This window comes from Streptomyces sp. NPDC024017 (assembly GCF_040638895.1).
Lineage (GTDB): Bacteria > Actinomycetota > Actinomycetes > Streptomycetales > Streptomycetaceae > Streptomyces.
Genome location: NZ_JBEZYZ010000011.1, coordinates 110,854 through 167,462 on the forward strand (window position 1 = coordinate 110,854; position 56,609 = coordinate 167,462).

General features: G+C 69.8%; 52 protein-coding genes and 2 pseudogenes (1 of these 54 running past the window's edge). 28 read left to right on the forward strand and 26 right to left on the reverse strand.

Annotation, left to right across the window (positions count from 1 at the left end):
• Positions 1-78 carry the 3' end of a phytanoyl-CoA dioxygenase family protein gene (locus AB0G20_RS28225; RefSeq protein ID WP_361307079.1) on the forward strand. The gene continues 693 nt to the left of window position 1, outside the view, so the window shows 78 of its 771 coding nt (coding positions 694-771); the start codon falls outside the window, past its left edge; its stop codon occupies positions 76-78.
• Between the two features lie 6 nt (positions 79-84).
• On the opposite strand, the gene AB0G20_RS28230 is transcribed toward AB0G20_RS28225, so the two are convergent.
• Positions 85-765 (reverse strand): class I SAM-dependent methyltransferase, encoded by a 681-nt coding sequence (locus tag AB0G20_RS28230; protein ID WP_361307081.1) that lies wholly within the window; start codon positions 763-765, stop codon positions 85-87.
• A gap of 403 nt (positions 766-1,168) precedes the next feature.
• Between AB0G20_RS28230 and AB0G20_RS28235 the strand changes: the two genes are divergently transcribed.
• Complete coding sequence (locus AB0G20_RS28235) at positions 1,169-1,789, forward strand: pyridoxamine 5'-phosphate oxidase family protein (protein WP_361307083.1); 621 nt, start codon at positions 1,169-1,171, stop codon at positions 1,787-1,789.
• Between the two features lie 88 nt (positions 1,790-1,877).
• Here the strand turns inward: AB0G20_RS28235 and AB0G20_RS28240 are convergent, their stop codons facing one another.
• The 7 genes from AB0G20_RS28240 to AB0G20_RS28270 all read right to left on the reverse strand — a co-directional run bounded on the left by AB0G20_RS28240 (position 1,878) and on the right by AB0G20_RS28270 (position 7,351).
• Entirely contained in the window at positions 1,878-2,906 is a 1,029-nt protein-coding gene (locus tag AB0G20_RS28240; protein WP_361307085.1) for a 3-oxoacyl-[acyl-carrier-protein] synthase III C-terminal domain-containing protein, read from the reverse strand.
• Positions 2,907-3,252: 346 nt separating this feature from the next.
• Entirely contained in the window at positions 3,253-3,444 is a 192-nt protein-coding gene (locus tag AB0G20_RS28245; protein ID WP_361307087.1) for a hypothetical protein, read from the reverse strand.
• Positions 3,445-3,838: 394 nt separating this feature from the next.
• Entirely contained in the window at positions 3,839-4,156 is a 318-nt protein-coding gene (locus AB0G20_RS28250; protein WP_361307089.1) for a hypothetical protein, read from the reverse strand.
• A gap of 186 nt (positions 4,157-4,342) precedes the next feature.
• Positions 4,343-4,849, reverse strand: coding sequence for a hypothetical protein (locus AB0G20_RS28255; RefSeq protein ID WP_361307091.1), 507 nt, complete (start codon positions 4,847-4,849; stop codon positions 4,343-4,345).
• Between the two features lie 120 nt (positions 4,850-4,969).
• The gene (locus tag AB0G20_RS28260) at positions 4,970-5,557 is read right to left on the reverse strand and encodes a hypothetical protein (protein WP_361307093.1); all 588 of its coding nucleotides are present in this window, start codon (positions 5,555-5,557) and stop codon (positions 4,970-4,972) included.
• 211 nt (positions 5,558-5,768) lie between these two features.
• The gene (locus AB0G20_RS28265; RefSeq protein WP_361307095.1) at positions 5,769-6,752 is read right to left on the reverse strand and encodes an NADPH:quinone reductase; all 984 of its coding nucleotides are present in this window, start codon (positions 6,750-6,752) and stop codon (positions 5,769-5,771) included.
• Between the two features lie 20 nt (positions 6,753-6,772).
• Positions 6,773-7,351 carry a PadR family transcriptional regulator gene (locus AB0G20_RS28270; protein WP_361307097.1) on the reverse strand — a complete coding sequence of 193 codons (579 nt, stop codon included), beginning with the start codon at positions 7,349-7,351 and terminating at the stop codon, positions 6,773-6,775.
• A gap of 126 nt (positions 7,352-7,477) precedes the next feature.
• Between AB0G20_RS28270 and AB0G20_RS28275 the strand changes: the two genes are divergently transcribed.
• On the forward strand, positions 7,478-7,870 hold the full coding sequence (locus AB0G20_RS28275; RefSeq protein ID WP_361307099.1) for an ester cyclase: 393 nt from the start codon (positions 7,478-7,480) through the stop codon (positions 7,868-7,870).
• A 236-nt stretch (positions 7,871-8,106) separates the two neighbouring features.
• Here AB0G20_RS28275 and AB0G20_RS28280 read toward each other — a convergent pair whose 3' ends face one another.
• Complete coding sequence (locus tag AB0G20_RS28280; protein WP_361307458.1) at positions 8,107-8,997, reverse strand: LysR family transcriptional regulator; 891 nt, start codon at positions 8,995-8,997, stop codon at positions 8,107-8,109.
• Between the two features lie 78 nt (positions 8,998-9,075).
• Here AB0G20_RS28280 and AB0G20_RS28285 point away from each other — a divergent pair, with 78 nt between their 5' ends.
• Both AB0G20_RS28285 and AB0G20_RS28290 read left to right on the forward strand, forming a co-directional pair.
• The gene (locus AB0G20_RS28285) at positions 9,076-10,038 is read left to right on the forward strand and encodes an EamA family transporter (protein WP_361307101.1); all 963 of its coding nucleotides are present in this window, start codon (positions 9,076-9,078) and stop codon (positions 10,036-10,038) included.
• On the forward strand, positions 10,035-10,754 hold the full coding sequence (locus AB0G20_RS28290) for an NAD(P)H-binding protein (protein WP_361307102.1): 720 nt from the start codon (positions 10,035-10,037) through the stop codon (positions 10,752-10,754). The genes AB0G20_RS28285 and AB0G20_RS28290 overlap by 4 nt, the downstream gene beginning before the upstream one ends.
• Before the next feature lie 170 nt (positions 10,755-10,924).
• On the opposite strand, the gene AB0G20_RS28295 is transcribed toward AB0G20_RS28290, so the two are convergent.
• Positions 10,925-11,197, reverse strand: coding sequence for a DUF5302 domain-containing protein (locus tag AB0G20_RS28295; protein ID WP_361307104.1), 273 nt, complete (start codon positions 11,195-11,197; stop codon positions 10,925-10,927).
• Positions 11,198-11,515: 318 nt separating this feature from the next.
• Positions 11,516-12,679 carry an NAD(P)/FAD-dependent oxidoreductase gene (locus AB0G20_RS28300; protein WP_361307106.1) on the reverse strand — a complete coding sequence of 388 codons (1,164 nt, stop codon included), beginning with the start codon at positions 12,677-12,679 and terminating at the stop codon, positions 11,516-11,518.
• A gap of 250 nt (positions 12,680-12,929) precedes the next feature.
• Here AB0G20_RS28300 and AB0G20_RS28305 point away from each other — a divergent pair, with 250 nt between their 5' ends.
• Positions 12,930-13,565 (forward strand): ABC transporter ATP-binding protein, encoded by a 636-nt coding sequence (locus AB0G20_RS28305; RefSeq protein ID WP_361307108.1) that lies wholly within the window; start codon positions 12,930-12,932, stop codon positions 13,563-13,565.
• Positions 13,562-14,353, forward strand: a complete 792-nt coding sequence (locus AB0G20_RS28310) for a hypothetical protein (RefSeq protein WP_361307110.1) — start codon at positions 13,562-13,564, stop codon at positions 14,351-14,353. Before AB0G20_RS28305 ends, AB0G20_RS28310 begins: the two co-directional genes overlap by 4 nt.
• A 46-nt stretch (positions 14,354-14,399) precedes the next feature.
• Here the strand turns inward: AB0G20_RS28310 and AB0G20_RS28315 are convergent, their stop codons facing one another.
• On the reverse strand, positions 14,400-14,558 hold the full coding sequence (locus AB0G20_RS28315) for a hypothetical protein (protein WP_361307112.1): 159 nt from the start codon (positions 14,556-14,558) through the stop codon (positions 14,400-14,402).
• Between the two features lie 367 nt (positions 14,559-14,925).
• Between AB0G20_RS28315 and AB0G20_RS28320 the strand changes: the two genes are divergently transcribed.
• From AB0G20_RS28320 to yicI, 6 genes are all read left to right on the forward strand, one after another.
• Positions 14,926-15,987: a LacI family DNA-binding transcriptional regulator gene (locus AB0G20_RS28320; protein WP_361307114.1), complete on the forward strand. Its 1,062-nt coding sequence runs from the start codon at positions 14,926-14,928 to the stop codon at positions 15,985-15,987.
• Between the two features lie 90 nt (positions 15,988-16,077).
• A complete protein-coding gene (locus AB0G20_RS28325; RefSeq protein ID WP_361307116.1) occupies positions 16,078-17,331 on the forward strand; it encodes a sugar ABC transporter substrate-binding protein in 1,254 nt (417 codons plus the stop codon).
• 10 nt (positions 17,332-17,341) lie between these two features.
• Positions 17,342-18,301: a sugar ABC transporter permease gene (locus AB0G20_RS28330; RefSeq protein ID WP_361307118.1), complete on the forward strand. Its 960-nt coding sequence runs from the start codon at positions 17,342-17,344 to the stop codon at positions 18,299-18,301.
• Between the two features lie 54 nt (positions 18,302-18,355).
• On the forward strand, positions 18,356-19,147 hold the full coding sequence (locus AB0G20_RS28335) for a carbohydrate ABC transporter permease (RefSeq protein ID WP_361307120.1): 792 nt from the start codon (positions 18,356-18,358) through the stop codon (positions 19,145-19,147).
• Between the two features lie 14 nt (positions 19,148-19,161).
• A complete protein-coding gene (locus AB0G20_RS28340; protein ID WP_361307122.1) occupies positions 19,162-20,577 on the forward strand; it encodes a GH1 family beta-glucosidase in 1,416 nt (471 codons plus the stop codon).
• Positions 20,574-22,922: an alpha-xylosidase gene (yicI, locus tag AB0G20_RS28345; protein ID WP_361307124.1), complete on the forward strand. Its 2,349-nt coding sequence runs from the start codon at positions 20,574-20,576 to the stop codon at positions 22,920-22,922. The genes AB0G20_RS28340 and yicI overlap by 4 nt, the downstream gene beginning before the upstream one ends.
• Before the next feature lie 56 nt (positions 22,923-22,978).
• Here yicI and AB0G20_RS28350 read toward each other — a convergent pair.
• Positions 22,979-23,065, reverse strand: a pseudogene (locus AB0G20_RS28350) (helix-turn-helix domain-containing protein); the annotation flags it as partial.
• On the reverse strand, positions 23,065-23,556 hold the full coding sequence (locus AB0G20_RS28355) for a DUF2975 domain-containing protein (RefSeq protein WP_361307126.1): 492 nt from the start codon (positions 23,554-23,556) through the stop codon (positions 23,065-23,067). The gene AB0G20_RS28355 and the pseudogene AB0G20_RS28350, both read right to left, overlap by 1 nt.
• A gap of 258 nt (positions 23,557-23,814) precedes the next feature.
• On the opposite strand from AB0G20_RS28355, the gene AB0G20_RS28360 reads away from it, so the two are divergent.
• A complete protein-coding gene (locus AB0G20_RS28360; RefSeq protein ID WP_361307128.1) occupies positions 23,815-24,372 on the forward strand; it encodes an MFS transporter in 558 nt (185 codons plus the stop codon).
• Positions 24,297-24,794: an MFS transporter gene (locus AB0G20_RS28365; protein WP_361307460.1), complete on the forward strand. Its 498-nt coding sequence runs from the start codon at positions 24,297-24,299 to the stop codon at positions 24,792-24,794. The genes AB0G20_RS28360 and AB0G20_RS28365 overlap by 76 nt, the downstream gene beginning before the upstream one ends.
• Positions 24,795-24,855: 61 nt before the next feature.
• On the opposite strand, the gene AB0G20_RS28370 is transcribed toward AB0G20_RS28365, so the two are convergent.
• Together AB0G20_RS28370 and AB0G20_RS28375 are read right to left on the reverse strand one after the other, a co-directional pair.
• On the reverse strand, positions 24,856-27,168 hold the full coding sequence (locus AB0G20_RS28370) for a beta-L-arabinofuranosidase domain-containing protein (protein WP_361307130.1): 2,313 nt from the start codon (positions 27,166-27,168) through the stop codon (positions 24,856-24,858).
• 295 nt (positions 27,169-27,463) lie between these two features.
• A complete protein-coding gene (locus tag AB0G20_RS28375; protein WP_361307462.1) occupies positions 27,464-28,726 on the reverse strand; it encodes a phytase in 1,263 nt (420 codons plus the stop codon).
• Positions 28,727-29,056: 330 nt separating this feature from the next.
• Here AB0G20_RS28375 and AB0G20_RS28380 point away from each other — a divergent pair, with 330 nt between their 5' ends.
• Entirely contained in the window at positions 29,057-29,626 is a 570-nt protein-coding gene (locus AB0G20_RS28380; RefSeq protein WP_361307132.1) for a DUF6328 family protein, read from the forward strand.
• A 123-nt stretch (positions 29,627-29,749) separates the two neighbouring features.
• A complete protein-coding gene (locus tag AB0G20_RS28385) occupies positions 29,750-30,169 on the forward strand; it encodes a hypothetical protein (RefSeq protein ID WP_361307134.1) in 420 nt (139 codons plus the stop codon).
• A gap of 404 nt (positions 30,170-30,573) precedes the next feature.
• Here the strand turns inward: AB0G20_RS28385 and AB0G20_RS28390 are convergent.
• A pseudogene (locus tag AB0G20_RS28390) lies at positions 30,574-30,696 on the reverse strand (GntR family transcriptional regulator); the annotation flags it as partial.
• A 117-nt stretch (positions 30,697-30,813) separates the two neighbouring features.
• On the opposite strand from AB0G20_RS28390, the gene AB0G20_RS28395 reads away from it, so the two are divergent.
• The 3 genes from AB0G20_RS28395 to AB0G20_RS28405 all read left to right on the forward strand — a co-directional run bounded on the left by AB0G20_RS28395 (position 30,814) and on the right by AB0G20_RS28405 (position 35,953).
• Positions 30,814-31,920: a ricin-type beta-trefoil lectin domain protein gene (locus tag AB0G20_RS28395; protein WP_361307136.1), complete on the forward strand. Its 1,107-nt coding sequence runs from the start codon at positions 30,814-30,816 to the stop codon at positions 31,918-31,920.
• A gap of 338 nt (positions 31,921-32,258) precedes the next feature.
• Positions 32,259-34,394, forward strand: coding sequence for an alpha-galactosidase (locus AB0G20_RS28400; RefSeq protein WP_361307138.1), 2,136 nt, complete (start codon positions 32,259-32,261; stop codon positions 34,392-34,394).
• Positions 34,395-34,438: 44 nt separating this feature from the next.
• Positions 34,439-35,953: a glycoside hydrolase family 43 protein gene (locus tag AB0G20_RS28405; RefSeq protein WP_361307140.1), complete on the forward strand. Its 1,515-nt coding sequence runs from the start codon at positions 34,439-34,441 to the stop codon at positions 35,951-35,953.
• Between the two features lie 94 nt (positions 35,954-36,047).
• On the opposite strand, the gene AB0G20_RS28410 is transcribed toward AB0G20_RS28405, so the two are convergent.
• Together AB0G20_RS28410 and AB0G20_RS28415 are read right to left on the reverse strand one after the other, a co-directional pair.
• Complete coding sequence (locus tag AB0G20_RS28410; protein ID WP_361307142.1) at positions 36,048-37,694, reverse strand: RICIN domain-containing protein; 1,647 nt, start codon at positions 37,692-37,694, stop codon at positions 36,048-36,050.
• 333 nt (positions 37,695-38,027) lie between these two features.
• Positions 38,028-40,169 carry a beta-galactosidase gene (locus tag AB0G20_RS28415; RefSeq protein WP_361307144.1) on the reverse strand — a complete coding sequence of 714 codons (2,142 nt, stop codon included), beginning with the start codon at positions 40,167-40,169 and terminating at the stop codon, positions 38,028-38,030.
• Between the two features lie 293 nt (positions 40,170-40,462).
• On the opposite strand from AB0G20_RS28415, the gene AB0G20_RS28420 reads away from it, so the two are divergent.
• The 3 genes from AB0G20_RS28420 to AB0G20_RS28430 all read left to right on the forward strand — a co-directional run bounded on the left by AB0G20_RS28420 (position 40,463) and on the right by AB0G20_RS28430 (position 42,135).
• Positions 40,463-40,780 (forward strand): hypothetical protein, encoded by a 318-nt coding sequence (locus AB0G20_RS28420; RefSeq protein WP_361307146.1) that lies wholly within the window; start codon positions 40,463-40,465, stop codon positions 40,778-40,780.
• An 87-nt stretch (positions 40,781-40,867) separates the two neighbouring features.
• The gene (locus AB0G20_RS28425; protein WP_361307148.1) at positions 40,868-41,431 is read left to right on the forward strand and encodes a dihydrofolate reductase family protein; all 564 of its coding nucleotides are present in this window, start codon (positions 40,868-40,870) and stop codon (positions 41,429-41,431) included.
• Between the two features lie 293 nt (positions 41,432-41,724).
• On the forward strand, positions 41,725-42,135 hold the full coding sequence (locus tag AB0G20_RS28430) for a GNAT family N-acetyltransferase (protein ID WP_361307150.1): 411 nt from the start codon (positions 41,725-41,727) through the stop codon (positions 42,133-42,135).
• Positions 42,136-42,349: 214 nt separating this feature from the next.
• Here the strand turns inward: AB0G20_RS28430 and AB0G20_RS28435 are convergent, their stop codons facing one another.
• Complete coding sequence (locus AB0G20_RS28435; protein WP_361307152.1) at positions 42,350-42,790, reverse strand: MarR family transcriptional regulator; 441 nt, start codon at positions 42,788-42,790, stop codon at positions 42,350-42,352.
• Positions 42,791-42,889: 99 nt separating this feature from the next.
• On the opposite strand from AB0G20_RS28435, the gene AB0G20_RS28440 reads away from it, so the two are divergent.
• Both AB0G20_RS28440 and AB0G20_RS28445 read left to right on the forward strand, forming a co-directional pair.
• On the forward strand, positions 42,890-43,429 hold the full coding sequence (locus AB0G20_RS28440; RefSeq protein ID WP_361307154.1) for a phenolic acid decarboxylase: 540 nt from the start codon (positions 42,890-42,892) through the stop codon (positions 43,427-43,429).
• 124 nt (positions 43,430-43,553) lie between these two features.
• Positions 43,554-44,594 (forward strand): vWA domain-containing protein, encoded by a 1,041-nt coding sequence (locus tag AB0G20_RS28445; RefSeq protein WP_361307156.1) that lies wholly within the window; start codon positions 43,554-43,556, stop codon positions 44,592-44,594.
• Positions 44,595-44,717: 123 nt separating this feature from the next.
• On the opposite strand, the gene AB0G20_RS28450 is transcribed toward AB0G20_RS28445, so the two are convergent.
• Both AB0G20_RS28450 and AB0G20_RS28455 read right to left on the reverse strand, forming a co-directional pair.
• On the reverse strand, positions 44,718-45,776 hold the full coding sequence (locus tag AB0G20_RS28450) for an enoyl-CoA hydratase/isomerase family protein (RefSeq protein WP_361307158.1): 1,059 nt from the start codon (positions 45,774-45,776) through the stop codon (positions 44,718-44,720).
• Positions 45,777-46,025: 249 nt separating this feature from the next.
• The gene (locus AB0G20_RS28455) at positions 46,026-46,727 is read right to left on the reverse strand and encodes a 2-phosphosulfolactate phosphatase (RefSeq protein ID WP_361307464.1); all 702 of its coding nucleotides are present in this window, start codon (positions 46,725-46,727) and stop codon (positions 46,026-46,028) included.
• A gap of 181 nt (positions 46,728-46,908) precedes the next feature.
• Here AB0G20_RS28455 and AB0G20_RS28460 point away from each other — a divergent pair, with 181 nt between their 5' ends.
• Together AB0G20_RS28460 and AB0G20_RS28465 are read left to right on the forward strand one after the other, a co-directional pair.
• Positions 46,909-47,331 carry a DUF350 domain-containing protein gene (locus AB0G20_RS28460; protein ID WP_361307160.1) on the forward strand — a complete coding sequence of 141 codons (423 nt, stop codon included), beginning with the start codon at positions 46,909-46,911 and terminating at the stop codon, positions 47,329-47,331.
• A 203-nt stretch (positions 47,332-47,534) separates the two neighbouring features.
• Positions 47,535-49,457, forward strand: coding sequence for a protein-arginine deiminase domain-containing protein (locus tag AB0G20_RS28465; protein ID WP_361307162.1), 1,923 nt, complete (start codon positions 47,535-47,537; stop codon positions 49,455-49,457).
• Positions 49,458-49,508: 51 nt separating this feature from the next.
• Here the strand turns inward: AB0G20_RS28465 and AB0G20_RS28470 are convergent, their stop codons facing one another.
• Complete coding sequence (locus tag AB0G20_RS28470) at positions 49,509-52,289, reverse strand: tetratricopeptide repeat protein (protein WP_361307164.1); 2,781 nt, start codon at positions 52,287-52,289, stop codon at positions 49,509-49,511.
• 755 nt (positions 52,290-53,044) lie between these two features.
• On the opposite strand from AB0G20_RS28470, the gene AB0G20_RS28475 reads away from it, so the two are divergent.
• Positions 53,045-54,196, forward strand: coding sequence for a S1 family peptidase (locus AB0G20_RS28475; RefSeq protein ID WP_361307166.1), 1,152 nt, complete (start codon positions 53,045-53,047; stop codon positions 54,194-54,196).
• Positions 54,197-54,314: 118 nt separating this feature from the next.
• On the opposite strand, the gene AB0G20_RS28480 is transcribed toward AB0G20_RS28475, so the two are convergent.
• The 3 genes from AB0G20_RS28480 to AB0G20_RS28490 form a co-directional block, all read right to left on the reverse strand.
• Positions 54,315-54,728, reverse strand: a complete 414-nt coding sequence (locus AB0G20_RS28480; RefSeq protein ID WP_361307168.1) for a cupin domain-containing protein — start codon at positions 54,726-54,728, stop codon at positions 54,315-54,317.
• An 83-nt stretch (positions 54,729-54,811) separates the two neighbouring features.
• Positions 54,812-55,477, reverse strand: coding sequence for an SDR family NAD(P)-dependent oxidoreductase (locus tag AB0G20_RS28485; RefSeq protein WP_361307170.1), 666 nt, complete (start codon positions 55,475-55,477; stop codon positions 54,812-54,814).
• Positions 55,478-55,539: 62 nt separating this feature from the next.
• A complete protein-coding gene (locus AB0G20_RS28490; protein WP_361307172.1) occupies positions 55,540-56,556 on the reverse strand; it encodes a zinc-dependent alcohol dehydrogenase family protein in 1,017 nt (338 codons plus the stop codon).
• Between the last annotated feature and the right edge of the window lie 53 nt (positions 56,557-56,609).

A 56,609-nucleotide genomic window follows, 5' to 3' on the forward strand; every position in this document is an offset into this window, starting at 1 on the left:
CCGTACGAACTGGAGCGGGCCGACGGCACGTACTCACCCGTGGAGATCGCGATCCGTCGAGGCCTGGGACAGGACTGAGGGGTCTCAGCGCAGTCGGCGCACGCGCAGCACGAGGTCGTCTGTGTGGTGCTCGCCGGCGCCACCCTCTGGCGCCACGCGTGGCCGCTGCTCGTCCACCTCTACCTCCCAGTCGTCGTCGAGCAGATCGGCGACCATCGAGGGCCAGACGTAGTCAGCCGGGTCGAAGCCGCTGTCGTGCGCCTGCCGGGTGTCCATCCCCGCGTGGTGTACGACCAGCAGCACCCCGCCGGGCGCGACGGCCGCGAGCAGCGCTCGCTCGGCCGCGGCGTCGGGGGTGCGCAGCAAGGCCGGGTACTGCGCGGAGACCAGGTCGAAGGAGGCCGGCGGGAGCCCCGCCTCGGTGAGTGCAGCGTGCACCCAGTGAACGGCGAGACCGGCATCCCGCGCGTGCCCGGCCGCCCGCTCCAGCGCCACACCCGAGACCTCGATCGCGGTCACGTCCCAGCCGCCGCGCGCGAGCCAGACGGCGTCCGCGCCCTCGCCGCAGCCCACGTCGAGTACCCGCCCGGGTGTGAGCCCGGCGACCTCGGCCACGAGCGCACCGTTGGGCCGGCCGCTCCACAACTGGTGTCGGTCGGCGTACCGGTTGTCCCACTCCGCCCTCAACGCGGGGTCTCCGACGTACCCGTCGGCAGGCGAGGGGGTGTAGGGCGCGGGCTGTCCTGCTGCGATGTCGTCGGTCATGGGCCCACCGTCGCCCACCGCGTCCCGGTCTGCCATTCCTGTTGCCGGTCCGGCAAAGAAGCGTCCTCGGCGTCGCGGAGGTAACCGGCCGTGACGGTGCCAGAAGTCGACGGTGTCCCGCTCCCCCAACGCCAGGTGATGCAGGTAGAGCGCACCCGGCCATGACGCAGTCGGAGCTGAGCTGTAGGGGTGCCGGGGGCGTGTCAAGCGTTCGAGCTGCCTGCTCTACCCTCATGTGCGTGGCCGGGGTTGGAGTCTCGGCTTCCGCGGGGATCGGCAGAGTCACCAGCGCCGGGAGACCACCGGGGCAGGGCTCGGACACGGGCGCTTGGTTCGCCTGTCAGGAGGACCGTTGCACCAGGATGAGCGGGCAGACCGGCCCGGATGCCGCGGAGAGCACCAGATGCAGAGCGAGTTGGGTACCACCGACCGCGCTGATCGCTTCTATGACGAACAGGTACTGGACCGGCTCAACTCCAGGATGAGGGAGTTCGTGGCCCGCCAAGAGATGTTCTTCCTCGCTACATCGGACGGGCAAGGCCAGTGCGACAGCACGTTCCGGGCCGGCCCACCCGGTTTTCTCCATGTGCTCGATGACGGGACCCTTGCGTACCCGGAGTACCGGGGGAACGGTGTCATGGCCTCGCTCGGCAACATCCGGGAGAATCCACACGTCGGCCTACTGATGATCGACTTCTCCGAGGATCGCATCGGCTTGCACATCAATGGCCGGGCCCGTCTGGTCCCCGATGGAGACATGCGCCGGAGCCATCCTGATCTGCCCGTCGATCCACTGCCGGGGCGTCGCCCCCAGATGTGGGTCGAAGTGGAGGTCGAGGAGGCTTACATCCACTGTTCGAAGCACATACCGAGGCTGGTCAGGGCGCCATTGCGGCCGAACATCAGAGAAGAAGTCACCACTGCCGGTGTCGGCGAACAGGCCTGGGGAACAGACGACGTCAAACGCAAAGGCGGGGACTATTTCAAGGCAGCAGAGGAGAAACGCAACCAGGCCGTGAGGTGACCTTCCTCTTTTCTCTGGGTGATCGGTTACGAGCAGCGCAACGGCGACCTCCCCGTGGCGAGTCCGCTGCCCCGGGCGGCAGCGAAAGTCAGGGCGCGGCCGAAGCCGCCCAGTCGATCAGCATCACGGCGCCGCTGGCACCGCTGGCCAGACCGAACAGGGCGATCTTCATGCCGGGGCGCAGGCGGCCCTGTTCGCCGGCGAGGGCGAGCTGCAGGGGCAGAGTGGCGGCGGCCACGTTGCCGGTGCGGGGGAAGGTGGGCACCACCGACTCGCGGCGGACCCCGAGACGTTCGGAAAAGGTGTTCACGAACGGGACGGAGGGCTGGTGGACGCAGACGAGGCTGAGTTCGCCCGGATCGGTGTCGTGCTCCTTCAGCCACTGCAGCGCACGGGTGTCCAGACCGAGGAAGGAAGCCAGAAGCTGCTCGGAGTCGATGTCCAACGCGTGCGGCAGGCCCGGTGCCTGGTAGGGGTTGAACAGGGTGGCGGCGGGCCAGCCGGTGGAGTTTGCCATGAATGTGCTGGCAATGATCCCGGGTGCGGTGCTGGCTTCCACGATGAGGGCTGCGCCCATGTCGCCGCCGGTCATGGAGGCGAGCGCGGTCCGCATCTCCTGGCGGCTGGTCATCGTCCAGCGGCTGAGCCGACTCAACGTCTCACCGCAACTGATCAGAACGCGCCGGTAGCGGCCGCAGCGGATGAGGGAATCGGCGACTTCCAGGGCATTCAGGACGCTGTTGCAGGCGTTGGAGACATCGAAGACCGGGCAGGTCAGGCCCATTTTGGCGGCCACGATGTGCGCGTTGGCGGGTTCCTGAACATCCGCGCTGACGGAGGCGAACAGCAGCAGGTCGACATCCCCGGGCTCCAGCCCGGCCTGCGCCAACGCCTTCGAGGCCGCATGGGCGGCAAGGTCGGAGGGCAGGACCCCGTCGTCGGCGACGACGCGCTCCTCGAGCCCGTACATCCGCCGCAGCAGGCCGGGGGGAATGCGCAGCGCGGGACTGTGTGCGCGGAGCCGGTCCTCGATGGCCTCGACAGTCTGCCGCCCGTCAGGCAGGTGGACCGAAGCCTGTGTGATCCGGCTGTGAGCACTCCTGCGATCCGAGACCATCGCGCACCCTTTCCCGACGACAGAGGCGCACGGCACGCCGCCCTTCCGGATCAACGATGAAACCCGCGCGCGGGTACGGGACCAGGGCGGCCGGCACCCATCGGTGCGCCTCGGGAAACAGTCCGCTGGTGCGCGGCGGGCGCCCCTGCCGGGAGGCAGTCGGCGGCGGGCGCAGCGTTGAGGCTCGTGGCAGGCGCCTGCCCATCGCGACCCGGCGCCAAGAGGCTCGGTGCGGGGCTGAGGACGGCTGGAAGCACCGGTGTGATCGCCGGCGCTGGTCGAGACGCCGTTCGCCCGGGCCGCGCGGAGGTGGGCCTGCAGGTTGTGGTGGCCGTCGAGGAGCAAGTCAGTCGAAAGCGTCGGTCATGCAGTCCACCCGGCAGTCGGCGGCCTCAAAGCGCCGGCGGAGGGCGGCAGCTGCCTCTTCGCGCTCCACCAGGTGCCCGTAGTGCCGGCACGCCACCCTGGTCACGTCTCCGACCGTGACGATGGCCGGTTCGCCGCGTGCGGCCCGGCGGCGCGCTTCGGCGATCGCCATGTCCGCAGAGCGCAACAGGTTTCTGGAACGGTCCCGGGTCACGGCCGCCTGGGCCCGTTTCACCGAGAGAGGCCGCAGGACACGTCCCCTCCAGAGGTAGCCGGCGGCGACAAGTAGGAGACCGAGCGCTACGAACAGGAGTCCGCCGAGGTCATGAGACATCCATCCAGTCTTCACCACTCGCCTGGTGGTCGCCATGTCCATGCTGGCGACCGATCGTCGGAGCAACCGGCGGACGGCGCGGCGGCATGGTCCGGGGCTGGAGGTCATGGTCCCGAGAAGACGGAAGCACGGCTCCTGCGCTCTGCACCACTTACGGTGGATGTCCCCGGCTGACCGCCGCCCGGGCCTTCTCAGAGCAGCGTCAAGGGGTCGACATCTGCCGCTTCACGCATCAGTCCGACGCGATTATGTCGGCAAGGACCACCAAGTCGCCGTCATCCGAAGCTTCGGTGACAGTGTGTCCGAGCTGGACCAGCAGCCCTGTTACTGCAGCCTGCACGAGCACCTTCATGCTGTCGTCGCCCCCGGCACGTCCGGCGTGGCCACGAGCCAGCGAGGTGAACCCGTCCGAGGCCGTCCAGCGGACCAAAGCGCCCGCGGAAAACTCGATCACACGCAGACCTGGGACGCCGCTGTCCGTGTCGCCCTCCACCTGGAAGCCGGCCTGTGCCAGGGCAGACCTCACCTGCGAGACGAGCTCAGCAGGCACACACGGCACCTAAGCCGCCTGCCCGCAAGAACGGAGATCATGCCAACGGATACTCCTGACGCCGACGACTGTGGTTGCCCTTCTGAACCGGGAGGTCAGGTGCCGCGTGCGACACGACCCAGGTGAACAGCGGGCCCCGCCGCCAGCCTCGACGACTCACTGGAACGGCCAGCCCCGAGGACCTGATCAGCCCGCCCCGTGCCACCACGCGGGAGACACGCTGAGGCTCCGGACCTCACCCGCCTGCCCCTGGGCGTCCTCGTCCGCGCGGACGAAGATCCTCACGCCGGACTCGGGCACCCTGTAGCGGTGAATGGCCCCGGCCCTACCGTCCTCGTCCGGTTCGGCTTCGACCGAGCAGCCGAGCCCGGCGATCGCGGCGGCCAGGCTCTCGAAGCGCGTCGAGGAAGCGAATTCGCCGTACGCGCCGCGCAGGGCCGCCGGTACGGACGACTCGGTGTCCCACCGCATACGGTGCACCTGCACGCTCACCCCAAAGCAGGACCAGGCGCCGCCGTCCTCCTGGAACGACAGCTCCACGAGCCCGTAGTCCCGGCGCAGCAGGCTCCCGTCCTCGGTGTCGAGGCAGTCGGCGCCGAGCTCGGTCTCCCACTCGGCGAGCTGCACGCCGATGCCCACGCCCAACACGTCGCCGCGCGTGGCGACATGGGCGTAGAAGTCCAGGTCAGACATCTACATCGGCCTCCGCGCTCAGGTCGCTGTGAGGACGGCGCGATCATGCGCCGGCTGGAAGCCTCCCGGCTGACTGACCACAGATGGCCGAGGGCCGCCCCTTGCCGGAGTTTCAGGCTGTCAGTTGAAGATGTCCAGGAAATCCAGCCCGGAGCCTGCGTCGGCGGCGGGGCGGGGCCGCATCGGGCGCGGCTCCGGGTAGGTCTCCGCTGCGGCCCTCGCGCGGACGACATCGGGCCCGCCGCACGCCTCGACAGCGAAGGCGCCGAAAACCTTGGCGAACGCGGCCGGGTCGCGGAACTCCACGCCGAACGCTCGGCCGTCCCGCAGCGGCACCCACACCACCCGGTCGAATCGTGTCCATTCCAGCACCGGCTGGTCGTCCGCGGTTGACCGCCCCTCCAGCCACAGCCGCGCCACGTGCAGCAGGTTCACCTCCTCCATCGGCAGCCGCTTGCGCCGCACCCGCAGTTCACGCCCCGTCAGCTCGACGCGTTGGTCCTTCTTCGGGTACCAGACGACGCCGATCCCGAACGGCACCCACAGCAGGATCCCGATCATCGGCCAGACCAGAGCGTCGCCCCACGACCGGAGCAGCCCGCCGTCCAGCAGGTACAGGGCCCCGAAGACCAGAACCCACTTCGCCGTCATCCGCCAGAATCCGCTGCCCTGCCGGTACAGGACCCGTCGCTTCCCCGTCATCGCCATGCCCGCACGCTATCCGCCGACCCGCAGCTCACCGTAGGCGCCCTGCGCCACCGCGAGGGGGCGGGTGGCGTCACACTGCGTCCGGGCCCCGAAGTCCGGGATGGAGGAATACCCGAAACAGGATGAATTGCATTGGCTGCAACAGTTCGTAGAGCCCCGCCTCGGACGTTCCCGCTGATCAGAGGCGCCGTCTAAGTGTTCCGAGTCTGCGCTATCGGGGGATGGTGAGCAGGATTCGGCCGTGGCCACCGCCGGCGTCGACGTGGTCGTGGGCCTTGGCGATGTCGTCCAGCGGGTGACGGTCGCCGATGGCGACGGTGAGGGCGCCGACGGCGGCGGCGGAGGTGAGGTCGCGGGCGGCCTGGCGTTTGGCCTCGGCGGGGAAGTCGTCGCTGCCGAGCAGCCGCAGGGTGACGTTGTTGAACAGCAGAGGCCAGAAGGGGATCTCGGTGCGGTCCGTGCGGGTGGCGTAGGCGGCGATGACGGCGTTGTTGGCGGCGACGGCGTTGTCGAGATCGGCGTTGTCGGACAGCGCGACCTCGATGATCCGGTCGACGCCCCGTGGCGCGTACGAGCGAATGGCCGCGGCGGGGTCGCCGGTGTCCAGGGCGACGGCGTGGGAGACGACGGCCGGGTCGACGCGGTCGAGGTCCGCGGCGCGGCGGACGGTGGCGATCACGGTGGCGCCGGCCCAGTGGGCGAGCTGGGCGGCCAGGGAGCCGACGCCGCCGAGGACTCCGTGGACCAGGACCAGTTGGCCGTCGACCGGGCCGTCGGCGAAGACGGTGCGGTGGGCGGTGATGCCGGGGATGCCGAGGCTCGCCCCCAACTCGTCACTGAGGGGGTCGGGCAGGAGTGCGGCCTGGTGGTCGGGTACGACGGTGTACTGGGCGGCAGTGCCGAAGGGGCGGTAGGACTGGGCGCCGTATACCCAGACCCGTTGTCCGACGCGGTGGGCGTCGACTTGGGCGCCCACGGCGTCGATGACTCCGGCGGCGTCGCTGTGCGGGATCACCCGCGGATAGGGCATGGACGAGCCGAGCCAGCCGCGCCGTTTCTTGGTGTCGCCGGGGTTGACGCCCGAGACGGTGACGCGGACGCGGACCTCGCCGGGGCCGGGGACGGGATCAGGGAGTTCACCGACGCGCAGGACATCGGCGGCGGGCCCCTGGGCGTCGTACCAGGAAGCAAGCATGGGGGTACCTCCGTGGGCAGTCAGCTCGCGGGAGCGGCGGGCGCATGCGGATCGCTGTCGGTGCATGCGGTGTCGAATGCGGGCGGCTTCTCCCCGAGGGTCTCGCGCAGCCAGGTCCGTTCGGCGCGGCTGGTGGCGCGGGCGGTGAGCAGCATGCCCCGCCGGTAGGGGTCGGCGATCTCCTCGGCACGCAGGGGCCGCTCGTTGTCGTAGAAGAAGCTCGCCGGCTCTTCCAGGAACTCCAGCCGTCTGCGCAGCACCGCGTGCTGTTCGGCCACGTCGGGCAGGTGGGAGAGGAAGGCCAGGACGACGTAGAACCGGGTGAAGTCGGTGATCTCGTGGTCTGCAGGCTTGCGCAGGCGCTGAAGCATGTCGGCCCGTCCGGCCGCGGTCAGGCTGAGCACGTACCGGGCCGCCCCCGCGGCTGGGTCGGCGCGCCGCTCGATCAAGCCCGCCCTGGTCAGGCGATTGATCGCCGGATACAGGCTGCCGTCACTGACCGGCCGCGTGTAGCCGGTCAGCTGTGAGACGCGGCGGCGCAGCTCGTGTCCGGGCAAGAGGGCCTCGGCGAGGAAGCCGAGTATCGCGAGTTCCAGCATGAGTCCATCTTCGCACGCGAACATCGAATCGATGTGAACATCGATTCGATGTTACGCTCGCAGGTACCCGCACAAACATCTCTGGAGAGGCACAGCAAGATGCCGTCGCAGTCCACCGAGTCAGTGATGAACCGTTTCGTCGAGTTCATCAACACGGGCAACGAGGATCTCGCCCGCGAGGTCATTTCTCCGGGCGCGGTGTTCCACGCGCCCAGTCATCCGGAACCGCTGCGGGGGCCCGATGGGTACTTGGAAGTCCTCGGGATGATGCGCGGCGGCTTCTCGGATGTGGAGTGGACGCTGGAGGAGACGGTCACCGAAGGCGAGACAGTGGCCGCGCGGTTCACCATGCGGGGAACCCACGACGGTGATTTCTTCGGGATCCCGGCGAGCGGCAACAAGATCTCGGTGCAGGCCATGAACTTCTACTATCTGGCCGGCGGCCGGATTGTCGGCGAACGGGGCCAGCCCGATCTCCTCGGGGTGATGCAGCAGATCGGTGCCGTACCGGCGCCGTGAACCTCGTAGCACCGGGTGGGCCTTCTGCCGCGCGGGATTGCCGCTGCCGGGAGGGGGCCGTACGGCGCGGTGTCAGAGGGCGAAGGCCCGCGCCGGGGTGCGGGCGCCAGCGAGGGCTCACCCCAGGAGGTCGGTCTTCTTCTTGATCGGGCGCACTGCAGCCCTCGAATACCGACACTCCACCAGTGTCCGACGTGCTGCGGGATCGGCGGCCTCCGGCCATTCGCCGGCCTGCGTCATGCCGGTGTTCTGACCCCGAGTACGCCGAGCATGGCTCGGGTCGCCGGGGTGGGGTTGAATCGGCTCCACGCCAGGCACTCGATTCGACGCGGGCCGTCGACCACCGGGACCAGCGCCAGTTCCGGGGCCCGGGCGGCCATAGGGCGGATGAACGCCGACGGCATCAGCGCGATGCCGAGCCCGCGAGCGATGAGCTGAGTCATCAGCTCGACGACACCGGCCTCGTACGCGACGTCACGGACCAGGCCGGCGGCGGTGAACGCCCGGTCGGACTGGGCCCGGGCCGGTGTCCCGGCCACGAAGTCCACGAACGTCTCCTCGGCTATGTCCGACAACGTGACCCGGGACGCGCCCGCGAGCCGGTGACCGGTCGGCACCACCAATACGTGCCGGTCGTGATCGAGGACCAGCGTCTCCACCCCGGAGGGCAGTTCGCCTTCCGGCAAACCGAGGAAGGCGATATCCAGGTCGCCGTCGCGGATGGCCGCGGCCAGTTCATCGCTGCGTCCGGAACGGAGGGAGACGCGGACGTCCGGGTGCCCGGCCCGGTACCGCTGGAGCAGCTCGGGTACGTCGACGGCGGCGGTGGTCACGATCACGCCGACGGCGAGCCGGCCGCGTACCACGCCGGTCGCGGCAGCGGCGTCGGCGACCGCGCGGTCGGCGGCGGCCAGGCACTCGCCTGCGGCTGCGACGAAGGCGACTCCGGCACTGGTCAGCTCGACGCGGCGGCTGGACCGGGCGAACAGCTTGACCCCGAGCTCCCGTTCCAGACCGGCGATCCGGTGACTCAGCGACGACTGCACCACGGAGCAGCGCTCCGCGGCGCGGGTGAAATTGCGGGTTTCGGCGAGGGCGACCACGTATCGCATCTGCTGGAGATCCACCGAACCATCGTTCTGCTTCATAGGTGCCATGACAAGCATGCGTTGGATTCATGACGGGTCCGACTGAGACTTCCTCATATGCAGAGATCGACCGGGCATTCACCCGACTCGTCACGTACCTCATACACCCAGCAGGCGACCACCGTCGCCCTGACGGCGCTCGCCCCCGTGTCCTGGGGCACCACGTACGCCGTGACCACCGAACTGTTACCGGCCGGGCATCCGTTGTTCTCGGGGCTGATGCGTGCCCTGCCCGCCGGACTGGCCGGGCTGGCGATCACGCGCGTGCTCCCTCGCGGGGACTGGTGGTGGAAGGCCGCCGTTCTGGGCGTGCTCAACATCGGTGCCCTGTACCCCCTGTTGTTCGTGGCGGCAGAACGACTCCCGGGAGGCGTCGCCGCAACCCTCGGCGCTACCCAGCCGATGCTGGTCGCCGGGCTGGCCATCGCGGTGCTCCACGACCGGCCTTCGGCCTGGCGATGGTTCTGGGGAGTGATCGGCGTTGTGGGCGTGGGGCTCGTCGTACTCGGGCCGAACGCCCGGCTGGATGCCGTGGGGGTGCTCGCCGGCCTCGGTGGTACGGCCGCCATGGCCGGCGGGATCACTCTCATGAAACGCTGGGGCCGACCCCCCGGAACCGGTGCACTGACCCTGGCGGGCTGGCAACTGACGGCCGGTGGCCTGCTGTTGCTCCCGCTCTGCCTCGCGGTCGAGGGGGTGCCGCAGCGGATCGACGCCGGAGCCGTCGGCGGGTACCTGTGGCTCGGCAGCGTGGGCGGGCTCATCGCGCACACGCTGTGGTTCCGCGGGATCGGGAAGCTGGCGGTCGGCGCGTCCGCACCGCTGGTACTGCTGTCTCCACTGGTCGCGGCCGGCATCGGGATCGGGCTGGGCGAGTCGCTGAGCCTGCCGCAGACCATCGGCTTCCTTCTCGCCCTGGCCGCCTTGCTGGCCGCCCAGTTCACCCCCAGGAGCATGCGCGGCCGACTGGTGCGCGGCAGGCCCGCGCGAGACCACTTCCGTCGGGAGCCGATCCGATGACGACAGCCTCGAAGGAGACCGGTTCGATGACGACCCTCAAGACGATCGCGGTGCTCGGTGCAACCGGCATGGTGGGCAGCCGGGTGATCGACGAGGCTGGTGCGCGAGGGCACCGAGTGCTCGCCATGTCCCGAAAGCCCGCGAGCGAGGGGCCGAACGTGATGCCGCTCGCGGTCGATGCGAACGACCCGCACGCGCTGCACGAGGCGTTTGCCGACGCGGCTGCTCACGGCGCCGCTCCGGACGCCGTCGTGGTGGCCGTCCGGACGTTTCCGGCCGACGAGGAGTTCCTGGTCGGCGCGACCCGTGCCGTGCTGGACATCGCCGCCCGGCGCGGGCTGCGCGTTCTCGTGGTCGGTGGCGCCGGTGCCCTGCGCAGCCCCGGCGACCGGGGTGTGCTGGTCGCCGACAACCCCACATATGTGCCCGCCGAGTACCGGACCGTCGCCGCCGCCGGGATCGCCCAGCTGCGGGCCTGTCAGGCCCACGCCGACGCGGACTGGGTGTATCTGAGCCCGCCGGCCCTGCTCGAACCCGGTGAACGCACCGGCCGCTACCGCCGCGGGACCGACACCTTGCTCACCACCGCCGGCGGCCGGTCGTGGATCAGTGCCGAAGACCTGTCCGTCGCCGCGGTCGACGAACTGGAGAACCCGGGAGTCGAGCAGCACATCACGGTCGTCCACCACGACGCAGACCCCCCGGGACCCGCTTGAGCCACTGGTCTGGCAGCCCGCCCGGACCGCGCCCTGTTACGGGAGCAAGCCACGGCATGCGGCGTCCGCGTCTACAACCCTGCCCGAGGCCGAGCAGGACCCGGCCCAACTCATCGGCATGCGCTGCCGGGCCGTGTCCTGCTGAGTCTCATCTAACGGCCGTTTTGGACTCAGCCGCCGCTCTTGCGTCGGAACGACCGCTGGTTCGCAGCCGGGCCATGGGCGCCGCGGACCTTTGACGTGCCGGTGTTCGCAGCGAGGTCGGCGGCGTCCGCCTGCATACCGCGCTTGCGCGCCAGGGCCTCCCGAAACTTGCGCTTCAGGTCGTACTGGCCGTTGTCGTCGGGCGAGAGGGCAGGGCTCTCGGCATCAGCCGACTCCGCTGCGGGGCTCTCGACGTCAGCCGACTCCGAACCTTCTTGTGACGGAGACTCTGCGGTCATGGTGACCTCCTGGGCTCGGGTGCTGGAGAGCACAGCTTGTCATGCCAGGCACCGCATGAGGCGCCGTCGGCCGCCGTCTCTCGTAGCCATCGCGCAGGCCGCAAGCGAGCCGGGGGGGCAAGCACCCCCCACGCGGCCTTCGAAGGGCAAGCTTGCGCAGCCTCAGGGACGCCTGCCGTTTGTGGCGGCACCCCACGCGGTGGCTGCCGCTCGTCGACATGGGCGCCCACCCGGGTTCGCAGGCTCCACGGCCTCAGCCGACGCATCCGCGGCCCACGACAGCCTCGCGCTCGGCCAGCTACTCACTGGTCATCCCGACTAGCAGTTCCCCGTGTCGCGCCGTAGCGCGTGGGCGATGGCGCGTGCCTCTACGCCGGCCTGGCGAAGGACTCCTGTGAGGGGATTGGTGTATCCGGCGAAGTAAAGACGCGCGGCTTCGGGATGGGTCTGTGCCCCTACGGCGAGGGGTTGCCCGGCCTCGTCGAGAACGCCCAGGGACCCGACCAGGCCGTGCAGGTTGGGCCGGTACCCGGTGGCGGCGATGACCGTGTCGGGTCGCAGTCGGGTGCCGTCGGCCAGCAGCACGTCGGGGCCGTCGAACGCCTCGACGGCGGCGACCGGCTCCACCCGCCCGGACCGGACGGCGTCCACGAAGCCGTGGTCGAGCACCGGGTTGACCCCCTCTCGGACATTGCGCGTGTACAGGCCCGTGCGTGGCCGCGGCAGTCCCCGTGAGGTCAGGTCGGGCACCGCGAGACGTTGCGTGAGCAGGGAGGTGCTGTCGCGCCACGTGAGCGGGAGGGCCTCCGTCAGCCGGCCGACGGCATGCCATCGGGCGCTGGAGCGGGGCAGGATATTGGGTGGGGTACGGACTGCGATCCGTATCCGTTCGGCTCCGGCCCCGGCCAGGACGCTGGCGATTTCGGTACCGCTGTTGCCGGCGCCGACCACCAGGACGTGCTGCCCGCGGTAGGGGGCCGGAGAGCGGTAGTGGGCCGAGTGCAGCAACGTGCCGGTGAAGGTCGAACGCCCGGGCCAGTGGGGGATGTTCGGGGTATGGCAGCGGCCGGTGGCCACCACGACCGCACCAGCGGGCACTGGGCCGTCGGGGGTGTGGACCAGCCACTGTGCTCCCGAACCCGGCTCGGCCCGTTCGACGCGCTGCACCGGGGTGGTCACCCGGACGTCGAGTCGGTGATGGGCGACGTAACGCTCCAGATACCGCACATAGTCGTCCCGGCTCACCCACGGGCCCGCCTGGCGCGGCACCGACAGGCCGGGGAGTTTCGAGGCACTGGGGGTGGTGTGCAGTCTCAGATGGTCATAGCGCTGTGCCCAGCTCGCTCCTACTCGGTCCGACCGTTCCAGAATCACGGTCGGAACGCCGGAGCGGCGCAGTAGCGCGGCGACCGCCAGTCCGTGGGGACCGGCTCCGATCACGATCGTGGGAGCGCTGAAGTCTCGTTGTGGTGTGGGGGGCATCGCCTCCTACAACGGCAGACCGCGGTTCACGTCACGCGGAGGCACGCTGCCCGTGGAGCGGCGATGCCGACGGTGCGCCGGAACAGCGGTCGCTGCCGTAACACCGGCGGCACGGACTCGTTGATACCGGGCAGCGAGCGGGCAACAGCCGGACGGAGCAGGGGACATGAGTCTTCAGGGTCCCGGCCTCGTGGAGGGCTTGACGTCCGGGCCGGCTCGCTACACCTGTCCGATCTTTCGAGGGGCTCATGTGCAGGCGGTCACGACGCGCCACCGGCCACGGCTGCGGATCCGCGGAGTCTGCAAGGAGTACGGCGGCAGGCAGGTCCTGCGGGACGTCGACCTCGATGTGCCCGCCGGGACGCTGGTGGGAGTCGTCGGCGAGAACGGGGCGGGCAAGAGCACTCTGCTGCGGATCGCCGTGGGGCAACTCGCGCCCGATCGCGGAACAGTGACGCGGACCGGGACAGTGGGGTACTGCCCGCAGCGGGCGGTGCTGAACGATGCGTTCACCATCGGACAGCATCTGCGGTTGTTCCAAATGGCCTACCGGCTGCCGACGCTGGAGCGCGCCGACGAGCTGATGGAGTTGCTGGCACTCACCGGCTGCCCGCGGCAGCGGGCCGGCGAACTCAGCGGCGGAACGCAGCAGAAGCTGAACCTGCTGATCGCTCTCATGCACGATCCGCAGCTGCTGGTCTTGGACGAGCCCTACCAGGGCTTCGACTGGGACACCCATCAGCGGTTCTGGACCCTGGCCGCCGATCTGCGTGATCAGGGCCGGTCGATCATCGTGGTTTCGCACCTGCTGCACGACCTGCACCACTTCGACGCGATCGCTCAACTGCGCCAAGGGCGTCTGCACTTCGAGGAGACCAACCGTTGAGGCTGTCCTGGACGGCATTCACCGAGCTGCTGCGCTGCACTCTGCTGGGCCACCTGCGCAACCGGCTGGCCTTGGTTCTGGCGGTCGCGTTCATCCCGGTATGGATCGCCGTGGCACGCCTGTGCACGTCCGACAAGGTGGTGCGCATCTGGCTGGACTCCATCAGCGCCCCCGTCTCCGCCCGGGCCAGCCAGGTGGGCCAGGTGGCCAGCGCGCTGGGCGCCATCACGCTGGTCGCCGGCTTCATCACTTTCACGGAGACCTTCCAGTCCCGGCAGATGGACCGCCGTCTGCTGCTGGCCGGCTACCCCCGGCTGCCGATGCTGCTGGCCAAACTTGCCGCCGTCGCCCTCACCGCCGCCCTGCTGGCCTCCTACACCACGATCCTGCTGTGGATCTCCATGCCCGTACACCATGCGGGCGCCCTGGCACTGGCCCTCGCAGGCGCCGGCCTCGCCTACGGCGGCATCGGCCTTCTGCTCGGCTCCCTGGTCCGCGGCGAGCTGGAGGGTTTCTTCCTCATCATCATGCTCAGCCTGGTCGACACCGGCCTGCAGAATCCCGTCTTCAACACACTCATGGATGTGGCGGGCGTGTCCGCGCTTCCTCTGTATGGCGTGACCCAGCTGGCGCTGAGCTCAGCCCTCGCCTCGCAGATCCCCTGGTCCCACGGCCTGCTCTCCCTCACCTGGTCCGCGGCGACCGGCGCCCTGGCACTGCTCGTCCTCCACACCCACCGCCCTTCCCGCTCCCCGTGGTTCGACAAGACGCGTGTCCGGGCCGGGTGAACGCGGCGGGGACGGTCCTCCTACCCGTCCGACACGACGAGCACCATCAGATCGCGCCGTCGGGGCGCGGTGATCCGGTGCTGTCGCTCTCAGGGGCGACTTCGTCCGGGGCTGCTGGACGAGGGAAGAAGAGGTCCTCAAGGGCGTCTGCGGCGAAGAGGAAGGCCATCATCACAACCGGTAGAAGCAGGGCGAGCAGGATCACAGAACCTCCCGGCAGGTCGGTCTGTGGGCTTCGTGGCCCGGCTTTCAGGATGGGGCCGAATGGCGGCACGCGCACGGCGGGCCCCTGGCAGTCGCCCCTGCGGGCCCGGGCGCGGCGGGCCCGCGGTGCCTTGCACGCCCTGCTCCTCCGCAGGCCACCGCGCCCCCTCGCCCGCGGCAAGGGCCGCCGAGTCCTGGCCCTCGGGACCTCAGGATCCTGACCGGTCATTGATCCCTACTGGCCGGATGTATCGCTCAAGGTATTGCCCTTCCCGACCCGCCGTGCTTAAGGTCACCCCGTTTATCGAATCGATTCGATTGATTCGACGAAGCCGACGGGCCCCGAGACGGGCCGGGTGGAGGTGGAGATGACCACGATCAAGGACGTCGCCGAGCGGGCAGGCGTCGCGCCGAGCACCGTGTCGTACGTCCTGAGCGGGTCGCGCAAGATCTCCGAGGACACCCGGCGCGCGGTGCAGGCCGCGATCGACGAGCTCGGATACCACCCGCGCGCGAGTGCCCGTACGCTGCGCAGCGCACGGACCCGGGTGCTCGCGCTGGCCGCGCCGCGCGTGCCCGGGGCGTACCGGGCGATCGACGGGCGGTTCGCGATCGACGTCACCGATGCCGCCCGCGTGCACGGGTACGACGTGCTGCTGATGACGGACAGCGACGGCGTCGGTGGGCTGCGCCGGGTGGCCCGCAGCAGGCTCGCGGACGCCGCGGTGCTGATGGCGGTCGAGGACCGCGACCCCCGTGTCGAGGTCCTGCGCGAACTGGGCTTCCCCGGGGCGCTGCTCGGTCACGACGATCACGCGGCGCTGCCCTGGACCGACCTCGACTGGGAGGCCGCTGTCGCCCTCGCCGTGCGCGAGACCGCCACGGCCGGGCACCGGCGGATCCTCTTCCTCTCGTCGGCCGAGCACGAGGTCGCCGCACGCCGCGGCTATGCCCTGCACGGCCTCGACGGTGCCCGGCGAGCGGCTGTCGAGACCGGGGCCGATGTCCGCGTGCTCCCGTCCCACCGCGACCCGGACGTCCTGGTGCGGCGGCTGAGCGAGGCGCTGACCGCGCGGCCCGCCCCGACCGCGTTGGTCGTCCAGCACCTGATCCTCCTCCCCCGCCTGCTGGACGCGGTGGCGGCGGCCGGGTTGCGGGTCCCCCACGACCTGACCGTCGTGCTCGTCGGCAGCCTCCCGGACGAACTGGGCATCCGGCATCTGCCGAGGATCGACCTGCCCGTGGCGGAGATGTCCACCGCCGTGGCCAGGCTCGCCATCGACGCGATCGGCTCCGGCCGCGACGACCGGCCACCGTCCTCTCCGGAGCCCGTCGAGGCACCTGCCTCGGACATGCCCTCCGACGCGCCGCACCACCTGATCCAGCCGCGGATGGCCGGGCCCGTGGTCGCCCCGCCGTCGCCCGGCTGACCACTCGGACCGCCCGTACGGCACGGCCGGCGACGCCCCAGCGCCGGACAACCTCATGTCCAGAGCCGCACCTGTAACGGAGGATCGATCTTGCTGTTCATAGCAGGACGCATCAGAACAAGACGTGGACGCGTTCCCGCGCTCGCCGCCGGCCTTGCCTGTGCCCTCGTCGCGCCAGGGCTGACCGGCTGTGCCGCGGAGCCCGACCCGGGCACCGTCACCGTGCTCAACTCGGCGACCGACACCGCCGAGCACACCGCCAACCAGCGGTTCTTCGACCGCTGCAGCAAGCCGCTCGGCCTGAAGGTCGAGCAGATCAGCGTGCCCGCCGACCAGATCGCCTCCAAGGCGCTCCGGATGGCGTCGTCCGGCTCGCTCACCGACATCCTGGAGCTCGACGGCTCGGAGCTGCCCCAGTTCGCGCAGACCGAGGGCCTGCGGCCGCTCGACGAGGTCGGGGTCGACACCTCCGGCCTCTCCGCGAGCGCGAAGTCCCTCGGCTCGTACGACGGCACCCAGTACGGCGTCGCCCGTTCCGTCAACTCCCTCGCGCTGATCTACAACACCAAGCTCCTCAAGGACGCGGGCATCGCCGTGCCCACCACCTGGAAGGAGCTGCGGGCCGCCGCGAAGAAGCTGACCGCGGGCGACACGTACGGGATGGCCTTCAGCGCGAGCCCGAACGCGGACGGCGTCTACCAGTTCCTTCCGTTCTTCTGGTCCGCCGGTGGCGACGAGACCAGGATCGACAACGGCAGGGGCGAGGCCGCGCTCCAGCTCTGGAAGGACCTGGTCGCGGACGGCTCCGCCTCCAAGTCCGTCGTCAACTGGAACCAGCAGGACGTCAACGACCAGTTCGTCGCGGGCCGCGCCGCGATGATGATCAACGGGCCGTGGCAGGTGCCGGTCCTCAGTGCCCAGAAGAACGTGGACTGGGCGGTCGCGAGCATTCCGGTGCCCGAGGCGGGCAAGCCGGCGGTGCCGCCCATCGGCGGCACCGTCATGGCCGTACCGAAGAACGACGAGGCCCCGGCCCGCGAGAAGAACGCCGGCAAGGTACTGAACTGCCTCAACTCCGAGAAGAACCAGCTCCAGTGGGGCGAGTCGGTCAACAACGTGCCCACCCGCGCCACGGCCGCACAGGCGTACGCGAAGCAGAACCCGAAGCTCGCCGCCTTCGCCGAGCTCGTCACGACCGCCCGCTCCCGTACCGCGAAGGTCGGCACCGGCTGGCCGGTCGTCGGCGACGCGCTCGCGGGCGCCTTCCAGTCCGTGCTGACGGGCCGGACCAGTCCCGAACAGGCCCTGCACCGGGCCCAGCAGCAGGCCTCGGCAGGGAAGTGAGGAACCGTCCATGACCACCGTCACCTCCCCCGCGCCCGCCACGGGCGCCGCCGAAGCCGAGTCCGCAGCCGGCCGTGCTCCGCTCCACCGTGGGCTGCTGCGCTGGCTCTTCGTCGCTCCCGCGCTCGCCTACATGGCGTTCTTCTTCGGCTACCCGCTCGTCCGCAACGTCGTGATGAGCTTCCAGCACTACACGCCGAAGACGTACTTCACCGGCGAGGCACCGTTCAACGGCCTCGACAACTGGCGCGCCGTCTTCGCCAACGAGCTGTTCACCGACGCCCTGTGGCACACGGCCCTGTTCACCGTCGGCTCGCTGCTCGGCCAGTTCACCATCGGCCTGGCCCTCGCCGTCTTCTTCTCCCGCCGCTTCCGGCTCTCCGGCTTCGTGCGCGCCATCCTGCTGCTGCCGTGGCTCGTGCCCATGGTCGTCTCCGCCGTCGTCTGGCGGCGCATCCTCGACCAGGACCACGGCATGCTGAACACCGCCCTCCACGCGGTCGGCCTGGCCCCGCAGGACGGCGTGCCGTGGCTGAGCAGCCCCGGCGTGGCGCTGCTGTCGGCGATCCTGGTCAACATCTGGATCGGCATTCCGTTCAACATGGTCATCCTCTACGGCGGTCTCCAGGAGATCCCGCGCGACCTGTACGAGGCGGCGTCACTGGACGGCTCCGGCCCATGGCGGACGTTCCGCAGCATCACGCTGCCGATGCTGCGCCCGGTGATCACGGTCGTGCTCGTGCTGGGCTTCATGTCGACGGTGAAGATCCTCGACCTGATCCTGGCGCTGACCTCGGGCGGCCCCGCGGACTCCACACAGACGCTGGGCACGGTCACGTACCAGCTCTCCTTCCTGCAGCTCGACTTCGGCCAGGGCGCCGTGGTGGGCAATGTCCTGATCCTCATCAGCGCGGTCTTCGCCGTGCTGTACCTGCGGGCCAACCGCGCCGACTTCGGCAAGGGGAAGTGACCGACGATGAACCGAGCGACGAAACGACCGGCGAGCCTTCTGCGCATTCGTTCGATGTGGAACACCGCCGCCGCGCTGCTGATCCTCGCCGTGCTGCTCTTCCCCGTGTACTGGATGCTCAACACCGCCCTCCAGCCCGAGTCGAGCATCGCCGCCACCGAGTGGTTCCCCGTCTCACCGTCCCTGAGGAACTTCGACACGGCGATCAGCACCCAGGGCGGCTCGCTGCTCACCAGCTTCGTCGTCGCACTCGGCGCCGTCGTCGTCTGTCTCGCGCTCGCCGCGCCCGCCGCGTACGGGCTCGCCCAGTTCGGACTCCGCGGCGGGCAGGGCATCGTCTTCGCGACGCTCATCACGCAGATGGTGCCGGGCATCGTCATCGCCAACGCCCTCTACAGCGCCTACGCGCAGCTCGATCTCGTCAATTCCTATCTGGGGCTGATCCTGGCGGACGCCTCGCTCGGTCTGCCGTTCGCGATCGTGCTGCTGCGGGCGTTCATGGTGTCGATCCCGAGCGAGGTCGTCGAGGCCGCGATGGTGGACGGGGCGAACCGCTTCACCGCGTTCGTGCGGATCGTGCTGCCCATGAGCCGCAACGCCCTGATCACGGCGGGACTGTTCACCTTCCTCTTCGCCTGGTCGGACTTCATGTTCGCGCTCACCCTCAACACCACGGACGACGTCAGGCCCATCACGCTCGGCATCTACCAGTTCGTCGGCGCACATGTCAGCGACTGGGGCGCGGTCATGGCGACCGCGGTGCTCTCCGCCGTGCCGGCCGCGATCCTGCTCGTCGTCGCCCAGAAGTACATCGCCGCCGGGATCACCGGCGGGTCGGTCAAGTAGGGCGGTCCCTTGCTGTGAGTTTCCCCGAGTTCCCCGAGTTCCCGGCCGGCTTCTTCTTCGGTGCCGCCACGGCCAGTTACCAGATCGAGGGAGCGTACGACGAGGACGGCAGAGGCCCGTCCATCTGGGACACCTTCTGCCGCGAGCCCGGGCGCGTCGCGGACGGCGCCACCGGTGACGTCGCCTGCGACCACTACCACCGCTACCGCGAGGACATCGCTCTGCTGCGCGAGCTGGGCGTGGACAGCTACCGCTTCTCCATCGCCTGGCCGCGTATCCAGCCGACCGGCTCCGGCCCCGCCAACGCGGCGGGGCTCGACTTCTACGACCGGCTCGTCGACGAGCTGCTGGCCTGCGGCATCTCCCCCGCCGCCACCCTCTACCACTGGGACCTCCCCCAGGCCCTGGAGGACCGAGGGGGCTGGCGGGTACGCGAGACGGCGGAGCGGTTCGCCGAGTACGCCGGGGTGGTCGCCGCCCGGCTCGGCGACCGGGTGGACCGCTGGATCACGCTCAACGAGCCCTTCTGCAGCGCCTTCGTCGGCTACGCGGCGGGCGCCCACGCCCCGGGCGCCCGCGAGGGCCGCGGCGCGCTCGCCGCCGCACACCACCTGCTCGTCGGCCACGGGCTGGCCGTGCACGCCCTGCGCGCCGCGGGGGCACGAGAGGTCGGGATCACGCTCAACCCCGACCGGCTGCTGCCGGCCACGGACTCCCCCGCCGACCTGGCCGCCGTACGCCGTGTCGAGACGCTCCACAACGACGTGTGGTTCGAGCCGCTGTTCGCCGGACGCTACCCGGAGCACGAAGCCGAGACCTGGGGCGAGTTGCTGCCCGACGGCGACGGCTCGTACCGCCTCGACGGCGACCTCGACCTCATCGGCGCGCCGCTCGACTTCGTCGGCATCAACTACTACCGCCCGATCACCGTCTCCGACGCCCCGTACCGCGACGCGGACCCGGCCACCCGCACCGCGGTCGACGTCCGGGCCGAGGAGACCTGGCGCGACGATGTCCGCCACACCACCATGGGCTGGCCCGTCGTCCCGCACACCTTCACGGATCTGCTGGTCGGCCTTGCCCAGCGCTATCCCGCGCTGCCGCCGCTCCTGATCACCGAGAACGGCTCGGCTGAGGCGGACACCCTCGACGCCGACGGCCGGGTCCGCGACGTGGAGCGGGTCGACTACCTCCACAGCCATCTGGACGCGCTCGCCGCCGCCCTGCGTGCGGGCGTCGACGTGCGCGGCTACTACGTGTGGTCGCTGCTGGACAACTTCGAGTGGGCCCGTGGCTACGGCCAGCGCTTCGGCATCGTCCGGGTCGACTACGACACGCAAGTACGCACACCCAAGGACAGCTACCGCTGGTACCGGCGGCTCATCGCCGCTCACCGCGCCCGCATCACCCCTGGTGAGGACTCCCGATGAAGTTCACCGACGGCTACTGGCTGATGCGCGAAGGCGTCCAGGCGTCGTACGCCGCCGAGGTCGCCGACGTCCGCGTCGACGAGGAGCGGTTCACGCTCTACGCACCGGTGCGGCATGTCACGCGCCGCGGCCAGACCCTCAACAGCCCGCTGCTGACCGTCGAGTGCTGGTCCCCCGCCGAGGGCGTGATCGGCATCCGTTCCACCCACCACGCGGGCGCTGCCGAGCGCGGCCCGGATTTCGCACTGCACACCGAGTCCGGCCACGCGGCGAAGGTCACCCGGGAGGGCACGCTGCTGAAGCTGACGGCCGGGGAGCTGTCGCTGCGGGTGGACACGGCGGCCCCGTGGCGGCTGGACTTCACCGCGGACGGTCGCGTCCTCACCTCGGCGAAGGCACGCGGCACCGGCTTCGCGGTCCTGGGCGACGGCAGTCACTACTCTCTGGCGCAACTCACGCTCGACATCGGCGAGTTGGTGTACGGGCTCGGCGAACGGTTCACGCCGTTCGTGAAGAACGGCCAGAGCGTGGACATCTGGCAGGCCGACGGCGGCACCGCGAGCGAGCAGGCGTACAAGAACGTCCCCTTCCACCTCACCAACCGCGGCTACGGCGTCTTCGTCAACCACCCCGGCAAGGTGAGCTACGAGATCGACTCGGAGGCCGTCGGGCAGGTGCAGTTCAGCGTCGAGGACCAGTCGCTGGAGTACTTCGTCGTGTACGGTCCGACGCCCAAGGACGTCCTGGACCGCTACACGGCGCTGACCGGCCGCCCGGCGCTGCCGCCGGCCTGGTCGTTCGGGCTGTGGCTGTCGACGTCGTTCACGACCTCGTACGACGAGGAGACGGTGAACCGGTTCGTGCGCGGGATGGCCGAGCGCGACATCCCGCTGGGCGTCTTCCACTTCGACTGCTTCTGGATGCGCGAGTACCAGTGGTGCGACTTCACCTGGGACCCGGAGGTCTTCCCGGACCCGGAGGGCATGCTGCGGCGGCTGAAGGAGGAGCATGGCCTGCGCGTGTCGGTGTGGATCAACCCGTACATCGCACAGAAGTCCGCGCTGTTCGCGGAGGCCAAGCGGCTCGGCTATCTGGTCCGCAAGGCCAACGGCGACGTGTGGCAGTGGGACCTGTGGCAGGCCGGCATGGCCCTGGTCGACTTCACCGACCCGGACGCGCGCCAGTGGTACGCGAGCAAGCTGCGCGCGCTCACCGCGCAGGGCGTCGACTGCTTCAAGACCGACTTCGGCGAGCGGATCCCGACCGATGTGGTCTGGCACGACGGCTCCGACCCGGAGCGCATGCACAACTACTACACACAGCTCTACAACGAGACGGTCTTCGAGGTGCTGAGCGAGGCGCGGGGCGCCGGTGAGGCCGTGCTCTTCGCCCGCTCTGCGACGGCGGGCGGACAGCAGTTCCCGGTGCACTGGGGCGGCGACTGCGAGTCCCACTTCGGCGCGATGGCCGAGTCGCTGCGCGGCGGGCTGTCGCTCGGCCTGTCCGGGTTCGGCTTCTGGAGCCACGACATCGGCGGCTTCGAGGGAACGCCCACGCCCGAGGTGTTCAAGCGGTGGGTGCAGTTCGGGCTGCTGTCGTCGCACAGCCGGCTGCACGGCAGCAAGTCATACCGGGTGCCGTGGGACTACGACGAGGAGGCGGTCGCGGTCACCCGCGACTTCACCCGTCTCAAGCACCGGCTCATGCCCTACCTGTTCCGTGCGGCACAGCAGGCCGCCGAGCGCGGCACGCCGATGATGCGGGCGATGGTGCTGGAGTTCCCCGACGACCCGGCCTGCCACACCCTCGACCGGCAGTACATGCTCGGCGACGACCTGCTCGTCGCCCCCGTGTTCTCGGCCGACGGCGTCGTCGACTACTACGTCCCGGACGGCACCTGGACGCATCTGCTGTCGGGCGAACAGGTCCAGGGGCCCGGCTGGCGGCGCGAGCGGTACGGGTACGACAGCCTGCCGCTGCTTGCCCGGCCCGGGTCGGTCATACCGTACGGCGTGAGCGACGACGCGGCGGAGTACGACTGGGCGCACGGGGTGACACTGCGGGTCCACGCGCCCGTCGACGGTGCGACGGTCGTGACGCGGATCCCGGACCCGGGTGCCCGGGACAGCTCGGCGGCCGCCTTCCGGACGACTCGCGACGGCGACACGGTAACGGTCGACGCGGAGGGGGCCCCGGGGCCGTGGCAGGTGCTGCTGGTCGGGGCGCGGGCGGAACTCGGCGACGCCGGATCGTCGGCGTCGACGGCCGAGCGGACCGCGCTCGGCACTCTCCTCGCCGTATCCGCGGGCACGGCCCATCTCACGGCACTGCTCACCGGCAGCTGACGCAGCTCTCACGGACGGCCGACCGCCCGAGACGTTTCACGCCGCGCTCGGACACGTCATCCGCCCGCGGCGTCCTCGGCCTCCCGGCGCAGCAGGTCGCCCGGTCGGCACTTGAGCACCTCGCAGAGCGCGGCGAGCGTCGCTAGATCACGTCGTCCAACTCGGCCTGCATCCGGGCCGCTTCGTGGTCGCGCGCGACGGCCTGGGCGAGCAGTGCCCGCAGCACGAGCGCGAAGAGCGCGACCCCAAGGACGGCCACGCCAACCCCGCCCATGATGACGGTGACGCCCGGGTCGTCCCGCTGGCCCGGCGCGTTGAGGAGCGTGACCGCGAACCACAGGAGGGCGGCCGCCACGATCGCGCCGATCACGGTGTCCACGTACTGGAAGGCGGCATGGGAGAACACGGTTCCGCGTCGAACCATCGTCACCAGCCGCCATACGCAGACCAGGGCGACCTGGACCGACACCATGCCCAGGATCGTGATCACGCGCAGCGGGGTCAGTGGGAGCGACCCGTCCTCCGGGTCGCTCCCACTGACCAGCACCCACACCATCAATGCCTGCACGAACACGGTGCCGGTGAACACCACCACGAGCACGGCGCGCAGCGCACGCACTGTCAGCTTTCCCATGACCCACCCTTCCATCGAGTCGCGATGGGAATCTATCGAGATTCGATAGATGAAGCAAGGGTTGGGTTCGCGTCGGCGGGCCGGGTCTCTATGGTCGCCTTGATCCGGAGGGCGAAAAGTCGCGGCCTTTCTGCCGGAGCTGTTCCCCGCCCGTCTGCGCTACACGGGTGCGCAATGAGTGGGCAGCCGCACACCCGGCCCGGCGCCAGTCCTAAAACTCGTTGACGGGCGCGCCGCCCGGCCCCGACGATCAGGCGCGTGTCTGCCGCCCTGGCGCCTCTGCGCCACCGCGCGTTCCGTCACCTCTTCATCGGTACGACGGCCAACCTGATCGGCAACGGGGTGGCGCCGATCGCCCTGGCCTTCGCCGTGCTCGACGCCACTGGCTCGGTCGGTTCGCTCGGGTTGGTGTTCGGCGCCCATTCCCTCACCAGCATCGTCTTCCTGCTGTTCGGCGGGGTGTTGGCGGACCGGCTGCCGCGCGGCCCGCTGCTGGTCGGCAGCAGCATGGTCAGCGCCGCGAGCCAGGCGGTCATCGCCGCCCTGGTCCTCACCCACAGCGCCGCCATCCCCCTGCTCATGGTGCTCGCCACGGTCAACGGGGCGTCGAGCTCCTGCTACCAGCCCGCCGCCCAGGCCCTGCTCCCCCAGACCGTGCCGGCCGAGTCCCGCCGCGCCGCCCCGCCGGCGGCACCGCCTCGTTCACCGTCCTCGGCCCGGCCGTCGCCGACACCACCGGGATCGGCCGCACCGGCTGGGGCCTTGCCCTCGCCGCGGGCTCGCTCGGCGCGGTCGCCGGCGGCGTGCTGTCGCTGAAATGGCGGTCCCGGCGCGCGATCCTGGTCGGCTGCGCGCTCATGAGCCTGACGGCGATGACCCCGCTGCTGCTCGCGCTCGCCCCGTACACCTGGGTTCTCGTCGTGGCCAACTTCGTGACGGGCGTGGGCGGCGAACAGGCCGGCGTCGCCTGGTATTCGACCCTCAACGAGCAGATCCCCGAGGACCGCCTTGCCCGCGTCTACGCCTACGACGACCTCGGCTCCTACCTCGCGCTCCCGCTCGCCCAGTTCGCCACCGGACCCGCCGTACTCCTCCTCGGCCTCCATGCCACCCTCTACGCGGGCGCCGCGATCATCCTCCTCGCCACCCTCGCCATGGTCGCCACCCCCTCCGTCCGCGCCCTCGTCCCGAAGACCGCAGAACCGCTGCCCGCCTCGGAAGATCCGGTGCCTCGCTGAGCTCGACGCGGACGCGTCCCCGAGGCCGGCATGACCTCGTCGACCGCTGCGGCGTCGGCAACTAGTTCTCCACGATGCGCCACCGGTTGTCGGCGGTGCCATTGTCCGAGTCCTGGACTGCGAACGCGCCGACAGCGGTGGAGTTGTTCGCGATGGCGAGCAACTTGCCGCTGTGCGCGTTGCGGATCTTGAAGGTGCCGTCTCCCTGGTCGAGCAGCGTCCACCTGTGGTCGGCGGTGCCGTTGTCCGACCACTGCAGGACAGTGGCGTTGTCTGCTGTGGACATGTCCTGGACGCCGAGTACCTTGCCGCTGTGGGCATTGCGGAAGCGGACCGCGTTTCCGTCGGTGATCATTTGCCAGTTGTGGTCGGCGGTGCCCGAGTCGTTCCACTGCAGAGCGCGGCCACCGTCGGCCGTGGACATGTCCTGGATGCCCAGCACGAGACCGCTGCCCACGTTGGCGAGACGGACGGTGCCGGTGCCACTGGTGTTCCAGTAGACGGTGTAGTTGTGGCCGTGCGCGTTGTGGAACGGTCCCAGGTTGACGGTGGAGCCGTTGGCGGTGGCGGTGAAGGCGAGCGAACTGCTGCTGGTCCGTGTGATCGAGGGCGTGTTCAGCGGCGGGAGGGAATTGAGCGTGGAATTGCCGTAGTTGCCGGACAGGACCACCGGGCCGTAGGTGATCGCGGCGATGTTCGCGTTGTCGTTGGCCGCTCGCATGACGATCCGCATGGGCAGGCGGACGGTGACCGTGTCGCCGGAGGTCCAGGAGCGGGTCAAGGCGGCGTAACCGCCGGGCGTGGCGGTGGTGTTCTGCGCCGTGCCGTTGACGCTGATCGTGGCGCCGGTGGTCCAGCTCGGGATGCGGATGCGCATCGCCCAGGTTCCGCTGACGTTGCCGGTGACCTGCAGGGTCGTGGTGTCGCTGTCCGGGTACGACGTGGTCTGGGTGACCGTGATTCCGCGCTCCGACCAGTTGAGCACCGAGGGCACGAACAGGTTCACGATCAGGGTGTTGTCACTGCGGAAGTAGATGGAGTCCATCAGCCTGGTGTGCATCTCCAGGCCCGTGCCCTGGCAGCACCAGAAGGTGCCGTAGTCGGTGCTCCAGGTGCCGACGCCCCACGCCGGCCCGACACCGCGTCGGCCTCCCGGGTTGAGCGGGGTGAAGTAGGTGACGTGGCCGTGGTCGTCGGCCGGGTTCTGCTGGCCGATCATCTGGTTCAGCCACGCCCGCTCGTAGTAGTCGAACAGCGCGACCCGGTTCGGGTCCAGCGCGAACAGCTCCCGGGTGAGGGTGAGCATGTTGAAGGTGTTGCAGCTTTCGCACGTGTCCTGGTTCAGGTAGCCGGCGATGGCGTTCGGGGCGCGGAAATGCTCCGCCTGGCTGTTGCCGCCGATGGCATAGGTGTGCGTGTTGACGCAGATGTTCCAGGCGTTGGTGGCGATGTCCCGGTAGCGGGTGGTGCCGGTGGCCTTGTACTCCCGGGCGGCCCCGATCCACTTGGGTACCTGCGTGTTGGCGTGCAGTCCGTTGAGCCGGTCCTGGCCGGACGCCAGAGGGTCGAACACCGCGGCGTGGTCGAACCGCCGGGCGACGGTGAGCCACCGCGCGTCGCCTATCTGCTGGTAGAGATCGGTGAGCACGGTGTTCATGCCGCCGAACTCGGTTCCCAGCATGGTCTGCATCTGCTGGCTGCTCAGCCGGCCGGTGCGCCAGTCGACCCATCCCGCGAGGGCGAGCAGCACGTCCCGGGCTTGTGTGCTGCCGATGTGGCGCCATACGTCCAGCAGGCCGACGAGGGTCTTGTGGATGGTGTAGTACGGCACGTTGCCGTTGGTCAGGGTCCGCTGTTCGAGAGCGGTGAAGTCGGACTCGGGGTAGCCGGAGAGGTACCCGGCGCTGAAACCGGCGGCACTGTTGTTGGCCTGGCACTTGGCCAACTCGGCGACCATGTGGGTTGCCTTGTCCCGGCAGGTGGTGTCCCCGGTCACGGCGTACAGCTGTGCCCATGCCGTGAGGAAGTGCCCTTGGACGTGGGTGCGGAAGGGGAACGTCGGCGCGTCCCAGCCGCCGGTTGCAGCCGCGCCGTTGGTGGACAGCCGGTGGTTGGCGCGGAAGTTGTACAGCAGCCGGTCGACATCGACGAACCGCAGGTAGTTCCGCGTTCGGTTCTGGTTGTCCAGCCACCGGCTTGCGCTGAGCCGGACCTGGCCGAGTTCGAAGGGGTGCGCGGAGACCCCGATGTCGGCCCTTGCAGGGGGGATGGCCGCTCGGGCGGGAGAACTTCCGATGAGGGAACCGGTGGCAGAGGTGACGGCGGTGGCGCCGGCTACTTGCAGGAGGCGCCGTCTGCTGACGGAGGAAGACATCTTGCACCCTTTCCGTGACGGGAGAGCGACTGCTCGGTCGTCGGTGCGTCGGATCCGTCGGATCGCATGTCCGGCGGTCGGGTGGTACCTGTCGGGCCTGGGACAGGCCCGCCTGCGTGCCTGGAGTTCCAGTCGTTGTGGAGCGTGCGAAGCCGGGAGCCCTGGAATCCGCGTGCGGGATCAGGTCAGCTGTGGTGATCACCGTGCCGACCCGGACGGCATACCCGCAGCGTCTACTCCGCATTGGGGCCTTGAGGGGTGTCCGCAAGTCGCTTTGCGGACACCCCCTGGGGGACTACAGGCCGGCGGCGTCCACCACGTCACCGAGGTCGATGAACTTGAAGCCGGTCGCCGTGCGCGTGCCGCCCTCGCCGTCCGGGACCTCGGGGATCTCGTGGCCGTCCTGGACGACCAGCAGGCCGTTCGGGAAGCGGCTGCCGAGCGGTGCGTTCAGGACGGCGGCGCCGTCGCACTCCTCCGCCCCGTCGAGGGTCGCCGAGGCCGCTCCGACACGGAAGCCGCCCTCGTACTCGTTGTCCTCGCTCACCTCACGGTCGTACAGGGCGAAGGTGTCGTCGCCCTGGCTGGAGGCGAAGAGGTAGCCGTCACCGTCCGGCTCCTGGAACAGCGTCAGGCCCTCGACGTCCGCGGACAGCCGCTCGCCGCCGTAGCCAGGGTCGGCGCCGGCCGTGCACTCCTCGGTCGCCTCGTCGTAGACACCGGGGACGCCGTACTCGCGGACCTTGTCCACCAAAACCGGCTGGGTGGTGAGGTCGGCACCCATCCGCCAGATGCCGATGTCCTCCTGCCCGGCGTAGAGCGTGCCGGTGGCGGGGTCGACCACCATGCCCTCGACCTGCGGGAGCTCGCCGGGTTCCGCGCAGGGGGACCAGGTGGCGCCGTTCGGGAGGCGGAAGGACGCGGGCAGGTCGAGGGTGCGGATCTTCCGGTAGGTGACGGTGCCGCTCGCGGTCGGCTTCAGCTCGACCAGTGCGAGGCGGGTCCGCTCCCGTTGGCTGACCAGGGCGTAGGTGCGCCCGCTGGACTTGTCCTGCCAGGTGGCGAGGCCGTAAGCGGTGCGCTGGTCGTTGATCTCCGCCTGGCCGGTGGAGAACACCGGGGCGACGGCCGGGTCGGTGATGTCGGTCAGCGGGCGGGCGGGCTTCGACGGGTCGATGCGGTAGATCCGCAGCCGGTCGTTGCCGCGGTCGCTGACCACGGCAACGTCGGCCCGGCCCGTGGAGGTGCGCAGACCGGTGACGAGGTCGACGTTGTTGTACCGGCCAGGGGCGTCGTCCTCGGCGGGCGGACGGGGCGAGGGCAGCGACTGCACCAAGCGGGCACCCAGGTCGTACACCCGAAGGCCGCCCTCCTTGGCGGTCGCGATGACGAGGCTGCGCCCCGGGTCGGCCGCATTGCGCCAGATCGCCGGATCGTCCGCGTCCGAGTTGCCGCCCGCCTCGTCGTCGTAGAGGGCGGTGGTCTCGCTGACGGGCGTCACCGTGGGCAGGGTCCCCTCATCGGCCCCGGCCTGGGCGGGGGTCAGGAAAGCCAGCATGGCGGTGCCCAGGGCGAGGGCGGCGGTTCTGAACGGAGTGGGATGCGTTCTCACAAGCACTTCCCTTGTCGGTGTCGAGGGCATGCTGATGATGCGGGGGCCACTTTGCGCACAAGAAACTGTGATCTGTACGCGCGAACACCGATGAGACGCTTACCTGCCAACTTCCGTTCAAGGCGCAACCGTTACGGCCACCTCGGGTCTGCTGTGCGCCGCATGCGCAGCCGCGGGGCCATTGTCCCGTCACCGCGAACGCCCCTCCTCCCCTCTGCGCCTGCATGGAAGGCGCACAGGCGGGGCAAGCGGTCCCTCTGAAATGGGGAGGATGCCATGACCATGACGGAGCAGCCCGTCGAGCCGGAAGGCAAGAGCACCGCATGCTGTGCGCGGCACAACAGCCCGAATGCGAGGCCCGGTGGCGACGCGGCCGAGACACCGCATGAACGGGTCAATCGACGCTGGAACGAGATTCTGCAGGAGACGCGGGTCACGCAAACGGGCGTGCAGATTCTCTTCGGCTTTCTGCTCAGCGTGGCCTTCACGCCTCTGTTCAGGGAGTTGGAGGCGCTGGACCGCGGCATCTACGTCGCCACCGTGGTGCTCGGTGCGGCGGCCACCGGATCGCTCATAGCGCCCGTCTCTATCCACCGCTTCCTGTCCGGCCAGCGGATGAAGGACGAGGTGGTGGAGACCGCCGGCCGTTTGATGATGTGCGGCATGGTCCTCCTCGCCCTGACCATCGGCTGCACGCTCCTATTGATTCTCCGTTTCGTTGTTCCCGGCGTTCTCGCCGAAGTGCTCGTCGGCGGGGTCATGCTGTGGTTCGGCCTGTGCTGGTACGTGCTGCCGCTGCACTTGCGACGTCGTGCCGGCCGGCGCTCCCGAACGCGGGACGCGTAGGGCACCGGGCTGCGATCGGCCCTCTCACATGGCCCGTGCCGGTGAGGTCCTTTGCCCCTTGGTAGGGGGCGGCAACTGATTACATGGGAAGCGCAGTCGGCGAAGCGAGAGGGCGGAGGGCGCGTGGACCAGAGTGAGGATGACATCCTGGCCGATGAGCTGGCCGCTCTGGCTGCCGGCACCGGGGGTGGCGGTGGCTTGACCCGGTTCGTGGCCAAGCTGATGAAGAAGAACGTTCACGAGATCGACCTGGTCGTCCTCTTGCCATTCGAAGATGCCGTCGAGCACGTCGCCAAAGTACTCGAACGAGCGGGGCGAACAGTCGGGTCCGTGCCTGAACCTGGTGACGGCCAGCTGACGATCCGTGTCGTTGCCGGCGGTGGGGCTGGCGGCCTGAACCCTGTCGTGGTGACGGCACTGGTGACGAGGGGCGACGCGTCCAGCTCGAAGGTCAGGCTTCGTGCTGCTGCCAAAGAGGGCTTGATCAAGCAGCGGGCGGGCGAGCGGACCGCTACCCGTCTTGCGGCACTGCTGGTCATGTAGACCCTTGCATGGCGGGAACGAGCCGGACCCTTGGTTCCGCGGGCCGCGCTGATGCGCCGCGCGGCCGCGGGCCCCTCGGGATTCCGTTTCAAGCCCGGCTCAGGCTGGGTTTTGCGCGCACCGGCTCATAACACGCACCCCGCCGGGTGAGTTGCCCGGCAGGATGCGTCGGTGCTCGACGATGGTCGGGCGGTCAGCAGCGGGAGTTGGTCTGGGTGAGCAGACCCATCCGCCATGCAACATGCCCACGTCAATAGCTACCAGAGGTAGATACATCCCATGACAAGCAGCCCGGCGATCGCAAGGTAATCCTCAACTCCTGCACTTCTAGGGCTTTGCGTCCCGAGCTATGGACAGCATCCCCATCCGCACCCCCTAATACATCCTATGTTCTTGGACGCCCGTCAGCTCCGCGCTGTCGTCCCGAAGGGGATGGGTTGGCCGGAGCGCAGGTGTTCCCTCAGCCACTGTTCGGTGTTGCTCACGTGGAGGAGGGCGGCGGCACGGCCGAGGACGGCGTCACGTGTCCGTTTCTGTCGTCATGTCAGGCGGCCGCCGACGGTAAAGCGCTTCGGCCGGACTGCTGACTGAGCGGCGTTCAACCCCCGTTGATCGAGCAATCACTCGCAGAAGAGGACGCCTGTATGAGAAAGCCTTGGCTTCTACCCCTGATCACGCTGGTCGCTGCCACGCTCGGGGTGACGGCGGCCGGTGTGGCCCCTGCCTCCGCCGCCTCGAACACCCCTTTGCGGATCATGCCGTTGGGCGACTCGATTACCTGGGGGGTGGGGAGCAGTACGGGCAACGGCTACCGGGGGCCGTTGTGGAACAGGCTGGCGGCAGACGGCCATCCGCTGGACTTCGTGGGCACGTTGCGGGGCGGTTCGATGTCCGACGCCGACAACGAAGGCCACTCCGGATACAAGATCCACCAGATCGCCGCACTCGCCGACGCCTCACTGACCCGCTACCGGCCCAACGTCGTGACGCTGGAGATCGGCACCAACGACCTCAACGAGAGCTACCAGGTCTCCACCGCCACCGCACGGCTGAGGTCTCTGGTCGACCGGATCACCGCCGTCGCCCCCGACGCAACCGTCCTCGTGGCCTCACTGGTCGTGTCCACCAGCGGCTCGGAGGAGCAGTACCGTGCCGCGTACAACCAGGCCATCCCCCACATCGTGAGGGACGCGCAGGCCGCGGGCAAGCACGTCGCATACGTGGACATGAGCAGCCTGACCACGGCCGACCTGGTCGACGCCCTGCATCCCAACGACGCGGGATACCAGAAGATGGCCGACGCCTTCCACCGCGGCATCCAGGCCGCTGACGGCGCCGGGTGGTTGAGGAACCCCGCCCCCGCCCCCACACGCGTGTCCTCCGGCATCACCGGCAAGTGCCTGGATGTCAACGGCGCCGGCACCGCCGACGGAACCGCCGTCCAGACCTGGGGCTGCGGCAACGGTGCCCACCAGGTCTGGTCCGCCTACACCGACGGCACCCTGCGCTCCATGGGCAAGTGCCTCGACGCCGCCGGCTGGGGCACCGCCAACGGCACCAAGGTGCAGACCTGGACCTGCAACGGCGGCTCCAACCAGGTCTGGCAGCCCTACAACGGCGGCTACCGCAACCCCGCCTCCGGCCGCTGCCTCGACGTTCCGGGCTCCTCCACGGCCGACGGCACGCAGCTCCAGTTGTGGGACTGCAACGGCGGCTCCAACCAGAAGTGGACCACGCTGACCGCCGGATGACCCGCGCTCCCGGGGCCCCAACCCTGTCTGGGCTGGGGTTCCGGGAAGGAGAGCGTCGAAGCGCTTCGACGATTCCATCCTCCTCAATGGGCTGCCAACGAATCGGCAGACGCTAGCGCTTCAGGGTAGAGACCCTTGTCTTCCATGAAAATTGTCCGCTACCTTGCGCCTGGCAGTGAAGCGCTTCGACAGCCGCCGTAGGAAGGCCGCCGCCATGAGTCATGCGTTGAACCCGAGGCCGTGGTCTTGCCGGTCCCGCCCACGACCCGCTCACCGATGCCCTCGCGCACGAACTGCTGCCCGGCGGTTGTGCGGGCACTGACCTCGATAGGGCGGCCATGACCAAGGAACACGGGACCTTCCACTGGGGGCACGAGGCCCTTCACCTCGAGTTCGTCCTCGCTGACGACGGCGGCCCGCGCCTCACGCACCTCGGCCTGCCCGGCGAAGCACAGAGAAGCCCCCGTGCGTCCCTGCCCCTGGTGGAAGTGACGGCCGCGGGTCACGGCCGTGGCTGGTCGGGCAACCGCCTCGTGGGCACCGACCTCGGCGGGCGCCTTCGCCACCGGTCCCATCACGCGACCCGCGACGGCGACTGGCACACCCTGACCGTGCACCTCCACGATCCGGAGACCGGGCTGGTCGCGGAGGTGGCCTACCGGTCACCGGACGGCATCCCCGTGCTCCGCAGCGAGGTGACCCTGCGCAACGAAGGGCGGACCACGTTCCACCTGGAGTCGGTCAGCTCGCTCGCGGTGGGCTGCCTCACCCCACAGGACCCGGCGGCCATCGACGCCGCGGACCTGCTCTGGGCGGAGAACGACTGGCTCGCCGAATGCCGCTGGCAGCGACAGCCGATGCGCCTGACCACACCGCCCCTCAGCGGACGCGTGAGCTACGGGCACGGCAGAGCCGGCTTCGCCCTGAACGGACAGGGCACCTGGTCCAGTTGCGGACGCCTCCCCATGGGCGGCCTGACGGACCGGATCACCGGCCGCACCTGGGTGTGGCAGATCGAGCACAACGGCGGGGGCTGGCGCTGGGAATGCGAAGAGCGGAACAAGGCGGCCTACGCGGCGCTGTTCGGCCCCACCGACACCCACCACGGCTGGCGGCACCCCCTTGAACCCGGCGCCGCCTTCCGCACCGTACCCGCCGCCCTGTCCTTCAGCGCCGACGGCGGCCCCGACGCCGCGTTCGCCGCGCTGACCCGCTACCGCCGCGTCCAGCGCCGCCCGCACGCCGACCACCAGCGCCTGCCCGTCATCTTCAACGACTACATGAACTGCCTGATGGGCGACCCCACGACCGAGAAGCTGCTGCCCCTCATCGACGCGGCGGCCGACGCGGGCGCGGAGTACTTCGTGATCGACGCCGGCTGGTACGACGGCGACAGCGGCGGCTGGTGGGACACCGTCGGCGCCTGGGAGCCGGCCGCCTCCCGGTTCCCAGGGACGCGCGGGATCCACGAGGTGCTGGACCGCGTCCGGGAGCGCGGCATGGTGCCCGGCCTGTGGCTGGAGCCGGAGGTGATCGGCGTACGCAGCCCCGTGGCCAAGTCCCTGCCCGACGAGGCGTTCTTCCGCCGCGACGGCATCCGCGTCACGGAGGCCGGCCGGCACCACCTGGACCTGCGCCACCCGGCCGCCCGTGCCCACTTGGACCAGGTCGTGGACCGCCTGGTCGGCGAGTGGGGCGTCGGCTACCTCAAGCTCGACCACAACATCGACCCCGGCTCCGGCACCAGCGCCCACCCCGGCGAGACCCCGGGCGCCGGCCTGCTCGGCCACCACCGGGCCCACCTCGACTGGCTCGACGGCGTCCTCGACCGGTACCCGCACCTGGTGCTGGAGAACTGCTCCTCCGGCGGCATGCGCTGGGACCACGCCCTCCTGTCCCGGATGCAGCTGCAGTCCACCAGCGATCAGCAGAACCTCCACCTCTACGCACCCATCGCGGCGTCCGCGCCCACCGCCGTCACCCCTGAACAGGGCGCGGTCTGGGCGTACCCCCAGCCGGAGGACTCCCTCGACGAGGTGGCCTTCACCATGGCCAACGCACTCCTCGGCCGGATCCATCTCTCGGGCCGCATTCCCGAACTCCAGCCGGACGCCCGCGCCTTGGTCCACGAAGCGGTAGCGGTGTACAAGGCCATCCGCGCCGACCTGCCGCAAGCCGTGCCGTCCTGGCCCCTGGGCCTGCCCGCCTGGGAGGACCCCTGGATCGCCCTGGCCCTGCGCACTCCCGCCACCACCTACCTCACCGCCTGGCGCCGCCCCGGGACCGATGCCACGGCGACGCTTCACCTGCCCCACCTGCGGGACACCGCCGCCCGTGTCGACCTGCTCTACCCCTCGGTCAGCCGGGCCGATTCCGCCTGGATGCCCGACACCGCCGAGCTGAGCCTGACCCTGCCCACCGCGCCGTCCGCCGTCCTGCTCCGCATCACCCCCACGGCACCCGGCGCTCCCTGAACCACCCCACGCCCGCATCACGAATCGACGAGAGGACCCATCGGGTGCCCCCTCTGCGCCAGCCGGACGGACGCTTCGCCAACCCCGTGATCCCCGGCTTCCACCCCGACCCCAGCGTCTGCCGCGTCGGCGACGACTACTACCTGGCCTGCTCCAGCTTCGAGTACTTCCCCGGGGTGCCCCTCTTCCACAGCCGTGACCTGGTGCACTGGACGCAGATCGGCAACGTCCTGGACCGGCCGGAACAACTGCGTCTGCCCGCCTCCATGTCGTCCTCCGGCGGGATCTACGCCCCCACCCTGCGCCACCACGACGGCCGCTTCTGGCTGATCGTCACCAACTGCAGCGAGGACGGCGGCAACCTGATCGTCACGGCCACCGACCCCGCCGGACCGTGGTCGGACCCCATCTGGGCGCCGGGTGTCCCCGGCATCGATCCCGACCTGGTCTGGGACGAGGACGGCACCTGCTGGTGCACGGTCGCCGGGGTCTCGCAGGTCCGTATCGACCCGTCCACCGGGCAGACGTACGGCACACCGCACAGGCTCTGGTCCGGCGGGCCCGGCGCCAAGGCCCCGGAGGCGCCGCACCTGTACCGGATCGGCGACTACTGGTACCTGCTCATCGCCGAGGGTGGGACCGAGCGCGGCCACGGCGTCTCGATCGCCCGCGGCCGTACGCCCACGGGCCCGTTCGAGCCGTGCCCGGCCAACCCGGTCCTCACCCACCGCGGCACCGACCACCCCGTCCAGAACACCGGGCACGCCGACCTGGTCCAAGGCCCCGACGGCTCCTGGTGGATGGTGCTGCTCGGCGTCCGGCCGGGCGGCGGCACGCCGGGCTGGCACGTGCTCGGCCGGGAGACCTTCCTGGCACCCGTGACCTGGGTGGACGACTGGCCGGTCGTCGGCGAGGTCGCCCTGGACCTGCCCGGGCTCCCGTGGCCGCTCTCTCCCGGCCCTGTCGAGGAGCACCGGGACGACTTCGAGCTCGCCGAACTGCGGCCGTCCTGGATCTCCGTGCGGGACCGGTCCGCCGAACACTGCACCACCAAGGAGCGCCCCGGATGGCTGACGCTCCGCGCGCGGGGCGGCTCTCTGGACGAGCCCGACGTGGTGTTCACCGGCCGACGCCAGCAGCATCTGTCGTGCCGGGCACGCACTCTGGTCGATGCCGCGGAGGGAAGCGGTGGCCTCGCCGTCCGGCTCGACGAGCGGCACCACTACGCGATCGAGGTGTCAGGCCCCGAGGTGCGGGTGGTCGCGCGCGTCGGCTCCCTGCGCACGGTCGTGGCCGCACAGCCCGTGCCCGCCGGGCCGGTGGTCCTCGCCGTCACGATCACGGAACCGCCGTCTCCGCACGGGCCGTGCACGGGACCCGACGTCGTCTGCCTCGGCGTCGAGCAGCCCGACGGCACGTTCACCGAGCTCGCGACCCTCGACGGCCGCTATCTGTCGACCGAGGTCGCCGGCGGCTTCACGGGCCGGGTCATCGGCATGTACGCCGCGGCAGGCAGCGTCCACTTCGACTGGTTCGACTACGAGCCCCTCGACTGCTGAACCGGGCCCTTCCCCGGCTGACCGACCGAAAGGCATGACACGATCTCCGCGACGTTCCGGAACGAGCCGCGCTCGGTCACCAGCCCGACGTTCCTCACGCGCGGTTCCACATCTGGCCGGCCTGGCCGTTGCAGGCCCACAGGACCAGCGGGGTTCCGTTGGTGGTGCCGGCCCGGTCGACGTCGAGGCACAGCCCGGCGTGGACGTTGCGGATCGACCCGTCGGAACCGACGGTCCACTTCTGGTTGTCCTGGCCGTTGCAGGGCCAGGTGATGACACGGGTGCCGTTGGCGGTGCCCCGGTCGTAGGCGTCCAGGCATTTGTCGCCGAAGACCCGGATCTCGCCACCCGCCCACGTGGTCCACAACTGGTTGGCGGCCGTGTGGCAGTCCCAGAGCAGCACCGTGGCCCCGGCCGCGGTGGAGGAGTTGTCCACGTCCACGCAGCGGCCGGAGCCGTTGCCGCGCAGCCGCGAGGTGGTGGCGGCCAGCGGACTGCCACCGCTCACCCGGAACACGGCCACGCCGTGCGCGGGAACGCTCGCCGAGATCTGCCCGGAGGTGCTCGAGGTGCCGCCGGTCCACAGGTCGGTGAGGGTGAACGGCCCGCCGGACAGGCCGACTTGTGCCGCTGTCGTGGTGACCGTCGCGGTGCCACTCCCCCGGTTGAACAGGCCCACCGCGACCGAACCGTCGGACAGGGGTTTGGCGAACACCTCGGTGGTGCCGTCGTCGCGCACCCTGCGCCCGCCCGCGCCCAGCGGATCCTGGTTCACCGCCAGCAGACGGGGGTTGCGCAGGATCGCGCTCACGTCGGCGGACATGGTGCGGATGTCGTTGCCGGCCATGAGCGGTGCGCTCAGCAGCGCCCACAGGGCGAAGTGCGAGCGGGACTCGGTCAGTGACAGGCCGGGGCGGCCGACGACCAGCATGTCGGGGTCGTTCCAGTGCCCCGGGCCCGACTGCGCCGCCAGCGGCGCAATGACGTCCAGGACGTTGCCGACGCCCATCGGATAGCTGTTGGTGTTGCCGTTCTGCCAGATGTCGAGCAGGTCCTCGGTCGTCCGCCACAGGTCCGCGACCTGACCCCAGTTGTAGGTGGCGCCGGTGATGGCGTGGAAGCTGTTGGGGTTGATGCTGTAGACGATCGGCCGACCGGTGGCGCGCAGGGCATCGCGCATGAGCGTGAATCGCGCGACCTGCTCGTCGCGGGTACCGCTGGAGGAGCACCAGTCGTACTTGAGGTAGTCGACGCCCCACGAGGCGAACGTGGCGGCGTCCTGGGCCTCGTGCCCCTTGCTGCCCGTCGACCCGGGATAGGCGCCGGTGGTCTGCGCGCAGGTGCGTTCGCCCGGCACCTGGTAGATGCCGAACTTGAGGCCCTTGCTGTGGATGTAGTCCCCGAGGGCCTTCATCCCGCTCGGGAACTTGGTCGGATTGGCCCGCAGGTTGCCCGCCGCGTCGCGCTGTGGATCGAACCAGCAGTCGTCGACCACCACGTACCGGTAGCCGGCGTCCCGCATGCCCGAGGACACCATCGCGTCGGCGGCCTGACGTACCTGAGCCTCGGTGATCCCACACCCGAAGCTGTTCCAGCTGTTCCAGCCCAACGGTGGAGTGAGCGCCGGGCTGCCGGGCGCGGCCGAGGCGGTGGACGGAGCGGAGGCCGTCACGGATGCGGTGACCGTCAACGCGGCGGCCGCGAGGAGGCGGAGCAGTCGTCTTCCTGATCGTGTGCGCACCGGGGCTCCTTCTGGGCGTTCGAAATTTCGAGCGCCATTCGGAAAGTCAGGGCCTCACGGATACTAAGGAGACGTCCGAACATGTCAACACCACCCGCCTCCGGAGCTCCCCTCGCATCCCGGCGACGCAAGAATGGCCCAAATACTCTGCGCCAGCCGGACAGTCGACCGACGACAGCCGATCACCGACCGCTTCCGAATGTTTCGATGGGGTGGACGACTCGTGCGGGGCGTATCGACGGCTCAGGTGCCGAGTCAGCCGTCACTGACGGTCGGGTTGTTGGGTTCCGGTCCGGCACGGGTCAGGCGTTTCCGGTGCCGGGGTGGCGGATGTCACCGGCCGTGAGCGGCAGACGCCGGTGCAGCAGCGAGGACGCGGACGTCCCATGCACCGAGCCGCACGGGCGTACCGGCCGGGGTCACGCTGCCGTCCAGGGCGTCGGTCAGGTCCACCGGGGCCTGTGCGGTGGCCGGCTGCCAGCTCCAGTTGTGGACGACATGGACGCGCCGGCCGTCAGGGGCGGTGCCGGTGGCGACGGTGACCGAGTCCGGCAGGCCCTGCCAGCCGCTGCACGGGGCGGGCGTGAGCCACGCGGCGAGTACGCGGGCCAGATCGCGGCCGGGCACGGTGCCCACGCACGTGACGCGGCCCGCGCCGTGGCGGCGGGTGGTGACGGCGGGCCAGCGCCCGAAGTGCGGGTGGTCGTACTCGGCCAGGACGTCGGCGCCCTCGACGGCCAGGCCCTCCACCCAACGGGTGGCCACCGCGGAGGCGGGCAGCTGGAGCGGGCTGTCCGGTGCGGTGCGCAGCGGCAGGTCTGCGTGCAGGTTGCTGAACTCGTCGTACCGGACGCCCGCGGCCCGGACCAGTCGCGCCGGTGTCACCTCGTGGCGTGCCCGAGCCTCATGGTCGCCGTAGCCGGTACGGGGGCCGAGGACGAGGTGGCCGCCCGCCTCCGCGTAGGCGCCGAGCCAGTCGAGCGTCCCATCGTCCGCCACGTACAGCGCGGGAGCGATGAGCACGGGGTGCCGCTCGGCCGCCGACTCCGGCGCCAGGCCCGGGCGTTCGCCGCGCGGGTCGTGCAACTGACGGGCGTGCAGGATCCTTACCTGGCGCCCGGCCTCGAACGCGCCCCGGTAGAACGGGTCGAAGATGCCCTCGTACGCACCCTCGTCCGGACCGCCGTCGGGACCCGCGAGCGGCGGGTACTTGTTCATCAGCCACTTGCTCGGCGCCGAGTACACCATCGCGATGTCGGCGTCCGGTGTGATCCCGGCGACCAGGTCTCCTGCCCGCTCGAACTCCGCTCCCAAGCGGGCGAGTTCACCGTAGGCGCGGCCCGGCCGTCCGCTGTGCGGGAGGATCCCGCCCCAGTACGTCTCGGTGCCGAAGTGCAGCGTGTGCCAGTGCCAGTACTCGATCATGCGGGCCCCGCGCGCGACCAGCGCCCACGCGGCCTGCCGCCACTGCCCGTCGAAGGCGGGCCGGTTGTCCGAAGTGCCGCCGATGGCCTGCGCGTTGGTCTCCGTGATCAGGAACGGCTCCTGGCGCGAGGAGTAGATCCGGTCGGCGCTCCGGTGCAGCGCCCATGCCCCGTACGCCATCCACTGCCCCGGCAGCTTCTCGTGCGGCGGCTCCGGCATGGTGAGGCTGTCCTGCATGTCGTAGTACGGGTTGCCCGCGGTGATGTCCAGGCTGTCGGTGAGCTCGTCGTCCTCCAGGCCGGGAGACCAGTAGGCCAGGCACGTGGTGACGAACTGGCCCGGCCTCGCGTACTCACGCACGATGCCGGCCTGCCAGGCGATGAACTCGGTGGTCTGCCGGGCCTGGAACGCCCGCCAGGCCAGGTCGTACTGCGGCTGCGCGTTGCCCTCCGGCTTCCAAAGGTCGGCCCAGGTGGACAGTCGGTGCGACCAGTACACCAGCCCCCACTCGCGGTTGAGGGTCTCCACATCGCCGTACCGCTGCCGCAGGTCGTCCACGAACCGCTGGAAGACACCGTGGTTGTGCGGCAGCCGCGGGCCCGGTTCGTTGTCGACCTGGAAACCGATGACCGCGGGGTGGTCTGCGTAACGGGCCGTGATCGCGCGGATCACCCGCTCCGCGTGAAAGCGGAAGGCCGGGTGCGTGATGTCGACCTCCTGCCGGCCACCCCACGCGGCGCGCCGCCCTGTGGCGTCCTCGGCGGCGATCTCCGGGTACTGCCGGGCCAACCACGGCGGCACCGCGTAGGTGGGAGTTCCGAGGACGACGGAGATGCCGCGCTCGTGGGCGCCGTCGAGGACGGGTTGCAGCCAGTCGAGTTCGAACCGGCCGTTCTCCGGTTCCCAGGTGGACCAGACCGACTCACCGACGCGGATGACGGTGAACTTCGCCTCCGCCATGAGATCGAGGTCGGTCTTGAGCCGCTCGTACGGCTGGTACTCGTGGTAGTAGGCGGCGCCGAACAGGACGCGCGCGGGCAGATCAGTCATGCGAAGCCCCCGTGAGACGTATGTGGGTGGTGGTCGAGATCGAGCCGGAGGGTCGAACCGGATCTGCCAGGCCGGACCGCCCAGAGGGGTCCCACCCCCCTCCCGGGGAAAGCTTGGTCCTGCCGTGCCACGGGTCCGGGCAGCATCTGGTGACTCACGGCAGCAGCCTCCTCGGAGAATCGTCGAAGCGCTTCACCTGGTAACGCAAGGTAATGAGGAACTTCGGGCGAAACAAGAGGATGCAGGCAATGGAACCCTCTCTACTGCCAGGCATTGGCATCACATCTCAGGCGGTGGCAGCGTCGAAGCGCTTCACCAACCTCACCTCGTGTGTGTTTGGCCGTGTCCCCGGAGGCACCGCGAGAGTTGATCACGGCATGAAGAAGTCACCATCACGCATCATCGCCATCACCGCGCTCACCGCCGGTGCCGCCTTCGCCTCCGTGGCACCCGCGCAGGCAGGCGTTGTCGACGGCGCACTCAACAACGCCGCCGCTCTGGATTCCGTCAACGTCCTTGGTTCGCTGGTCAACAGCACCCTGTCGGAGGCGTCGAACAACAACGCGAACACGAAGGCGCAGGGCAAGGACAACAACAGCATCGCCCGCTGAGCACCTGCGGTACAGCCACGAGCCGCGATGAGTTTCGCGGCCTCCGGCGGTCGTACGGTCGAACCCGTTATCGGAGGAGGACTTCTGATGCGCAGCGTGACCTATTCGATGAGCGTCTCACTCGACGGCTACATCGTCGGGCCGGACGGTAATTTCGAGTGGACGGTGCCCGACGAGAAGGTCTTTCGCTTCTGGATCGACGAGATTCGACAGGTCGGCGTCCATCTGTTGGGACGGCGGCTGTACGAGACGATGCTGTACTGGGAGACCGCCGACCAGGATCCATCGCTCGACGACTCACAGCTTGAGTGGGCCGCGCTCTGGAAGCCGCTCCCAAAGGTGGTGTTCTCCACCACGCTGTCGGCAGTCCAGGGCCATGCCCGCCTGGCCTCCGGCGGCCTGGCGGAGGAGATCGAGCGGCTGCGAGCCGAGCCGGGGGAGGGCGACATCGCGATCGGCGGCGCGACTCTCGCCGCCGAGGCGGCCGCCTTGGATCTGATCGACGAGTACCAGGTCATGGTCTACCCGGTGCTGGTCGGCGGTGGCATTCCGTTCTTCCCTCGACACGAGCGCCGGGTGGATCTCGAACTCGTCGAGACTCGCACCTTCAGCTCGAGAATCGTCTACCTCCGCTACCGCGTGCCGCGCTAGACCGAGTCTTGGAATATACGGCGGCGCGTCTTCGGCATCGGGACCGGTGCGGTCGCTTCGCTCGTCCTGCGCATCAGGTCCAGGCACTGCTGAGCCATCGGCCAACGCTGGCCTCTTCCCTCGGGTCGCTCTCACAGGCTCGCGATAAGTTGCCCGCCATGGCTGAACTCTCGCCTGTCGCCTGGCACCTGCCCCGGTCAAGACCGAACGGCTCGTCCTCCGCGCGTCCGAGGCCGAGGACCGTGCGGCGTTCATCGAGCTGTTCGCATCGCCGGAGGTGGGCACCTACATCGGTGGCCCCCGACCGCGTGATGAGCTCGATCGCGCGGTTCCTGAGGTTCCCGGGCGGCCCTGGCCTCTTCGTGATCGATCTCGACGGAGCGATGATCGGCATGGTCACGCTCGATCGGCGCGACGCAGAGCGTCCGGGTCACGTCCGGCCGAATGCCGGGGACGTCGGACTCGGTTACATGTTGCTGCCGGAGGCGTGGGGATGCGGGTATGCCACCGAGGCGTGCGCAGCGGCACTCGGCTGGTTCGCCGACGCCCTTCCCGGCGAGCCGGTGGTGCTCTGCACCCAGACCGCCAACGACCGCGCGATGCGTCTCGCGGCGAAGCTGGGATTCACCGAGGTGGAGCGGTTCGAGGAGTACGGCGCCGAGCAGTGGTTCGGCGTGTGGTCATCGGCCACACCGTCTGATTGAGCGGCCGCTTCTTTCGCATCACTCGAAAGCAACACGGTGGGCACGGCTAGGGGAAGGGCCGCTCCGACCTCCCCAGGTGTCGCAGCCCTTCCCGTCCAACAGCAAGCGGTTACCCCGGCATGCGGATCCCACGCCTCACCCGCAAGGAGCTGGACCGCAGTCGCCGCGTGACACCCGCGCGTGCCCCTCCTTCCCTACACGCTCGGCCCCAGGTTCAGTCGTGCTGCTCCTCCAGGACATCGATCAACTCGGTGAGCGCCGGCAACGCAGCCTCGATGGCCTGCCGGCTGTCCGGCGCCAGGGCAATCAGGGCTTGCCTCAGCGTCTCCGTGCTCACTCGGTCGTAGCGGCTGAGCAGATCGAGAGCATGCGGGGAGGCCACGAGGGTCACCGTGCGAAGGTCGGTCGACGACGGCTTGCGCTCGACGAGGCCGGATGCGGTCATGGTGCGGACGAGGTTGCTGACGGTCGAGGGGGCTACTCGTAGGCGCGCGGCAACCTCGCGCGGGGCCAGGGCTCCGGCGTCGGACAGGACTCTCAGGAGCTCGATCTGCGCCTCGGGAAGGTCCGGCAGGTCCTCCGCGCGGCGGGTGCGCAGCAGCACGGCACGCCGGAGGGGCCCGATGAGGCGGCCGAGATCAGTCGCGGTGTCCATGCGTTCATGATGACCGCAACATCCTTTTGACGCAAAATAGTTTTGTGGCAAAATGGATGGCGAGGCGAGACCGCGGTAAGCGTCAAGGAGGTACCTCGCATGGTCAACAGCGGAGCGCACGACACCACCGTCCGGAACCCAGTACCCCCGCAGCAGCTCTCCGGGATCGTCGGCCACCGCTTCATCTACACCTACGCCAACGGCTGGCAGTACGAGATGTACGTGAAGAACCCGACCACCATCGACTACCGGATCCACTCCGGCATGGTGGGCGGCCGTTGGGTCAAGGACCAGCAGGTCGACCTGGTCCAACTGGACGACGACCACTACAAGATCTCCTGGAACGAGCCCACCGGTACGTCGGTCTGCGTGAACGTCATGCCCGGCAAGCGCCGCCTGCACGGCGTGATCTTCTTCCCGCACTGGGTCGAGGAGCACGGCGAGCGCACCGTCCTCTACCAGAACGACCACCTCGACGAGATGCGCAGGTACCGCGACGAGGGTCCGACGTACCCGATCTACGTGGTCCCGGAATTCGCCAAGATCACCCTCTTCGAGTTCGTCGGCCCCGACGACGACACCATCATCGCCACGGCCCCGGGCGACCTCCCGCCGGGCTGGTCCGACCGCACCGACTGACCGCCCCAGCCGCCCATCGCACGGCGGTGGGTCGAGGAAGCGGACGAGGCGCCAAGAGCCAAGATCGATTGTCAGTGGTGGGTGAGAAGGTAGGAACATCAAGCCGGAACGAGGGGGAGCTGTGATGTCCGTGAGCCAGAATTACATCAACCACGTTGCTCTAGTGCTGGATGCCAGCTCGTCGATGTCGCACCTGAGCCGCAAAGTCGTCGAAGTCGCCGACCAGCAGATCGCATATCTTGCGCGCCGTTCAAGGGAACTGGACCAGGAAACCCGCGTCACGGTGTACGTCTTCGCCGACAAGGTGGAGTGCGTCATCTACGACAAGGACGTGCTGCGGATGCCGTCGCTGAAGCAGCTGTACCGGACCGGGGGGATGACGGCCCTCCTGGCAGCCGCACTGAAGTCACAGCGCGAGCTGGCTCAGACGGCCCAACTGTACGGTGACCACAGTTTCCTGACGTTCGTGCTGACGGACGGGCAGGAGAACGCGAGCCACCGCTGCCAGGATTCACCCACCAAGGATCCCCGTGACCTGGTCCAGGCCGTGGCCCGGATGATCGAGACACAGCAGGACAACTGGACGCTGGCCGTCCTGGTGCCCGACCAGATGGGCAAGCGCGAGGCCATGCAGTGCGGCTTCCCCAAGGACAACATCGCCATATGGGACGCCACCAGCACGCAGGGCCTGGAGGAGGCCGGGCAGGTCATCCAGCAGGCCACCGAGAATTTCATGATGGGCCGCACCCAGGGCATCCGGGGATCGCGCGCGGTGTTCTCCACCGGTGCGGAAACGGTCAACGAGAACACCATCAAGGCAGCCGGCCTCACCCCGGTCGATCCATCGAAGTATCAGCTGATCCCCGTGGCCCGCAATGCGGCGATCAAGGAGTGGGTCATCGAATGCGGGCACACCTATCGGACCGGCGGGGCTTTCTACGAGTTGAGCAAGTCGGAGAAAGTCCAGGCGCAAAAGCAGATCGCGGTGCTGGAAAAGAAGACGGACCGCGTGTACACGGGGCCCCAGGCCCGAGCCCTGCTCGGGTTGCCTAACACGGAAGTCCGCGTCAAGCCGGACCACAACGACCACTTCACCATCTTCGTGCAGAGCACCAGCGTCAACCGGAAACTCGTGCCCAACACGCGGCTGCTGCTCATGCTCTGACATGTCGTGAAGCCGATGGGGCGCCGGGAGCTTCGCCGCTCCTGCGCCCCACCCCGGCAACACACGTGTCAGGTTCTCCGGCGATCTGGTGCCTGCTCTGCTCGAAGCCCGGCATCCACTCCTTCAGCGCATGACCGGCGGCAGGCCGAGTTCGCGCTCGCCGAGCGGGGTGAAGAAGCGCTCGACATCGGCGTCGGTGACCTCGGCCAGGGTCTTCGGCGCCCAGCGCGGCCTGCGGTCCTTGTCGACGACCTGGGCGCGGATTCCCTCCACCAGGTCGGGTGCGTCCAGGGCGGCGCAGGAGACGCGGTACTCCTGGTTCAGGACTGGCTCCAGCCGGCCGAGCTCACGGGCGCGGCGCAGGGAGGCGAGGGTGACCTTGAGGGCGGTCGGCGACTTGGCGAGCAGTGTCTCCGCGGTCTCCTTGGCAGCGGGGTCATCGTGCGCGAGCAGCCGACGCACGATCTCCTCGACGGTGTCGGCGGCGTAGCAGGTGTCGATCCAGTCGCGCTGGGCGGCCAGGACGCCCTGCGGCGGCGTCCGCACATGGCCGGCCAGGGCCTCCTCTACGGGGCGCTCGGCCAGCGCGTCGTGGAGCTCCCGCAGCGAGGCTGCCGGCACGTAGTGGTCGGCGAGCCCGCACAGCAGCGCGTCAGCCGCACCGACCTGAGCGCCCGTCAAGGCGAGGTGGGTGCCCAACTCCCCCGGCGCCAGGGCGAGCAGGTGGGTGCCGCCCACGTCCGGCACGAAGCCGATGCCGGTCTCCGGCATGGCGACCCGGGACCGCTCGGTGACGACACGGACGCTGCCGTGCGCCGAGACGCCGACACCACCGCCCATCACGATGCCGTCCATCACGGCGACGTACGGCTTGGGGTAACCGGCGATGCGGGCGTTGAGGCGGTACTCGTCACGCCAGAACGCCGCGGAGGCCGTGCCGTCGCCGTCGCGGGCGTCGTCGTGGATGGCACGGATGTCGCCGCCGGCGCACAGGCCGCGCTCCCCCGCACCGGTGATGACGACGGTCTCGACGGCAGGGTCCCGCTCCCACGCGGTGAGCGCCTCGTCGATGCGGCGGACCATGGTGTGTGTGAGGGCGTTGAGGGCTCGCGGCCGGTTGAGCGTGATGCGGGCGGCGTGCCCGGTGATCTGGAAGAGGACGGGGTCCTCGGTTCCGCTCATCGGAACGCCTCCCCCAGGCCGTGGGCCACGATGACGCGCATGTCTCGGCGATTCCTTCCCATCCAGGTTCAGGACACTTCGTCCGCTGCTGCCGGCGACGAACCACCTCGCCACCGCGGACCCTACGGTGCCTGATGACCTACCTGGACGACCTGGCGGGGTGGGCGGGACGGCGCTGCGCGATGACGGACTCGGACCCGAGCGAGGCCGCTCTCACGTCCGGTCGTCAGCGGCGAAGGAGCGCAGCGGTCAGTTCGGAGCCCCGTCGGTCAGCGACGGCACGGCGCACGGACGGAGGACCATGAGCGATTCTTCCAGGGCCGCCACCATGGCAAAGGGGAACCGGTCGAGCTCTAGACAGAGTGCGACGTCATCGGGGTGAGCTCCTTGGCGCACACCTCCCGCCAGCTCAGCGGCCGCACGCGACTCGCCGGCGCGGCGGAGGAACTCGGCCGCGTCCGCCCCGGTCTCGGTGGCCCTCCGGGCGATGTACTGAGCGCACGCCAGATCTTCGTCGGCCTGCCCACCCTCGCCAGTGACCACGAACGTGACGCTGCCGCACTCGCGGGCCCGCAAGAGCCGAGCCGTTGCCTCCGCCACCACGAAGCCGGCGCACAACACCAGCGACGCTTCCTTGACCGCAAGGGCGCCGACCGTCCCGGCCGTGGTCTTCTGCACAACGGTCCGTCCGTCAAGGTCGACAGAGCGCAGCAAGCCGGGCGAGTTGACCGCGTCGAACCCTGGCGCGGGCGGGCCGTCCTTGAGAGCCACCCAGTCCGGGTGGCGAGCCTTGAGCGCCAGGGCGTCGTCCAGCGACTCGGCAAGAACGATCTTCTCCGCCCCTTGGCCGAAGGCCCAGGCAGCCACCGTGAAAGCGCGCATGACGTCGACTACGACCGCCGCGGACGGGGCCTCGGCCAGTTCGGCGGTACCGAGGAAACGAAATTCCATCCGGTCATGATCGCGCATGCTCGCCCCGAAGCACCCTTGGTTTTCCCGACGATCGCCACAGGTCCGGCCGCGTCGTCGCGGAAGGCTGGGCGCTGTCCAGCGGGCAGCACGTGTGCGCTACATTTTGCCTCTCCTTGACCGCGATCAGTCATGATCCCTACGCTTCGGAGTTGCCAACCCCATGAGCGACATCGTCAACGGACTCGGCCGGGCCACTGCATACGGCGGTCTGGGACTGGTTCTGTTGGTCCTCGGCATCGTCCTGGTCGATGTGCTGACGCCCGGAAAGCTGGGCCGACAGATCTGGGAAGAGCGCAATCGCAACGCCGCCACGGTCCTCAGCTCCGCGCTCCTCGGTATCGGTGGCATCGTGTTCACGTCCATCTGGACGACGTACGAGGACTTCGGCAAGGGACTGGTCTCGACCGCGGCGTTCGGGCTGCTGGGACTGGTGATGATGGCGGTGGCGTTCCTGGTGGTGGACCTGGTCACACCGGGGCGCCTGGGTGCCACGCTGGTCGAGGCCGAGCCTCACCCCGCGGTCTGGGTGACAGCCTCCTGCAACCTCGCTGTCTCTGCCGTCATTTCGGCATCCATCGCCTGACAGCTGTCCCCCTCAGCGGCGTGGGGCAGGTTCTGAGAGCAGCGTCAGGGGCTTCGTACGGAGTAACTCCCGTCGCACAGTGAACGCACAGCCACTGTCCTTCCTCTTGCATGGCGGAGCCCCTGAACTGAGAGGAACGTGCTGTGCGTTCACGCAGACGTATACGTTCACGCCTGTACCCGGCCGGGTCGTTGGTCCTGGCCATGGCTGCCGCTGGATCCGTGCTGGCGGGACCGGCCGGCTCTGCCTTCGCCGCCGAGGCGGGCGGGCGGGCCGACCTGCGGGCGGATGTCAATCGGGACGGGCGGGTCGACGTCACCGGTGGCAGCGACAACAAGGGCGAGGACGGCTGGTCCGTCGAGCGTGGGGCTGTGTATCTGCCCAACATCGATGACGACGCCAAGCGGTGTCCGGTGACCGGGCCCGGTGGCCAACCGCTGTCCGACGCCAAGTTGGCCGCGTGCAACGACGGCTCCGACACGAAGGTCAACGGCGCCGACGATGCCGCCGACCTCGCGCGGGTCCGTTCCGTGCCCCTGCCCGGCCTCCCTGCGGACGCCAAGGGCAGCCTGAAAATCGCCACGGGAGGCACGCACGCGCGCCTCTTCCTCAAGCGTGCCGGGAAGTGGATCCTCGTGACGTCCGGGACCCGGTTGACGGCCGCCGAGTTGCGCTCCGGTGTGGAGTTCGGCGTCGAGGCCACCGACGTCGTCCGGGACGCTACGAAGTGGGACGGCCGTGCGGTGGTCCGGCTGACGGTGACGTCCGGGCAGAAGTCCACCTCGGACTCCGTGACCCTGCGCGTCGCCCCGCTGCTGACGCAGCATCACCTTCAGAACACCCAGCAGGTGATGGTGTCCAAGGTCCAGGGAGACGGTCCGGACAGCCGTCTTCAGCGAGAGTTCGTCAGCGCCCTCGCGAAGGAGGTCAAGAAGGCCGGCGTCACCACGCCGCTGGTCACCTTCGAGAAGTACGCCGACCGGTGGGCTCAGGACTTCGTCGAACCGGCCTACGTCAGCATGACCGGCCCGAACGGTCAGCGGCAGGTGATGCGTGTGATGCTGCGCTCCGCCCAGCCGGACCGGGACGCGGGCCGGGAGCTGTTCGAGCGGGTGCGCGGCCGTGACGTCGGTGTCGTGCAGGTGACCGACCGGGCGGAACCCGACGACTGGTCGCTCAACTCCATGGGGAACCTGGAGACCATCCCTCCCTACGCGCACGGCGGGCGCTCCTTCCCGGCCGGGCGGATCATCATGGGCGAGCGGAAGGACAGCGGGGCACGTCCGTCGAAGGTGATGCGGACGCTGCTCAAGTCGCAGGGGTTGCAGGACCCGCTGCTGCTGGACACCTCGTGGCTCGGCGTGGGGCACGTCGACGAGTTCGTGCAGTTCCTGCCCGCCGACACTCCGCGCGGCTGGCGCATCGGCGTCGCCGACCCGAAGGCGGGGCTGCGGCTGCTGCGGGACGCCAAGCGCGACGGCCACGGCAAGACGAAGATGTTCTCCGTCCCGGGCCGCAGCGGCACTCCGGCGCCCAAGGAGACCATCGACCAGGCGCTCGCGTCCCGTCACCTGGTGGCCGACAACGAGATGGCGGCGCGGCGCATCGCGGCCAACCTGGAGATCCTCAAGCGCGAGACGGGCGTCACCGACGAGGAGATCGTGCGGGTGCCGGCGCTGTACACCCGTGACTCGGAGGCCTTGACCTCCGAAGGCCAGGAGATCCCCGTGCCGCGTCTGTCGCGCATGGGCGCCGGCTCCGACCTCGTGAACAGCCTCGGGGACCACGGCCAGCAGAAGTGGCTCGCCGAGAACCCCGCCCCGCGGGCAGCGGCCGAGGCGACGGTCACGACCAGCGCTTACGTTCCCGGTGCGGTCAACGGTCTGCTGCTGGGGCGCGACCGCTACCTCGCCCCACGCCAGTGGGGGCCTGTCGTCGGCGGCAAGGACATCTTCACGGAAGCCGTCACCGCCGTCTACCAGCGAGTCGGCCTGAACGTGTCGTACATCGACGACTGGTACACCTACCACCTCGGCATGGGTGAAGTGCACTGCGGCACCAACACCCTGCGCGACGCCACGGCCGCGTGGTGGCAGCGCCCGGCCGTGAACCGTGACGGGGCGTAGACAGCGGCCGGCACACCGGGACAAGCTCCGGTGCTGGGGGGGGGATTGGCCTCAGGTGGTCGGTCGCCGGAGCCTGTCCCGCAGGGTGATGAGGGTCGGGAAGGGGTGGACGAGAGGGAGGGAAGCCATCATCAGGTGCTTCAACGCGCGGAAGTACTGCTCCGGAGTCTCACCCTCGTCCTCGTCCTCGTCCTCGTCCTCGTCCTCGTCCTCGTCCAGGAGTCTCCACATGATCTTGGTCAGGGTCGCCCACGACCAGAATGCGGCGATGATGTGACGCGCTGCCGCTTGCGTGACTGCGAGGGCGATGAGAATCCTGCCTTCCTGGCCGAGCCCGTCGTTCGGGGGCAGGCCGGCCAGGACCCCGTTGTACCGGGCCATGGTCGTGTCGGCTCGGGGTGTGTTCCGAACCGGTAGACCCAGATCGTCGAGTGCTCTGCTCTCGCACCATGTGTCCTCCAGCTCGCGGTAGATGCCGACCGCTCTGACCCGGGCTTCCACCGCCTCCCGACGGCGGCGTCCGCATCTCAGCGTCGTGGCGAGGCGTTCCAGGGCCTCGGCTTCCTTGTGCCTGTCACCGCCGGCCCGGGCCAGCTCGGTCTCGCGTTCGTGCACCTCGGCGGCCTCGGTGATACGCCCGGCCGCACGCAGTGCGATCCCGAGGTTCGCCAGCACCGCGATCAACAGGCGTTCCTCATCACGCTCCTCGTGAATCGCCGCCGCCCCGCGGTGGGCCTCGACGGCCTCCTCGTACCGGCCGAGCTGCTGGAGTCTGTCGCCCAGGGCGTTCAGCGCCACGGATTCCAGGGCGCGGTCGCACACCTTGCGGCAGACGGCCACGAGCCTCTGGTAGTTGTCCACCGCCTCCTCCGCACTCATGTCGCTCACCGACCACAGGTGCTGAAGGGCTATGGCCTGGTGGTGCTCGTCGCCGCGCTCCTGGTACAGGACGAGAGCGCGGCGAAACGTGTCGACGGCGTCGGTGGACCGCTTCATCGCGAACAACGTGTCGCCCAGGCGCATGAGTTGCAGGCCCTCGGCATGCCAGTTGCCCAGCGCGGCGAAGTGCCGTACGGACTCGGTGAGCACGTCGGCGGCTTCCTCGTACCGGCGGGTCTCGTGAAGCGTGTCGGCCAGGCCCATGAGCGCCCGCCCGATGCAGCCCTGGTCGCCGATCTCCCGGCTGAGAGTCAGGCTCTCGGTGTGCGCCTTCACGGCGTCCTCCAACCTCTCGGCGCGCTTCAGCGCGGCACCGAGGCTGGACAATGCCGTGGCCTGGCGCATCCGGTCGCCGCGCGTGCGGCTGATGTCCAGGCTCCTCGTGGCGGCCTCCACCGCGTCGTCCGGCCTGCCACAGTCGGGGAGGATCTGGCTCAGGTGGTTCAGGGCGGTTGCCTCACAGCAAGGATGGTCGATCTCGCGGGCGCAGTCGACCGCGAGCTGGGCGACGGTCGCGGCGTCGGCGGTGTAACTGCGCCGGCTGAGCAGGAACGGACGCATGTTCTCCTGCAGGTCCAGTACCGCGCGCGGGTGTCCGGTGGTCGCGGCCCGGGCGATCAGCGCCATCAGGTTGGCCCGTTCTTCCTCCAGCCATTGCACGGCGTGTGCGCGGTCCCGGAAGGCGTCCGGCAAGGGTCTGTCGTCATGGGTGTGCAGGTGTGCGTTCGCCGCCTGCACCAGTTGTCGGCAGTGTTTCAGCAGGCGGGTGAAGGCCGCGCTCCGCTGCTTGGCGCTGTCGCTTTCGACCAGCTTGGCCGCGTAGACGCGCAGGAGGTCGTGCATGCGCCAGCGTCCCGAGCCCACGGGCTGCTCCGCCAGCAGTCCGGCCCGGGCAAGCGCGGCGAGGCCGTTCCGAGTCCGGTTCCGCGACTGTCCCCAGAGGGCTGCCGCCGCGTCCGTGCTGATGTCCGGGCCGGGATGCAGCGCGAGTTGCCGGAACAACTGGCGGTGGTGCGGAAGCAACCGTTGGTATGAGAGGTGGAACGCTGCCTGGACCGCCGTCGTGTGCCCGCCGTCTTCGTAGCACAGCACGTCGAGGCGGGTGGTGGCGTCGGCAAGTTCGGCTGCGAGTGCGGCGATGGGCCGGCCCGGGTCGGTGGCGAGCAAGGAAGCGGCGATCTGCAAGGCGAGGGGATGGTGGCCGCAGTGCAGGGCGAGTTCGGCGAGCGCGTCGGCTTCCTGCGGGCGCGGATCGTCGGGCCGGGCGTGCCTCAGCGCCTCGGCGATCAGCTCCGCGGCTCCGCGGGGTGGAAGTTCGTCCAGGCCGAACAGCCGGGCCCGGAGAGAGGGTCCGGTCAGGAGGTGACGGGAGGTCACCAGCAGCCGGTGCTCGGATCGGGCGGGCACGAGGTGTTCGATCTGCACGGCGCTGGACACGTCGTCGGCGACCAGCAGCACCGCCCTGCCCTCGTCGGCGAGCCGGTTGAGCGCGGCCTGGCAGAGGCCCGTCTGCTCGTCCGGTGTCATCGCCTCGTCCACACACAACGCCCGCGCCAGCGCGCCGACGGCCTCCTGTGCGCCGACCGGCCCGGCCGGGTCGTGGCCTCGCAGGTGAAGGAAGACGGCGCCGCCGGGGAACCACCCCCGCGCCACGGCCCGATGTGCGACATGGAGGGCCAGCGCGGTCTTGCCGATGCCGGGAAGTCCGGTCAGTACCGAGACGACGGTGGCGGCACGCGCACGGGACGAGGGGGCGAGCAGCGCCAGTACGGCCTCGGCTTCCTCCTCGCGACCTGCCAGATGCGTCGGCTCCGCGGGGAGCCGCAGCATCGGTGCCGGGTCCGCGGTGCCCGACGCGCAGACCGTGTTGCCGCTGCCGCTGACCTGGATCACATGGCCATGCCCGGATGCCGTGGCTGCCTGGGACCGCGCGGCCCTGCTCCTACCGATCCCCACGCTCGGGACCTGTCGTACCGTCGCTCCCGCCGACCTGGGTGATTCCCGCCCGGCCCGATGCCGTAGCGCGCTGCGTCACCCTGCTGGGGCGCTCCTCGGGAGCAGCCTGCCCGACGTGCCCCGCGACCTGCGTGACCCTGGCGGCATCCGACGCCGTCGCACTCTGCCGCACCGCCTGACTGCCGGACCGGGGCGGGCCCGAGGTCTCCGGCGGGCGGTCGTCCGGGGGAACGGAGCCGGATTGGCCCCTCTCTCCTGCCCACCAGCCGGCCGCCGCTGCGACCATCGTGGTCACCGTCGTCGCGAACGCCGTCGCCACCAACCACCGGTCGGCCTCCGCTCCGGGGAGGAAACCGAAGGGGGCGACCCGTGCCGACCACAGACAGATCACGAACGTGCCTGCCCCCGCGACCACCGTGACGGCCCAACGCCTTGCGCCTCGCATGCGTCCCCCCTTGTCTCAACGCGTGATGTCAGAGTTACAGCGGGATATGACGCGCCGGGAGCAAAACATGGAAAACAGGGACAGCGTCTCCCTCTTCGGCTATCGCACGGCAACGGGTCACAGGCGGCCGGGAACAGGCATAGACCTTTTCATGATCGCGGACTAGGCTCTGCCGCGCGTATCCCGAGAGCGCTCTCAAGTTCTGCTGTTCCACCCCCACCCTGCTGGAACAACGAAGGGGCATCCCTTGAGACGCACCACATCCCTGCGCACCGGACTGTCCGCACTTCTCCTGCTCGGCACCTGGGCCACCGCGAGCGCCCTGCCGGCCTCCGCCGCGGACGCTCCCGCTCGCTCCACCGAAGCACCGGCCTCCCTCGGACTCCTCTCCGCGATGCAGCGCGACTTGGGGCTGACCCGGGACGAGGCCGCAGCGCGCCTGGCCGCGGAGAAGACCGCGACAGCCGTCGAACGCAAGGCGCGCAAGGCCGCCGGTTCGGCCTACGGCGGCTCCTGGTTCGACGCCCGCAGTGGCGAACTCACCGTCGCCGTCACCCGCGCCGCGCATGCCGACGCCGTACGTGCGACCGGAGCGACCGTACGCCTCGTGCGGTACGACGCGCGGCAACTCGACGCGGCGAAGAGGAGCATCGACGCGCTGCCCGCGCCCGCCGGAGTCGGGAGTTGGCACGTGGATCCGAAAGCCAACAAGGTCGTCGTGAACGTCGTCGCCGCGCACCGGGACGACAACGATGTCCGGGCCTTCCTCTCCCGAGCCCGCCAGGCCGGTCCCGTAATGGTGCGGCAGGCCCCCGCCGCACCGCGTACCTTCGCCGCCGGCACCGTGGGCGGCGACCCGTACTACACCGGCAACGTCCGCTGCTCCATAGGCTTCTCGGTGCACGGCGGCTTCGTCACCGCCGGGCACTGCGGCTCGCCGAGCTCGGCGGTGTACGGCTGGGACCGGTCGTACATCGGCACTTTCCAGGGGTCGTCGTTCCCGGGCAACGACTACGCCTGGGTGAACGTGGGAAGCGGCTGGTGGACCGTACCGGTGGTGCTCGGCTGGGGCACGGTCTCCGACCGGCTCGTCCGCGGCTCCGCCGAGGCCCCGGTGGGTGCGTCCGTCTGCCGTTCCGGTTCCACCACTCACTGGCACTGCGGCACCGTGCTGGCGAAGAACGAGACGGTGAACTACAGCCAGGGCGCCGTCCACCAGATGACGAAGACGAGCGTCTGCGCCGAGCCCGGTGACTCCGGCGGTTCCTTCATCAGCGGCGACCAGGCCCAGGGCGTCACCTCCGGCGGCTGGGGCAACTGCGGCAGTGGCGGCGAGACCTGGCACCAGCCCGTCAACGAGATCCTCAACCGGTACGGGCTGACGCTGCACACAGCCTGACCACTGATCAGCACGCCGAGCGGGCCCCGGCACGAACGTCCTCCGGAGCCCGCTCGGACCGCGGGTCCAGGTACGAGATCGCTTTGCCGGCCCTGCGTGCTTCAGCCGGCGCCAGGTGCTACTCGTTGCGGCTGCGGGGGCCGTTGTACCGCTGGTCGGTGACGGGTTCCGCCCACCGGGTCTCGGGGGTGCCGTCGCCGGTGCCCTCCCACAGGGCGATGTGTTCCATGAAGCGGTCGGGGGTGGCACCGTGCCAGTGCTCTTCGCCGGGCGGGCAGCTGACGGTCTCACCGGGACGGGCTTCGAGGACGGTGCCGTCCCGGGTGCCGATCAGGGCGATGCCGGAGACCACGTGCAAGGTCTGGCCCACGGCATGGGCGTGCCAGTTGGTACGGGCGCCGGGCGAGAAGCGGACGAGGTTCGCGCGCATCCTGGAGGGTTCCTGACCCGCGACGATGACGTCCCACCAGACGTCGCCGGTGAACCAGTCGGCCGGCGCCTTGCTGGTGGGCCCGGGCTTGATGAACTCCATGTGGGCTTCCTTTCGAATCCGGTGGTGGACAGCCGGCGGGGCAGGTCCGCGACACCTTCGGTCAGAAATGACGCCCTGCCGTGTCATGCAGGCAGGGGTTCGGCGTAGTGCCGGTACCCGACGCGTTCGGTGTGCAAGGCGTAGAGGCGTTCGGCCAGCGCGGCGGGGCTGGAGTGCTCGGCCTCCGGGCGGATCGCGCCGGGGATGATCAGCTGGGTGGCGTGGATGTTCTCCGGGGCGAGCGCGTCGTGGAGCATCGCCGCGTAGGCGCTCTCGCCGGCGAAGGCGATGGACGTGCCCGCGCGCTCAGGGTGCGGCCGCACGGCGCTGCCGCCGTTGACGAACAGCAGCGTGCCGCGGCCCAGGGCCCGCATGCCGGGCAGGACCGCGTTCACGCAGGTGACGGGCCCCTTGACCGAGAAGGCGAGCGGATCGTCGAGGTCGGTGGCGGTGGTGTCCAGGACCGGCTTCATGAAGTCGGCGCGCGGCACGGGGCTGTACTGCAGGACCTCTACGGGCCCCAGTTCCTCGGCGGCGCTGTGCAGAGCCGTGGTGAGGGAGGCGGCGTCGAGGACGTCGGCGGTGTAGCCGCGGGCCTGGATGCCGTCGGCCGTGAGGTCGGCCACGAGATCGTCGAGGTGCTCGGCGCTGCGGGCCAGCAGAGCGACGCTGTGGCCGGCGGCGCCGAAGCGGTGGGCGGCGGCGAGCCCGAGGCCCGGGCCGGCGCCGATGAGAGCGTACGTGGTCACGGTGAGTCCTTTGTCGAAAGGGTGCGGAGCGCAGGGCTGCGGGTGTGCCCGGCCCCTGGCTGTCACGGAGTGAGGAGGGCCTTGATCGCGCGGCGCTCGTCCATGGCTCGGTAGCCCTCGGCGACCTGGTCGAGGGGCAGGGTGAGGTCGAAGACCTTGCCGGGGTCGATGCGGCCGGTCAGGACGTGGTCGATGAGGTCGGGCAGGTAGCGGCGTACGGGGGCGGGGCCGCCGCGCAGGCCGACGTGGGAGAAGAACAGTTCCTGCCCGTCGACGGCGACGTCGTGGGGGACGCCGACGAAGCCGATGTCGCCGCCGGGTCGCGCCGAGTGCAGGGCCTGCTGCATGGCCTGGGCGGTGCCGACGCACTCCAGGACGCTGTCGGCGCCGATGCCGCCGGTGAGGTCCTTGATCCGGGCAACGCCTTCGTGACCGCGCTCGGTGACGATGTCCGTGGCGCCGAATTCCACGGCGAGCTTCTGCCGGGATTCGTGACGGCTCATCGCGATGATCCGCTCCGCGCCCCTTTCCTTGGCCGCGATCACCGCACACAGGCCGACCGCACCGTCACCGACCACCACGGCTGTGGAGCCGGGCTCGACCCGGGCGGCGTCGGCGGCCCACCAGCCGGTGCCCATGACATCGGAGACGGCCAGCAGACCGGGCCAGAACTCCCGCGCCGGCGTCTCGTCGGTGGCGACCAGCGTGCCCTGGGCGTTGGGGATGCGCACATACTCGGCCTGGCAGGTGCCCATGAACTCGCGGTTCAGGCAGTTGGACTGAAAGCCGTTGCGGCAGTTGGCGCAGGTGTTGTCGGAGGTGGCGAACGATCCGACGACGAACTGGCCCGGCCGTACGGCGGTGACCTCGCTGCCGACCTCCTCGACGAAGCCGACGTACTCGTGGCCCATCGGATGCGGTTCGTCGGTCGCGTCCAGGCCTCGGAAGGGCCACAGGTCGGAGCCGCACACGCAGGTCACGGCGGTGCGGATGATCGCGTCGGTGGGCTTGAGGATCTTCGGGTCGTCGAGCGTCTCGATGCGGACGTCGCCAGGGGCGTGGATCACTGCTCCGCGCATGAGGGTGGTTCCTTACGTGCTGAGGGAGGTGCTGTTCGCACCTGCGTGCCGCG

Bases quoted from the DNA above. Each gene is read 5' to 3' on its own strand.
- AB0G20_RS28490 (WP_361307172.1), bottom strand. From the start codon at position 56,556: ATGCGCGGAGCAGTGATCCACGCCCCTGGCGACGTCCGCATCGAGACG.
- AB0G20_RS28375 (WP_361307462.1), bottom strand. From the start codon at position 28,726: ATGCTGGCTTTCCTGACCCCCGCCCAGGCCGGGGCCGATGAGGGGACC.
- AB0G20_RS28285 (WP_361307101.1), top strand. From the start codon at position 9,076: ATGCAGAGATCGACCGGGCATTCACCCGACTCGTCACGTACCTCATAC.
- AB0G20_RS28380 (WP_361307132.1), top strand. From the start codon at position 29,057: ATGACCATGACGGAGCAGCCCGTCGAGCCGGAAGGCAAGAGCACCGCA.
- AB0G20_RS28335 (WP_361307120.1), top strand. From the start codon at position 18,356: ATGTGGAACACCGCCGCCGCGCTGCTGATCCTCGCCGTGCTGCTCTTC.
- AB0G20_RS28395 (WP_361307136.1), top strand. From the start codon at position 30,814: ATGAGAAAGCCTTGGCTTCTACCCCTGATCACGCTGGTCGCTGCCACG.
- AB0G20_RS28275 (WP_361307099.1), top strand. From the start codon at position 7,478: ATGAACCGTTTCGTCGAGTTCATCAACACGGGCAACGAGGATCTCGCC.
- AB0G20_RS28330 (WP_361307118.1), top strand. From the start codon at position 17,342: ATGACCACCGTCACCTCCCCCGCGCCCGCCACGGGCGCCGCCGAAGCC.
- AB0G20_RS28295 (WP_361307104.1), bottom strand. From the start codon at position 11,197: ATGACCGCAGAGTCTCCGTCACAAGAAGGTTCGGAGTCGGCTGACGTC.
- AB0G20_RS28235 (WP_361307083.1), top strand. From the start codon at position 1,169: ATGCAGAGCGAGTTGGGTACCACCGACCGCGCTGATCGCTTCTATGAC.
- AB0G20_RS28270 (WP_361307097.1), bottom strand. From the start codon at position 7,351: ATGCTGGAACTCGCGATACTCGGCTTCCTCGCCGAGGCCCTCTTGCCC.
- AB0G20_RS28450 (WP_361307158.1), bottom strand. From the start codon at position 45,776: ATGAGCGGAACCGAGGACCCCGTCCTCTTCCAGATCACCGGGCACGCC.
- AB0G20_RS28255 (WP_361307091.1), bottom strand. From the start codon at position 4,849: ATGTCTGACCTGGACTTCTACGCCCATGTCGCCACGCGCGGCGACGTG.
- AB0G20_RS28415 (WP_361307144.1), bottom strand. From the start codon at position 40,169: ATGACTGATCTGCCCGCGCGCGTCCTGTTCGGCGCCGCCTACTACCAC.
- AB0G20_RS28465 (WP_361307162.1), top strand. From the start codon at position 47,535: ATGGCTGCCGCTGGATCCGTGCTGGCGGGACCGGCCGGCTCTGCCTTC.
- AB0G20_RS28230 (WP_361307081.1), bottom strand. From the start codon at position 765: ATGACCGACGACATCGCAGCAGGACAGCCCGCGCCCTACACCCCCTCG.
- AB0G20_RS28290 (WP_361307102.1), top strand. From the start codon at position 10,035: ATGACGACAGCCTCGAAGGAGACCGGTTCGATGACGACCCTCAAGACG.
- AB0G20_RS28355 (WP_361307126.1), bottom strand. From the start codon at position 23,556: ATGGGAAAGCTGACAGTGCGTGCGCTGCGCGCCGTGCTCGTGGTGGTG.
- AB0G20_RS28265 (WP_361307095.1), bottom strand. From the start codon at position 6,752: ATGCTTGCTTCCTGGTACGACGCCCAGGGGCCCGCCGCCGATGTCCTG.
- AB0G20_RS28480 (WP_361307168.1), bottom strand. From the start codon at position 54,728: ATGGAGTTCATCAAGCCCGGGCCCACCAGCAAGGCGCCGGCCGACTGG.
- AB0G20_RS28240 (WP_361307085.1), bottom strand. From the start codon at position 2,906: ATGGTCTCGGATCGCAGGAGTGCTCACAGCCGGATCACACAGGCTTCG.
- AB0G20_RS28445 (WP_361307156.1), top strand. From the start codon at position 43,554: ATGTCCGTGAGCCAGAATTACATCAACCACGTTGCTCTAGTGCTGGAT.
- AB0G20_RS28460 (WP_361307160.1), top strand. From the start codon at position 46,909: ATGAGCGACATCGTCAACGGACTCGGCCGGGCCACTGCATACGGCGGT.
- AB0G20_RS28425 (WP_361307148.1), top strand. From the start codon at position 40,868: ATGCGCAGCGTGACCTATTCGATGAGCGTCTCACTCGACGGCTACATC.
- AB0G20_RS28400 (WP_361307138.1), top strand. From the start codon at position 32,259: ATGACCAAGGAACACGGGACCTTCCACTGGGGGCACGAGGCCCTTCAC.
- AB0G20_RS28440 (WP_361307154.1), top strand. From the start codon at position 42,890: ATGGTCAACAGCGGAGCGCACGACACCACCGTCCGGAACCCAGTACCC.
- AB0G20_RS28435 (WP_361307152.1), bottom strand. From the start codon at position 42,790: ATGGACACCGCGACTGATCTCGGCCGCCTCATCGGGCCCCTCCGGCGT.
- AB0G20_RS28455 (WP_361307464.1), bottom strand. From the start codon at position 46,727: ATGGAATTTCGTTTCCTCGGTACCGCCGAACTGGCCGAGGCCCCGTCC.
- yicI (WP_361307124.1), top strand. From the start codon at position 20,574: ATGAAGTTCACCGACGGCTACTGGCTGATGCGCGAAGGCGTCCAGGCG.
- AB0G20_RS28245 (WP_361307087.1), bottom strand. From the start codon at position 3,444: ATGGCGATCGCCGAAGCGCGCCGCCGGGCCGCACGCGGCGAACCGGCC.
- AB0G20_RS28370 (WP_361307130.1), bottom strand. From the start codon at position 27,168: ATGTCTTCCTCCGTCAGCAGACGGCGCCTCCTGCAAGTAGCCGGCGCC.
- AB0G20_RS28320 (WP_361307114.1), top strand. From the start codon at position 14,926: ATGACCACGATCAAGGACGTCGCCGAGCGGGCAGGCGTCGCGCCGAGC.
- AB0G20_RS28300 (WP_361307106.1), bottom strand. From the start codon at position 12,679: ATGCCCCCCACACCACAACGAGACTTCAGCGCTCCCACGATCGTGATC.
- AB0G20_RS28260 (WP_361307093.1), bottom strand. From the start codon at position 5,557: ATGGCGATGACGGGGAAGCGACGGGTCCTGTACCGGCAGGGCAGCGGA.